This is a genomic window from Saccharopolyspora sp. NPDC047091 (assembly GCF_040643635.1).
Classification (GTDB): domain Bacteria; phylum Actinomycetota; class Actinomycetes; order Mycobacteriales; family Pseudonocardiaceae; genus Saccharopolyspora_C.
Genome location: NZ_JBEYUS010000043.1, coordinates 1 through 53,913 on the forward strand (window position 1 = coordinate 1; position 53,913 = coordinate 53,913).

Below are 53,913 nucleotides of genomic sequence, written 5' to 3' on the forward strand. Positions count from 1 at the left end.
GTGAAGTAAATACTCGGAAGGCCAAAGCCACGACGGCCGCAGAGGAGCAAGGCTCCGGCCGCGGCCGTCCGGCGGTTACCGAGTCGAACCCGCGGGCACCGGGCCGTCGAGCTCCGCCAGCCCGGACAGCGCCCGGGGCAGCGGTTCCCGGTGCAGCACGCCGAGCCGCTGGGTGGCGCGGGTGAGCGCCACGTACAGCTCGGCCGCGCCGCGCGGGCCGTCGGCGAGGATGCGGTCCGGGTCGACCACCAGCACCGCGTCGTACTCCAGGCCCTTCGTCTCCGACGCGGGCACCGCACCCGGCACGTCCGGCGGGCCGATCACAACGCTGGTGCCCTCGCGCTCGGCCTCCGCCCGCACGAACTCGTCGACGGCGGCGGGTAGCTCCTCGTCGGTGACCTGCCGCGACCACGGGGGCGTGCCGCAGGAGCGGACCGATTCCGGTGCGGTCACCTCCGGGGCGAACTCGGCGAGCAGCGAACTCGCGACGGCCATGATCTCCGCCGGGGTGCGGTAGTTCACCGACAGCGGCCGGTACTGCCAGCGGCCCGGCACGTACCGGTCCAGCATCGAACCCCAGGAGCTCGCCCCGGCCGCCGAGCGGCGCTGCGCGAGGTCGCCGACCACGGTGAACGACCGCGCCGGGCAGCGCCGCATCAGCACCCGCCAGTCCATTTCGGACAGTTCTTGCGCTTCGTCGACGACGACGTGCCGGTAGGTCCAGTCCCGGTCGGCGGCGGCGCGCTCGGCGAGGCTGCGGGTGTCGTGCTGCACGAACCGGTCGGCGAGGTCCTCGGCGTACACCAGGTCCTGGGCGAGCAGGTGGTCCTCGTCGTCCATCATGTCGTGCCGCTCCACCTCCATGATCTCCAGGACGCCCGCCGCGTACTCCTGCTCGGCCTTGCGCTCCCGCTCGGCGGCCTGCTTCGCGGCCTGCTCGGCGAGCTCGTCCCGCCCCAGCAGGTCCACCAGCTCGTCGAGCAGCGGCACGTCCGACACCGTCCACGCGGCACCGTCGGTGCGCAGCAGGCCCGCGTCGGCTCCCGCGGCGCGCAGCCGCTCCGGCGAGGTGTACAGCTCGGACAGCAGCTCCTCGGGGGTGAGCACCGGCCACAGCTCGTCGAGCGCGGCGGCGAACTCCGGCTTCTCGGCCAGTTCCGCGCGCAGGTCGCGGCGCAGCTGCTCGCGGGCCGCCACGTCCTGCTTGTCCAGCCAGCCCCGGCCGATGCGGGTGATCGCCCGTTCGGTGAGCACGTAGGTGACGATCTCGATGAAGGTGGCCCGCGCCTCGTTGTGCGGCAGCCCGGTGTCCCGCGCCTCCTGCCGCGCCCACTCGGCGGTGTCGGCGTCGATGCGCACCGCGGCGTCGGACAGCTCGATCGGCAGCGGTGCCTCGGGCAGGCGCTGGCGGTCGGCGACGGCGGCGGCCAGCACGTCGAGCATCCGCAGCGAGCCCTTGGCCCGCGCCACCTCCGGGACGTCCTCGGCGGTGACCTGCAGGCCCGGCACCAGGTCGCCGGGCGTCATGAACACCACGTCGGTCTCGCCCAGCGAGGGCAGCACCCGGCCGATGTGGTGCAGGAACGCCGGATTCGGGCCCACCACTAGCACGCCGTGGCGTTCCATCCGCTCCCGCTTGGTGTAGAGCAGGTAGGCGACGCGGTGCAGCGCCACCACCGTCTTGCCGGTGCCCGGCCCGCCCTCGATCACCAGCACGCCCTGGTGCTCCAGCCGGATGATCTCGTCCTGCTCGGCCTGGATGGTCGCGACGATGTCGCGCATCTCGCCGCCGCGCGGCGCGTTCACCGCCGCCAGCAGCGCGGCGTCGCCCTCCTCGCCGCCGCCGGGGCCGCCCAGGTGCTCGTCGGTGAAGCCCAGCACCTCGCGGTTGTTGGTGCGGAACTGGCGGCGGGTGCGCACGCCCTCCGGGTGCGCGCCGGTCGCCACGTAGAACGGGCGGGCCGCCGGGGCGCGCCAGTCCAGCAGCAGCGGCTCGTAGTCGTCGTCGGCGTCGAACAGGCCGATTCGGCCGATGTAGGAGCGTTCGCCGGACTCCGCTTCGAGCCTGCCGAAGCACAGCCCGTTGTCCACCACGTCGAGCCGCCGCACCTCGCTCGCCAGCGCGCGCACCTGCACGTCCCGCTCGACCAGCGACTCGCCGTCACCGCGCAGCGATGCCCGGTACTCGCCGCGCACCCGGGCGCGCTCCGCGTCGAGCCTCGTGTAGAGCCCGGCGACGTAGTCGCGCTCGGACCGCAATTCCTCTTCGTACCCCTGTGCTGACACGGGCCCCTCACAGTCGCTGAACCGTCTTCCTCGCACTGCTCGAACACCGGTCGGATCCGCTGCTCGTCCCCTCGTTCGCAACCGCTGCCGGGCGCGCTCCCATTCCCGGCCGCGCCCGTGCCGACCTCGGATGTGGACGAGGACACATCTCGTTTTCGCAGGTCTCGGCTTCGGCGGATGATTGTGCGCCATGGCGGGGGTCTTGCCGCAAGGACCCCGGTGCGTTATAAGTTGGACGGGGAAGGGGAGCGGTGGCTCCCCTTTTTTCGCGTCCAGCTTCCTCCACGCTCCGGAGTGGACCGGCAGCGGCCTGCCGCCGCCGGGGTGAGCGGCGTTGACACCGCCGCGCGGGCCCGGTGATCGTGGAAGCGCTCCCGCGCGACGCCGGGCGGGGCGGAGGGGGCTGCCATGACCGGATTCCGAGTGCTCGGCCTGCTGTGCTGCCTGCTGCTGTGCGCCCCGGCCGCGGCCGTCGCGGCCCCCGCGGCGGACAGTCCGGGCACCGCCGCCGCGAGCGCGCTGATGGGGCGCTACCGCGAGGACATCGGGCTGTTCGACACCGGGAACTGGTGGACCTCGGCGAACGCGCTGACGGCGCTGATCGAGAGCATCCGGGTCGGCGGGGATCGCGAGCACGAGCACGCCATCGCGCGCACCTACGACCTGAACCTGAACGCCCAGGGCGGGAACTTCCGCAACGACTACCTCGACGACACCGGGTGGTGGGGGCTGGCGTGGGTCGCCGCGCACGACCTCACCGGCGACGAGCGGTACCTGGCGACGGCGCGCGCCGACGCCGACCACATGGCGGCGCACTGGACGCCGGAGTGCGGTGGCGGGGTGCTGTGGCACCGGGACAAGGCCTACAAGAACGCGATCACCAACGAGCTCTACGTCGAGCTGAACGCGGCGCTGCACAACAGGATTCCCGGCGACACCACCTACCTGCAGCGGGCCCGCGACGGGTGGGCGTGGTTCGAGGGCAGCGGCATGATCGGCGCGAACGGGCTGGTGAACGACGGGCTGACCGGGGACTGCGCGAACAACGGCGACACCACCTGGACGTACAACCAGGGCGTGCTGCTGGGCGGGCTGGTGGAGCTGCACCGCGCGACCGGGGATGCGGCGCTGCTGGAGCGGGCGCGGGAGCTCGCCGACACCTCGACCGGGTCCGGCTACCTGAACCCGGACGGGATCCTGCGCGAGCCGGTCGAGGGGGACGACTGCGACGGGGACGGGGCGTCGTTCAAGGGGCCGTACGTGCGGGGGCTGGGGGTGCTGAACGCGGAGCTGGCCGATCACCCGTACACCGGTTACCTGGCGCGGCAGGCGGATGCGGCCCACGCGCGCGATCGCGACGCGCAGGACTCCTACGGTCCACACTGGAACGGTCCGTGGGTGGAGCCGGGCGTGGGGCACGGCTGCCAGCACAGCGCGCTGGACCTGCTCAACGCCGCGGGCCGCACCTGAGCGGGCGCCGCCCCCGACGGTGCAGCGGGTGAATGGCCCATTCGCCCGGTGGGACTGGGCGACTGGGCGACTGGGCGAATGGGCCGTTCACCTCCGGTGGGTGAGGGTGATGCCGTCGAGGACGACGGTGTCGTCCCGTTCCGGGACGGTGGTGGTGGCGAGCAGGGTGCCGCCGGGTTCGGTCCAGAGCCGGGTGCGGAGGGTCTCGCCGGGGTGCACGACGCCGGCGAAGCGGGCGCCGAAGGAGGCGACGCGGGCGACCTCGCCGTCGAGCGCGGTGTCCACGATGGACTTGCACACCACGCCGTAGGTGCACAGCCCGTGCAGGATCGGGCGCGCGAACCCGGCGGCCGCGGCGAACGCGGGATCGGCGTGCAGCGGGTTGCGGTCGCCGCAGAGCCGGTACAGCAGCGCCTGCCGGGGTTCGGTGCGCGCGTCCACCACGAGGTCCGGTTCGCGCTCCGGCAGGTCGACGCGCGGGGTGGAGCCGCGGTGCCCGCCGAAGCCGCCCTCGCCGCGGGCGAAGATCATCGAGCGGGCGGAGCACAGCGGCCCGTCCGCGTCGGTGAGCACCGTCTCCTGCACGATCACCGCGGCCATGCCCTTGTCCAGCACGTCCACGATCCGGGTGGTCGCGCGGGCGCCGCCGGCGACCGGCAGCGGGCGGTGCGGGGTGATCTCCTGCGAGCCGTGCAGCACCTGCGCCAGGTCGACTTCGACGCCGGGGAAGGACAGCGCGGGTGGTTCGAACTGGCGCAGGTTCGGCGCCACCACCGCGAAGGTGGGCAGTACGTGCAGGTCCTGCTCGTAGGCGTAGCGCAGTTCGCCCGGATCGGTCGGCGGGTCTCCGGCGCCGAGCGCCAGGTGGTAGAGCAGCACGTCGGATTCGGTCCAGGTCACGTCCTGGTCGGCGACGGTGGCGCCGATCGCGACGTCCGGGTCGATGGGCATGCGGCTCCTTCACTCGTAGCTGACGTGGACCTCGTCGGTGACGGGGAACGACTGGCAGGCCAGCACGATCCCCTCGTCGAGGTCCTGCTGCTCCAGGATGTCGTTGCGCTCCATGCTGACCTCCCCGCCGGTGATCCGGCAGGCGCAGGCGCTGCACGCGCCCTGCCTGCAGGAGAACGGGGCGTCGATGCCGCGGTCCAGCAGCAGGTCCAGCAGCCGCTGCCGCCGGGGCCAGTCCAGCCGGTGCCGTTCGCCGTCGATGTCCACGTGCGCGGTCGCCGATCCTCCCTCGCCGTCGTCGGCGGCGATCGGCGGGTCCTGCTCGAAGGGGTTGGCGGTCAGCGAGTGGAAGCGTTCCACGTGCACCTTGCCGGGCGTGGCGGCGAGGGCGTCGGTGGCGGCGTCCATGAACGGGCCCGGTCCGCACACGAACGCCTCGCGGTCGGCGAAGGGGGCGGTCAGCGCGCGCAGCGCCGCCGCGTCCGGCAGTCCCTGCACGGTTTCCAGCCAGTGCAGCACCACGAGCCGGTCCGGGTGCTCGGCGGCGAGTTCCCGCAGCGCGCCCGCGAAGATCACCGAGCGTTCGTCCCGGTTGGCGTAGAGCAGCGCGATGCGCCCGGTTCCGGCGGCGAGCGCGGAGCGCGCGATGGACATGATCGGGGTGATGCCGCTGCCGCCTGCCAGCAGCAGGAAGTCGGTGTCCAGCGCGGCCGGGCCGAAGCCGCCGTCGGGCGGTAGCACGTCCAGCACCGATCCGGCGGTGACGTGGTCGCACAGCCAGTTGGAGCCGCGGCCGCCGGGGACGCGCTTGACGGTGACCTGCAGGGCGTCGCCGGTGTGCGGGGAGCTGGACAGCGAGTAGCAGCGGGCGAGGGAGCCGCCGTGCTCGTCCGGTACCCGCAGGGTGAGGAATTGTCCTGGGCGGTAGGAGAAGTCGTCCTCGGGGGCGGCGAACACGAGGGAGCGGGCGTCCGGGGATTCCTCGATCACCTCGTCGACCTGGAGCCGGTGGATCATGGTGCCTCCCGGTCGTGCCGCAGCCGCGCGCCGATGCTGTCCGCCAGGTCGGGGCAGCCGGGAACGTGCGCGGTGCTGCCGCCGCGAGCGGCTTCGGCGAGCCGCGGGCAGTCCTCGGCGGCGCGGCGGGTCCATTGGACGCTGGTGTGGGCGGGGCTGTTCTTCTTGGCCAGCACGCAGGTGCCGCACCGGTCGCAGCGCACCGGCCGCAGTCCGCCTTCGAGCTGTTCGCGGCGGTCGGCGGCGGTGCGCTCGTGCAGCGCGTCGTCGCCGGCGGGGGCCTTGGCCCAGTTCGGCGGGGTCACGGCGAGTCCGCCCGGCGGGCCAGGTTGTCGGCGACCTCCTGCTCCCAGGCGATGTTCGCGCGGGTGGTGTCCACTTCGAACTCGAAGCGGCCGGTCATGTCCTCGGTGAGGTCGGCGGCGTCGGTGTAGAACTGCTCGTACCAGCGGCGGAGCTGGTAGACGGGGCCGTCCTCCTCGCACAGCAGCGGGTTGTCGATGCGGGTCTTGTTGCGCCAGATCTCGACGTCCTGCAGGAATCCGACGCTGGTGCTCTTGGCGATCTTGGCGGCCATCACGTCGGCCTGCTCGTCGGTGAGACCGGGCAGCTTCTTGGCCAGCACGCCCCACTGCAGCACGAAGGAGTTCGCGGTGACCGGGTAGTGGCAGTTGATCAGGATGGTCTCGACGGTGGTGCCGCGGTGCTGGTTCCACAGCCGGTCGATCATGTAGGAGGGCCCGTAGTAGGAGGCTTCGGAGACGCCGAGGTTGTCCTCGCCGGCGTAGTTGGAGCGGGATCCGACGTCGGGCCGGCCCTTGGTGTTGAGGTACTGGGTGGCGACGTGCCCGTCGAAGACGTTCTTGAAGTAGGTGGGGAAGGCGAAGTGCACGTAGAAGAAGTGCGCCATGTCCACCACGTTGTCCACGATCTCGCGGCAGTGCGAGCCTTCGATGAACACCGAGTCCCAGGTCCAGCTGCTCCACTCCGGGTCGCCGACTTCGGGGAGTTCGGGGATGGCGACCTCGTCGGTGGGTGCGGAGCCTTCCGGGTCGTGCCAGACGAACAGCTGCCCGTTGCGCTCCAGGCAGGTCCAGGCCTGGGTGCGGGCGCGCAGCGGGATGCGCTTGGCGTAGGGGATGCCGACGCAGCGGCCTTCGCCGGACCAGCGCCAGTCGTGGAACGGGCAGGCGACGGCGTCGCCCTTGATGCTGCCCTGGCTGAGGTCGCCGCCCATGTGCCTGCAGTAGGCGTCGAGGACGTGCAGCGCGCCGTCGCCCGCTTGGAAGACGACGAGCTTGCCGCCGAAGGCGTGGACGGGGTGCGGTCTGCCGTCCTTGAAGGTCTCGGCGAGCCCGAGGCAGTGCCAGCCGCGGGCGAACCGGGTGGGCGGGGTTCCGACGTCGATGGTGCGCACGTCGATGTCGTCGTTCGGCGTCATCGCCGGTTCCTCCGTTCACCCCTGCCGGGGTTCGCAGCGCGTTCGGGTGCCGCGCCTGCCATGTGCAGCGCGGCCAGGTGGCCGAAGGTCATGGCCGGGCCGAGGGTGGCGCCCGGTCCGGCGTAGGTGCGGCCCATCGCGGCGGCGGCGGTGTTGCCCGCCGCGTAGAGGCCGGGGATCGGTTCGCCGTCGGCGCGCAGCACGCGGGCGCGGGCGTCGGTGCGCAGCCCGCCCTTGGTGCCGAGGTCGCCGGGCACGATGCGCACCGCGTAGAACGGGGCGCTGGTCAGCTCCGCCAGGCACGGGTTGGGCCGGTTGGTGGGGTCGCCGTAGTAGCGGTCGTAGGCGCTGCGGCCGCGGCCGAAGTCGGCGTCCTCGCCGGTGCGGGCGTGCGCGTTGAACCGGTCGACGGTGCTGCGCAGCGCCTCGGCGGGCACGTCGATGGCGGCGGCGAGTTCGGCGAGGGTGCCCGCGCGGTGGATGACTCCGGCGTCGTACCAGCGGCGGGGGAACGGGCGGCGCGGGCCGAGCCCGGCGAACACGTAGCGGTTCCGGTAGCGCTGGTCGGCGATCAGCCAGGTGGGGATGTTGCGGGCGGGCCCGTCGCCGGGTCCGTACATGGCGTGCACGGCGTCGACGTAGGGCGCGGCCTCGTTGACGAACCGCTCGCCGTCGCCGTTGACCAGCAGGCAGCCGGGCAGGGTGCGTTCGGCGAGGCAGAACCACGGTCCGCCGGTGAGCGGGATCGACGGTCCCCACCAGGCGTCGTCCATCAGGTCGACGTCGGCGCCGAGGCCGTGGGCGGCGCGGATCGCGTCGCCGGTGTTGGCGGCGGCGCCGACGGTCCAGTCGGCGCCGATGGGTTCGCGCTGGTGGCGTTTGCGCATCTCGGCGTCGCGCTCGAAGCCGCCCGCGGCCAGCAGCACGCCGCGCCGGGCGCGCAGCGCGACCTCCGCGCCGTCGCGGCGCACCAGGACGCCGGTGACGCGGCCGTCCTCGTGCAGCAGGTCGAGCAGCGGGGTGTTCAGCCACAGCGGTACGCCGAGGTCGCGGAGCCCGGCGCGCAATCCGGCGGCGAGCGCCTGCCCGCGCACCAGCAGCCGTTTGCGCAGCAGGGTGGCGAGCAGGTAGCGGGTGCCGACGCGCAGGGCGCGCAGCACGCCGCGCGGGTGCCGGGCGACGAGGTTGAGCCAGCGGAAGTCGGCCTGGGTGACGGCGAAGTTCGGTGGTGCCTTGGTGAAGTCCGGTTCCAGCCGGTCCAGCTCCTCGCCGAGGAGGTGGCCGTCGAGCGGTTCCGGTTCCACGGACCGGCCGTCGGCGCGGCCGCCGGGGGCTTCGGGGTAGTAGTCGGAGTAGCCGGGCACCCACCGCACCCGCAGCGGGGTGGCGGCGAGGACCTCGTCGAGCATCGCGGGCCCGTGGTCGAGGAGCGCGCGGCGCAGTTCGGCGGGTGCGGTGTCGCCGATGATGTGGTCAAGGTAGGCCGCGGCCTGCTCGGGGGTGTCGCCGCGGCGGGTGAGCGCCGCGTTGCCCGGCAGCCACAGCCCGCCGCCGGAGCGCGCGGTGGAGCCGCCGTAGCGGGCGGCCTTCTCCACCAGCACCACGCGCAGGCCGGCCCGCGCGGCGGTGATCGCCGCGGTCATCCCGGCCGCGCCGCTGCCTACCACCACGACGTCGAACCGGTCGTCGGGTGTCGGGACGGGTGCGCTCATGCCACCTCCATCGCTCGCAATACTGAAACAGGTTATAGTTTTAGTGGACATGGCGCTACGGTGATGACCGGGAACATGGACATGCGGTCGCCGGGCCGGTGCAGAACTTGTTCCACTCGGAGGGCATCGTGGGTGAGGACGTCGAGGCGGACGTGGTCGTCGTGGGGTTCGGCGTCGCGGGCGCCTGCGCCGCGCTCGAAGCCGCCGAGGCCGGTGCCGAGGTCGTCGTGCTGGACCGGTTCGGCGGGGGCGGCACCAGCAGGCTCTCCGGCGGCATCGTCTACGCCGGGGGCGGCACCCGGCCGCAGCGCGCCGCGGGCGTCACCGACTCGGTCGAGGACGTGTACGCCTACCTGCGCGCCGAGGTCGGTGACGCGGTGTCCCCGGCGACGCTGCGCCGCTTCTGCGCGGACGGGCCCGCGATGATCGACTGGCTGGAGGCCAGGGGAGTGCGCTTCGGCCACGCCCTCGCGCCGTACAAGACCTCCTACCCGAGCCGCCGCCACCACCTCTACTACTCCGGCAGCGAGGCCGCGGGCGGGTTCCGCGACCTCGCCCGGCCCGCACCGCGCGGGCACCGGCCGCTCGGACGCGGCACCTCCGGGAAGGTGCTGCACGCCGCGCTGGCCGCGGCGGTGCGCGCCGCCGGGGTCCGGATCCTCGACCAGACCCGCGTCACCGGGCTGATCAGCGACGAGGGCGGGGTGCGCGGTGTCGAGTGCGCCACCCTGCGCGACGCGCCCGGTCCCGCGCGGGCCCGGCACCGCCTCAGCGCGCGGCTGGCCGCGAAGCCCGGTATCTACCTGCCCGCCGCGGCCCGGCGGCTGCACGCGATCGCCGAGCGGGTCGAACGCCGCCACGCCGCCCCGCTGCGGGTGCGCGCCCGCAGCGGCGTGGTGCTCGCCGCGGGCGGGTTCATCGCCGACCGGGAAGCGCTGCGCGAGCACGCCCCGCGCCACCGCGGCGGACTGCCGCTGGGCACCCGCGCCGACGACGGCAGCGGCATCCGGCTCGGCCGGTCCGCGGGCGGTGCCACCGGCAAGCTCGGCAACGTCTCGGTGTGGCGGTTCATCACCCCGCCTAGCGAGTTCCTGCACGGCGTCCTCGTCGACGAGCGCGGACGGCGGGTCTGCGACGAATCCCGCTACGGCGCGGCGCTCGGCGACGCGCTGGTCCGGCACCACGACGGGCGCGGCTGGCTGCTCATCGACGCCGAGACCCGGCGGCGCGCGATCCGGTCGCTGCCCCGCCAGGCCGTGTGGTTCCAGCTGCTGCAGGCGTTGCACCTGCTGCACCGCCGCTCGGTGACCGCGCCGACGATCGCCGAGGTCGCCGCGCGCGCCGGGATCGACCCGGCCGGGCTCGCCGCCACCGCCCGCGCCCACGACATCGCCGCGCCCGGTGCGGACCCGGTGGGCAAACCCGCCGAGTTCGTGCGGCCGCTGCGCACCCCGCCGTACACGCTGCTCGATCTGTCGATCCGGCCCAGCGCCGCCTACCCGTGCCCGATGCTCACCCTCGGCGGCCTGCTCGTCGACGAGGACACCGGTGCGGTCCTCGACGAGCGGCGCCGGCCGGTGCCCGGGCTGCACGCGGCGGGCCGCACCGCGGTGGGGCTGTGCTCGAACTCGTACATCAGCGGGCTCTCGCTGGCCGACTGCGTGTTCTCCGGGCGGCGCGCGGGACGACGGGTGCTCGGCGGAGGAGGGGACCGTGCTCACGGATGACCAGCGCGACGACCTGGCGGCCCGGCTGCGGCGGGCCGAGCGGGACCGGGCCCCGATCCCGCCGCTGACCGACTCGCACCCGCTGCTGACCGCCGACGACGCCTACGAGATCCAGCTCGGCAACATCCGGCGGCGGCTGCCCGGCACCTCGGTGGTGGGGCACAAGGTGGGCCTGTCCTCCCCGGTGATGCAGGCGATGATGGGCGTGGACGAACCCGACTACGGCCACCTGCTCGCCGACATGCGCCTCGACCCGGGCGTGCCGGTCGCGGCGGACCGCTTCTGCTTCCCGCGGGTGGAGGTGGAGGTCGGGTTCCTGCTCGGCGCCGACCTGCCCGGCCACGGCTGCACCGAACGCGACGTGCTGGCCGGGACCGCGGCGCTGGTGCCCGCGATCGAGCTGATCGACAGCCGCATCGCGGACTGGCGGATCCGGCTCGCCGACACCATCGCCGACAACGCCTCCTCCGCCGGATTCGTGCTGGGGGAGCAGCGGATTCCGCCGGACTCGGTCGATCCGCGCGCCATCGACGCGGTGCTGGCGCGGGACGGGGAGCGCATCGCGGAGGGGCGGTCGGACGCGGTGCTCGGCGATCCGGTGCGGGCCGTGGCGTGGCTGGCGCGCAAGGTCGCCGGGTTCGGGGTGCGGCTGCGCGCCGGGCACGTGGTGCTGCCCGGGTCCTGCACCCGGGCCGTGGACGTGGCCGCGGGACGGGCGTTCACCGCTGAGTTCAGCACCGGCGGGCGGTGCCTCGGCGCCGCGTCGGTGACGTTCCGATGACGCTTCGAGGAGCTCGATGATGAGTACCGGCAAGGCGACCGCGGCGATCGTGGGATCCGGCAACATCGGCACCGACCTGCTGCACAAGCTGCACCGGTCCCCGCTGCTGGAGCCGCGCTGGATGGCGGGTGTGGACCCGGGCAGCGCCGGGTTGCGCCGCGCCCGCGACCTCGGGGTGGCCGCCGGCGCGGGCGGGGTGGACTGGCTGCTGGCGCAGGAGGAACTGCCCGACGTGGTGTTCGAGGCGACCTCGGCCGCGGTGCACCGAGCCCACGCGCCCCGCTACGCCGCGGCCGGGATCCGCGCCGTCGACCTCACCCCGGCCGCGGTGGGACCGGCGGTGGTGCCGCCGGTGAACCTCGGCGAGCACCTCGCGGCACCCGACCTGAACCTGATCACCTGCGGCGGGCAGGCCACGATCCCGCTGGTGCACGCCGTCTCCCGGACCGCCCCGGTGCGCTACGCCGAGATCGTGGCCTCGGTCGCGTCGGTGTCGGCGGGCCCCGGGACGCGGGCGAACATCGACGAGTTCACCCGCACCACCGCCCGCGGCATCGAGCGCATCGGCGGCGCCGAGCGCGGCAAGGCCATCATCGTGCTCAACCCCGCCGACCCGCCGATGATCATGCGGGACACCGTGTTCTGCGCGGTGCCACCGGATGCCGACCAGGACGCGATCGGCGGCTCGCTGCGCCGGATGGTCGCCGAGATCGCCGAGTACGTGCCCGGCTACCGGCTGCTGGGCGACCCGCAGTTCGACCTGCTCGGCGACGACCTGCGGGTCGGGGTGTTCGTCGAGGTCGAAGGCGCGGGCGACTTCCTCCCGCCGTACGCGGGGAATCTGGACATCATGACCGCCGCGGCGGTGCGGGTGGGCGAGCAGCTCGTCCGCGCGGGCCGCCCGGCCGACGCGGAGGAGCGGATCTCGTGACCCGGCTGCCCAGGACGTTCTCCGACTCGCTGGACGTGCGCATCACCGACACCTCGCTGCGCGACGGTTCGCACCACAAGCGGCACCGGTTCACCGCCGAGGAGGTGCGCGCGATCGTCATCGCGCTCGACGGCGCCGGCGTGCCGGTGATCGAGGTGAGCCACGGCGACGGGCTCGGCGGTTCCTCGTTCACCTACGGCTTCTCCGCCACGCCCGAGCAGGAGCTGATCGCGCTCGCCGCCCGCACCGCCCGCCGCGCGAAGATCGCGTTCCTGGTGCTGCCCGGCGTCGGCGTGCTCGACGACATCGCCGCCGCCCAGGACGGCGGCGCCCAGGTGTGCCGGATCGCCACGCACTGCACCGAGGCCGACGTGTCGGTGCAGCACTTCCGGCTGGCCAGGGAACGCGGCCTGGAGACCGTCGGATTCCTGATGATGGCGCACTCCCGGCCGCCGGAGGAACTGGCCGCGCAGGCCCGCATCATGGTCGACGCGGGCTGCCAGTGCGTGTACGTGGTGGATTCCGCGGGCGCCCTGGTGCTGGAGCAGGTCGCCGACCGGGTCGCGGCCATCGCCGCCGAGGTCGGCGCGGACGCGCAGGTCGGGTTCCACGGGCACGAGAACCTGGGCGTGGCGGTGGCGAACTCGGTGGCCGCCGCGCGGGCGGGCGCGGTGCAGATCGACGGCAGCGCCCGCCGGTTCGGCGCGGGGGCGGGGAACACGCCGGTGGAGGCGTTCACCGGGGTGTGCGACAAGCTCGGCATCCGCACCGGCGTGGACTTCTTCGCGATCGCCGACGCCGCCGAGGACGTGGTGCGACCGGCGATGCCGCAGGAATGCCTGCTGGACCGCTCGGCGCTGATGATGGGCTACGCCGGGGTGTACTCCAGCTTCCTGCGCCACGCCGAGGTGCAGGCCGAGCGCTACGGGGTGGACGCGGCGGCGCTGCTGGTGCGGGCGGGGGAGCGCAAGCTCGTCGGCGGGCAGGAGGACCAGCTGATCGCGCTGGCCCTGGAACTGCGGGCGGAAGCGGCGCGGTCCGATGTGGACGGCGCTCGGATCCTCGACACGAATGAGAACATGTTCTAGTATCGGCGGGCGGCGCGCGGACCGTCCGGAACGGGAATCCGCCACCGCGAACCGAGCCACGGCGGAACAGGTTCCACGACGTGCCCGCGGGCACGGGGACGGGAGCGCGCGATGAGCGAGCAGGACGGGCGGCGGATCGTCGACGAAGTGCGCGGGCTGCTCCCGGGGCTGCGGGAACGCGCGCAGAAGGCCGAGGACGCCCGCCGCATCCCCGACGAGACCATCGAGGAACTCCAGCGGTCCGGGTTCTTCCGGCTGCTGCAACCCGCCCGCTACGACGGCGTCGAAGCCCACCCGGTCGACTTCTACCGCGCCGTCCGGCTGCTCGGCAGCGCCTGCGGCTCCACCGGCTGGGTCGCCTCCATCCTCGGCGTGCACCCCTGGCACCTCGCGCTGTTCCCGCAGCAGGCGCAGGACGAGGTGTGGGCCGACGACCCCGGCACCCTGGTGTCGTCCTCCTACGCGCCGATGGGGAAGGCGACCGTCGTCGACGGCGGCTACCGGCTGTCCGGGCGGTGGAGCTTCTCCTCCGGCTGCGACCACGCCCGCTGGGCCTTCGTCGGCGGGCCCGCCTGCGACGCGACCGGCAAGGCGGTCGACTTCTGCACCTACCTGGTGCCGCTGGGCGACTACCGCATCGACGACGTGTGGGACACCGTCGGCCTGCGCGGCAGCGGCAGCAACGACGTCGTCGTGGACGACGTGTTCGTGCCCGCGCACCGCGCGCTGAGCTTCCTGGCCATGTCCGAGGTCGACTGCCCCGGCCACGTGATCAACACCGGCCCGCTGTACCGGCTGCCGTGGGGCACCGTGCACCCCACCACCATCACCGCGCCCATCATCGGCATGGCCCAGGGCGCCTACGACGCGCACGTCGAGCACCAGGGCGCGCGGGTCCGGGCCGCCTACGCGGGGGAGAAGGCCAAGGAGGACCCGTTCGCGAAGGTCCGCATCGCCGAGGCCGCCAGCGAGATCGACGCCGCCTGGCTGCAGCTCAGCGGCAACATCGCCGAGGAGTACGACCTCGTCGCCGCGGGCGAGCCGGTGCCGATGCCGCTGCGGCTGCGCGCCCGCCGCGACCAGGTCCGCGCCACCACCCGCTGCATCGAGGCCGTGGACCGGCTCTTCGAGAACTCCGGCGGGCGGGCGCTGGCCACCGGCACCCCCATCCAGCGGTTCTGGCGCGACGCGCACGCCGGGCGGGTGCACGCCGCCAACGACCCGGAACGCGCCTACACGATGTTCGGCACCGGCGAATTCGGCCTGCCGATCAAGGATTCGATGGTGTGAGGGGAGAAACCGTGGGCACCGCAGCGGAAACCGAGCTCGACGAGCACTCCACCGGCCGCACCGCCGAACTCCCGTCCGGGCTGCGGTTGCACTACCACGAGGCGGGCGCCGAGCACGCCGACACCGTGGTGCTGCTGCACGGCGGCGGCCCCGGCGCCTCCGCCTGGAGCAACTTCCACCGCAACGTCCCCGCGCTCGCCCGGCACTTCCGCACCATCGCCGTGGACCAGCCCGGCTTCGGCCGCTCCGGCAAGCCCACCGAGCACGGCCAGTACTTCACCCACAGCGCCACCGCCCTGCACGAGCTGTTCGACGTGCTCGGGCTGGAACGCGCGCACCTGCTGGGGAACTCGCTCGGCGGCGGCACCGCGGTCCGCTTCGCGCTGGAGCACCCGGACCGGGCCGGGCGGCTGGTGCTGATGGGGCCGGGCGGGCTGAGCCTGAACCTGTTCGCCGCCGACCCCACCGAAGGCGTGCGGCGGCTCTCCGAGTTCGGCGCCCCGCCCGGGCCGAGCAGGGAGAAGCTCGCGGCGTTCCTGCGCACCATGGTGCACGACCAGTCGCTGATCACCGACGAACTGGTCGAGCAGCGCTACGCGGCCGCCTCCACCCCGGAGTCGCTGGCCGCGATGCGCGCGATGGGCGAGTCGTTCCGCCGCGCCGAGACCTTCGAGCAGGGCCTGCTGTGGCGGGAGGCCTACCGGCTGCGGCAGCGCGTGCTGCTGGTGTGGGGCCGCGAGGACCGGGTGAACCCGCTGGACGGGGCGCTGCTCGCGCTCAAGCTGATCCCGCGCGCGCAGCTGCACGTCTTCGGCGGCTGCGGGCACTGGGCGCAGCTGGAGAAGTGCGCCGAGTTCAACCGGCTCGCCCTGGACTTCTTGCTGAACTGACGATCGAGGGAGTGCGCGATGGGCATCCGCTCGCTGGGATACCTGCGGATCGAGGCCACCGACGTCGAGGCGTGGCGGGTGTTCGGCACCAAGGTCCTCGGCATGATCGAGGGCGACGGGCCGGACCCGGACGCGGTGTACTTCCGGATGGACGACTTCCCGGCGCGGCTGGTGATCGTCCCGGGGGAGGCCGACCGGCTCGCCCAGACCGGCTGGGAGGCCGCGAACGAAGCGGAAGTGGCCGAAGTGGCCCGGAACCTCGACGCCGCCGGGGTGTCCTGGAAGACCGGGGACGCCGCCGACCTCGCCGACCGGCGGGTGTGCGGGCTGATCAGGTTCGAGGACCCGTCCGGCAACACCCAGGAGGTCTTCCACGGCGCCGCACTGCGGCACCGCCGCGTGGTCAGCCCCTACGGGCACCGGTTCGTCACCGAGGAGCAGGGGCTCGGGCACGTGGTGCTGTCCACCCACGACGACGCGGCGGCGCTGCACTTCTACCGCGACGTGCTCGGGTTCCGGCTGCGCGACTCGATGCGGCTCGCCCCCGAACTCGTCGGCAGGCCCGCCGACGGGGAACCGGCGTGGCTGCGGTTCTTCGGCTGCAACCCGCGCCACCACAGCCTCGCGTTCCTGCCGATGCCCACGCCCAGCGGCATCGTCCACCTCATGGTGGAGGTCGCCGACGTCGACGACGTCGGACTGGCCCTGGACCGCGCGCAGCGGCGGAAGGTGCCGCTGTCGGCGACGCTCGGCAGGCACGTCAACGACCTGATGCTGTCGTTCTACCTGAAATCGCCCGGCGGGTTCGACGTCGAGTTCGGCTGCGAGGGCAGGCAGGTCGCCGACGAGGACTGGATCGCCCGGGAGAGCACCGCGGTGAGCCTGTGGGGCCACGACTTCGGCATCGGGGCCCGCGGATGACCCGGGCGCGGGCCGAACCGGACCAGGCGAGTTTCCGCCGCGTCCTCGGCCGGTTCTGCACCGGTGTCACCGTCGTCGCCGGCCGGGACGGCGACCGCCCGATCGGCTTCACCTGCCAGTCGTTCGCGGCGTTGTCGCTGGACCCGCCGCTGGTGCTGTTCTGCCCCGGCCGCGGTTCCCGGACCTGGCCGCTGCTGGCGGCTTCCGGGCGGTTCTGCGTCAACGTGCTCGCCGACGGGCAGGAGGCGGTCAGCGCCGCGTTCGGCCGTGGTGGTGTCGACAAGTTCGCCACCGTCGGCTGGCACCCGGCGCCCTCGGGTTCTCCGGTGCTCGACGACGTGCTGGCGTGGGCGGACTGCGCGGTCGAAGCGGTCCACGAAGCGGGCGACCACTACGTCGTCGTCGGCCGGGTGCACGCCCTCGGCGAAGGCGATCCGCACCGTCCGCTGCTGTTCTACCGCGGGACCTACGCGAACGTCGAAGAACCCCCGCCGCCCCTGATCTGGCCCCGCGAGGACGACTGGCTCTGACGAGGCGGCCCCGCAGGCACCGGCCGCGATGTAGGTTGGCGGCGGCCGAACGGGGGAGGCGCCGATGCCCGGCACACCGGAACCGCTCACCGGGGTGGGCCGCACCGCCGTGGGCGTCGCGCTCATCCGGGCGCGCGAGACCGACCGAGCGGACCGCCTGATCGCGGACCCCTATGCGCGCGCGTTCGCCGACGCGGCCGAAGCCGAACTCCTGCGCGCACCCGACGGCGCCTGGGAACGCCTGCTCGGACTGGTCGAGAACTTCCACGACGGACGCGTGGTCGCCACCCGCCACTTCGACGAGCAGCTGTCGGGCGCGGTCGAAGCGGGCTGCACCCAGGTCGTCGAGGTCGGCGCCGGGCTGAGCACGCGGGTGCTGCGGCTCCCGCTGCCCGTGCACGTGGTGTGCTTCGAGCTGGACTCGCCCGCGATGTTCGCGTTCAAGGAACCGGTGCTGCGCGGCCACCCCGAACGCCCCGTGTCCGCGGCCCGCCGGGTGGTCGTCCCCACCGACCTGCGCGGGAACTGGGCCGCCGACCTGGCCGCCGCCGGTTTCGACCCCACCCGCCGCACCGCGTGGCTGGAGGAGGGCGTGCTCGCCTACCTCCCGCCCGCGGACGCCACCGCGGTGCTGGACACCATCACCGAGCTCAGCCCGCCCGGCAGCAGGCTCGCGAAGACCGCGATCACCGCCCCGGACGACGAGACCTACCGCCGGATGCGCGAGTTCGTCGGCCGCGGCGCGGCGCCCAGCGCGGGCGAGACCGGCGTCGACCGGGACAACGCCCACCGGCTCGACGAGCGCGGCTGGCGCGTCGATTTCCACCCGCACGCCGAGCTCGCCCTGCGGTGGGGTCGCGCCGCACCCGAGGCGGACTCCGGTGGCTACGCGAGCGGGGTGCGCCTGCCCGGGTGACTGCCTGTCTCTGAACCTGCCCGGTGGGTCGGGTCGGTTTCCCGTCAGCGGCGAAGCCGCTGAGGTTCCGCCACCCGAGCACTACGCGGCGGAAGAAGCGAGACAGGCAGTGACTCACCGCAGGTCGGGTTTGCGGACCTTGCCGGTGGGGGTGCGGGGGAGGGCGGTCCGGAACTCGACGTGGCGGGGGAGCTTGAAGTTGGCGAGGTGCTCGCGGCAGTGGGCCAGGACCTCCTCGGCGGTGAGGGCTCGGCCGGGGGACGCGACCACGTAGGCCTTGCCGACCTCGCCGAGGCGGGCGTCGGGCACGCCGACCACGGCGGACTCGGCGACGCCGGGCAGCCGGGCGATCGCCTGCTCGACCTCGGCCGGGTACACGTTGAACCCGCCGCAGATGTACATGTCCTTGAGCCGGTCGGTGATGGTGAGCCTGCCGCCGCGGTCCACCCGGCCGAGATCTCCGGTGTGCAGCCAGCCGTCGGCGTCGATGGCGGCTCGGGTCTGCGCCGGTTCGTCCCGGTAGCCGAGCATCGTGTTCGGGCCGCGCAGCAGCACCTCGCCGACCTCCCCGGCGGGCAGGGCGCGGCCGTCGGGGTCCGCGATGCGCAGTTCGAAGCCGGCGGTGGGCCGCCCGCAGGTGGTGGCGACCGCCGCGGCGTCGTCGGTCGGGGAGCACATGGTGGCGACCACCGCTTCGGTCAACCCGTAGGCGGTGAGCACGGTGCGGAAGCTGAGTTCTCGCTGCATCCGTTCCACCAGCACCTGCGGCACCGACGCCGCCCCGGTGACGGCCAGCCGCAGGCTGGAGAGGTCGTGCTCGGCGCGTGCCGCATCGTCCAAGATGGACTGGTAGAGGGTGGGCGGCCCGGGCAGCACGGTGATCCGCTCGCGGTGCACCAGCTCCAGCACCGCGCGGGTGTCGAACACCGGCACCGGCACGATCGCCGCCCCGCGCAGCAGGCACACCAGGATGCCCGCCTTGTAGCCGAAGCTGTGGAAGAACGGGTTCACCACCAGGTACCGGTCGGTCTCGTCCACCCGCCCGCAGCTCGCCCACGCGTCGGCGACGGCGAGGGCCTGGCGGTGCGCGCTGAGCACGCCCTTGCTGCGCCCGGTGGTCCCGGAGGTGTAGAGCAGGTCGCTGGGATCGGTGCCGCGCACCCGGGCCGCCGCCTCGTCGACCCGCTCGGCCGGGAGGGACCGCCCGCCGAGCTCGGCCCAGTCCGCGCAGCACGGCACCGGAGCTTCGGCGCCCTCCACGGGGATGCGCAGCACGGTGCGCAGCTCGGGCAGGCCGGGCACCGGGGTCGCGGCGCGCGCACCGCCCTGCCCGCGCAGTTCCCGCAGCCGGTCGCGGCCGAGGAACGTCCCGGCCACCAGCAGCGCGCTCGCCGAGCTGCGGGCCAGCACATCGCGGGTCTCGGCCGCGGTGAACCGGGTGTTGATCGGCACCAGCACCGCTCCCACGTGCAGCGCGGCCAGCGCCGCCACCACCCAGTGCCCGGTGTTCGGCGAGTTCAGCGCCACCCGGTCCCCGGCGCGCACCCCGTCGGCGAGCAGGAAGCCCGCCAGCGCGCGGACCTGCCCGCGCAGCTCCCGGTAGGTCAGCCGCAGCGCCGGGTCCACCACGGCGTCGCGGTCGCCGAACCGCTCGGCGGCGAGGTCGAGCGCGGCGGGCACCGTCTCCGGGGCGCCCACGGCGTCAGATCCGCTCGATGATGGTCCCGGTGGACAGCGCCCCGCCCGCGCACATCGTGATCAGCGCGGTGCTCGCGTCCCGCCGCTCCAGTTCGTGCAGTGCGCTGGTGATCAGCCGCGCCCCGGTGGCGCCGACCGGGTGGCCCAGCGCGATGGCGCCGCCGTTGACGTTCACCCGCTCCAGGTCGGGCCGGTGCACCGCGGCCCAGGACAGCACGACGGAGGCGAACGCCTCGTTCACCTCGAACAGGTCGATGTCACCGATCTTCATCCCGGACCGCTCCAGCACCCTCGTGGTGGCCTGCACCGGCCCGTCCAGGTGGTAGTAGGGCTCGGCGCCGACGAGGCACTGCGCGACGATCCGGGCGCGCGGGCGCAGGCCGAGCGCGGTGGCCCGGTCGGCGTCGGCGAGCAGCACCGCGGCGGCCCCGTCGGAGATCTGCGAGGAGGTGCCCGCGGTGTGGAATCCGCCGTCCAGCACGGGTTTCAGCCCGGCGAGCGCCTCCGCGCTGGTCTCGCGCAGCCCTCCGTCGCGGGTGACCAGGTGGGTGCCGCCGTCCGGGGCGGGGGCGCGGGTGGGCACGATCTCGCGGGCGAACCGGTCCTCGTCCCAGGCGGCGCGGGCGAGGTGCTGCGAGCGCAGCCCGAACAGGTCCACCTCCGCGCGGTCCAGGCCGCGCCGTTCGGCGATCCGGTCGGCCGCCAGGTACTGGTTCGGCAGGTCCAGGTCCCAGGAATCGGGCCGCGGTCGTCCTGCCTCGGTGCCGATGTTGGCGCCCAGCGGTACCCGGCTCATCGCCTCCACGCCGCAGGCGACGCCGACGTCCACGGCGCCGGCGCTGATCAGACCTGCGACCAGGTGCGCGGCCTGCTGCGCCGAACCGCACTGGGCGTCGACGGTGGTGCAGCCGGTCGCCTCGGGCAGTCCCGAATGCAGCCAGGCCGTGCGGGTGATGTTGCCCGCCTGCGCGCCGGCCTGCGTGACGCAGCCGCCGATGACCTGCTCGACGAGTTCCGGGTCGATCCCGGCCCGGTCGAGCAGCCCGCGCTGGGCGGTGCCGAGCAGTTCCGCGGGGTGCAGGCCGGCGAGTGCTCCTCGGCGCCTGCCGATCGGAGTGCGGGCCGCGTCCACGATCACCGGGTTGCCCACCGTCGTCTCCTTCCGGCGCGAACGAGCGGAACATTCAATGTAGAACTTGTTCTCGATACGAACAAGGAGCCACCGCCCGAGCGGGCGGGCGAGTCGGAAAAGCCGTTGCTCGCAGCGGTTCACGAGTGATCATCACTGTTACGGGGGTTTACCGCCCGGCTGAAATGTGGTTCGGTTCACATAGAACAAGTTCTCTTTCGTGGACTCGTGTCTCCGTGCGGCCCGCAGGAGGTTGCCGTGGTCTCCCCCCACATCCCGCCCGGCTTCGACTTCACCGACCCCGACCTCTACGCGGAACGGCTGCCCATGCGCGAGTTCGCCGAACTCCGGCGCACCGCACCGGTGTGGTGGAACCCGCTGCCCCGCGGCAAGGCGGGCTACGACGACGAGGGCTACTGGGTGGTGACCAGGCACGCCGAGGTCAAGGAGGTCTCGCGCCGCAGCGACGTCTACTCCTCCTGGGAGAACACCGCGATCACCCGCTTCACCGCGGAGATGAACCGCGAGCAGATCGAGATGCAGCGGTTCATCCTGCTCAACATGGATCCGCCCGAGCACACCAAGCTGCGCGGCATCGTCGCCCGCGGCTTCACCCCGCGCGCCATCAACGGCCTGCGGGACGCCCTGCACGCGCGCGCCGAGCACATCGTCGACACCGCGCTCGACGGCAGCACCGGCGACTTCGTCACCGACATCGCCTGCGAACTCCCGCTGCAGGCCATCGCCGAACTGCTCGGCGTGCCGCAGGAGCACCGCAAGAACATCTTCGACTGGTCCAACCAGATGATCGCCTACGACGACCCCGAGTACTCCATCGACCCGGCCGCCGCCGCCACCGAACTGCTCGGCTACAGCATGGGCATGGCCGAGGAGCGTCGCGGCTGCCCGATGGACGACATCGTCACCAAGCTCGTGCAGGCCGACGTGGACGGGCACGCGCTCAGCGACGACGAGTTCGGCTTCTTCGTGCTGCTGCTCGCCGTCGCGGGCAACGAGACCACCCGCAACGCCATCACCCACGGCATGCTCGCCATGCTCGACCACCCCGAGCAGTGGGAGCTGTTCAAGGAGCAGCGGCCCGCCACCACCGCGGACGAGATCGTGCGCTGGGCGACACCGGTGATGTCCTTCCAGCGCACCGCGCTCGCCGACACCGAGCTGAACGGGGTGGCGATCGGGCGCGGCGAACGGGTCGCGATGTTCTACAGCTCGGCGAACTTCGACCCCGAGGTCTTCGACGAACCGGAGCGCTTCGACATCACCCGCGACCCCAACCCGCACGTCGGGTTCGGCGGCACCGGCGCGCACTACTGCCTCGGCGCGAACCTGGCGCGGCTGGAGATCGACCTCATCTTCCAGGCCATCGCCGACCGGATGCCCGACATCGCCAAGGCCGGCGAACCCCGCAGGCTGCGCTCCGGCTGGCTCAACGGCATCAAGGAGTTCCAGGTCCGCTACCGGTGACCCGCCCGCGAACAGGCGTGCCCGCGCTCTGTCCCTGAACCCGCCCGGCAGGTCTTGGTCGTTTCGCCGTCTCCTGTCACCGGCGGAGCCGCTGAGCCGCCGACCACGCACGCAGCGGGACCACCCGCTGAGGTTCCGCCACCCCAGTGCTCCGCAGCGCGAGGGCACAGCCGTTCAGTCGACGACCGCCGTCGCCTCCAGCTCGACGAGCATGTCCGGCTCGGCGAGGGCGGCAACCCCGATGCCGGTGAACGGGGGCAGCACGGCCCCGCCCAGCTGGGCGCTCGCCCGCGCTCGCCCCGCCATGAACTGCTCGAACTTCTCCGGTGTCCAGTCCACGAGGTAGGCGGTCAGCTTCGCCACGTCCGCGAACGAGGCGCCCGCCGCCGCTAGCGCGGTGGCGACGTTGCGGTACACCTGCTCGACCTGCGCGGCGAGATCACCCGTCCCGACCGGGTTCCCGTGCGCGTCCCGGGCGACCTGCCCGGCGACGAAGACCAGCTTCGAACCGGTCGCGACCGACACCTGCCGGTAGAGCTCGACCTCCGGCAACCCGTCCGGGTTCACCAGCGTGATGGCCATCGTGTTCCTCCGTGCTCTCTTGTGGTTACCGGGAAACCGTAGGAGAGTGGCGCGTGAAGTGGAAGAACGCACTTTTTCGTAACCGGGGAACCTGATGGGAACCACGAACTTCACCAGCCCGCTCGAAGACGAGGCCGACCTGCGGCGCGCCGACTCCCTCGCGCGGGAGATCTTCACCGAGGTCGCCAACAAGTGGGCGTTCCTGATCATCGACCTGCTCGGGGAGGAGCGCAGCCTGCGCTTCAGCGAGCTGCGCGGGCGGATCGAGGGCATCAGCCACAAGATGCTCACCCAGAACCTGCGGATGCTGGAGCGCAACGGCCTGCTGGACCGCACCGTGCACCCGACCGTGCCGCCGCGGGTGGACTACGAGCTCACCGAACCGGGCCGGGCGCTGCGCCAGGTCGTGCACGGGATGTGCGACTGGACCCACACCTACCTGGAAGAAATCGATGCGGCCCGCCGTGAATTCGGCGATTGATCGGGTCGTCCGCGTAGGGGTGGGGTGGCGGAACCTCAGCGGCGCCCTCGCTGCGGGATCGATTTCACAGGTGGCTCCGCCACAGGCGAAAACGCTGTCCTCGCGAGGACACCGCTGAGAACCCGCGGCGGTGCCGGTGTCCCAGGCGGTCGGCAGCTCATCGGCTGCGCCGCTGACAGGAGAACGACAAGAAGCGGTCAGGGGTCAGGCTGGGTGAGGGTCGCCATTGCTCGGTCGAACTCCCAGAAGGCTCGCATCGAGATGAGCAGGCCGTTGTCGTCCACGCGGTAGACGAACACGCCGTCGGCGTCCATCGTCGCGCCGTCGGGGAGGCGGGTGCGGATGCGGCCGGTGTTGGCGACCTCCGAGCCCGCGGCGAACGAATCGTGCACGTGGAAGTGCAGGCTCGCCGCGCCGGCGATCACCGAGTCCCAGAACGCGCCGATCGCCGCCGTGCCGCGATGCCCCTGCCCGGACGGATCCAGCGGAGACGGGCCCACCGGGTCCTGCACCAGCGCGTCCGCGGCGAACAGCGCCAGCCAGTCCGCCTTCGCGCCGCGCGCCACCGCCGCCATCGAGGCCCGCGCCGCCCGCCGCGCCGGGTGGTCGGCCTCTGTCGCGTCCCACCGCACCGAACCGGTCATCGTCGCCTCCGTCGCATCCGGGCCGCTCATCCGGCCGCCAGCGGGTGGATCACCTCGTCGGCGAAGCGCCGCAGCGAATCCCGCTTCACCTCGATGTCCGCGTCGAAACCGTGGCCGTCGAGCACCCACGGCACCACGATCGCATCGGTCACGCCCGCCGCCGCCTGCTCCCGGTAGCCGTCCGCGCCGAACCGGTCCACGCACACCGCCTGGATCTCGAAGGGCTCCGCGTCGCGGCCGAACTCGGCGCGCAGCTCGCCGAGCCGGGCGATGGTGGCGCGCAGCTCGGAGATCCGCATCATCGCCGAGGACCAGCCGTCCCCGCGGGCCGCCGCCCGCCGCAGCGCCCGCTCGGTATGCCCGCCCACGTAGATCGGCACTCGGCGGCCGGGAGCGGGGGACATCTGCAGCCGGTCGAAGTCGAAGAACTCCCCGTGGTGCTCCACCATCCCGCCGCCGAGCACCAGCCGCAGCACCTCGATCGCCTCGTCCACCCGCGCCCCGCGCCGCTCGAACGGCGCCCCGCACCACTCGAACTCCTCCGGCGTCCAGCCGATGCCGACGCCGAGCCCGAACCGGTCCCCGGTCAGCGCCGCCACCGACGCCACCTGCCTCGCCAACAGCAACGGATTGCGCGGACCCAGCTTCAGCACCGAGGTGTAGAACCGCAGCCGCTCGGTCACCGCGCCCATCGCCGCGGCCGCCACCAGCGGATCGGTCCACGGCGTCTCCGCGGTCCACATCCGCTCGCCGTCGGGGGTGTACGGGTAGTCGGCGGCGACGTGCTCGGAGTAGAACAGCGAGTCCGGCAGCGCGATCGCGGCGAACCCGGCCTCCTCCGCCGCGCGCGCCAGCGCGGTCAGCTCCGGCAGCGGGCACATGGCCACGGACAACGTGAACTCCATCAGCGCTCCCCGGGCCGCGCGGCGCCCACGACCCACATCGAGAAGTATTGCGAGCCCCCGCCGTAGGCGTGCCCGAGCGCGGTGCGCGCCCCGTCCACCTGGTGCTCGCCCGCCCGGCCCATCACCTGCATCGCCGCCTCGGCGAACCGCAGCATCCCGGAGGCGCCGATCGGGTTCGACGACAGCACACCACCGGACGGGTTCACCGGCAGCCTGCCGCCGATCGCCGTCTCGCCCGATTCGGTGAGCTTCCAGCCCTCGCCCTCGGCGGCGAAACCCAGGTTCTCCAGCCACATCGGCTCGAACCAGGAGAACGGCACGTAGAGCTCGGCGACGTCCACTTCGGACATCGGATCGTTGATGCCGCCCTGCGCCCACAGCGCCGCCGCCGCGTCCCGGCCGGCCTGCGGGCTCACCTGGTCGCGGCCGGCGAACGTGGTCGGCTCGGTGCGCATCGCCGTGGCGTGGATCCAGGCCACCGGGTGGCCGGTGGCCGCGGCGGCCTGCTCGTCGCCGAGCACCATCGCGCACGCCCCGTCCGAGGACGGGCAGGTCTCGTCGTAGCGGATCGGGTCCCACAGCATCTGCGAGGCCAGCACCGATTCCACCGTCAGGTCCGCCTGGCGCACGTGCGCCCACGGGTTGCGGCTGCCGTTGCGCCGGTCCTTGACCGCCACCATCGCCCCGATGTGCGGCGGGGCGCCGGAGCGGCGGATGTAGGAGCGCACGTGCGGGGCGAAGTAGCCGCCCGCACCCGCGCCCACCGGCATCGAGAACGGCGGCATGATCGACAGCGCCCACATGGCGTTCGACTCGGACTGCTTCTCGAACGCCACGGCCAGCACCCGCCGGTGCACCCCGGCCTGCACCAGGCTCGCCGCCACGTTCGCCGTCGACCCGCCCACCGATCCGGCGGTGTGCACCCGCAGCAGCGGTTTCCCGGTGGCGCCCAACGCATCGGCGAGGACCAGCTCCGGCATCATCACGCCCTCGAACAGGTCGGGGGCCTTGCCGACGACGACCGCGTCCACCTCGTCCCAGCCGACCTCGGCGTCGGCCATCGCCCGGTCCACCGCCTCCCGGCACAGCCCGGCCATCGACACGTCGGTGCGGCGGCTGGCGTGCCGGGTCTGGCCGGTTCCGAGCACCGCGGCGATCTGCTTGCCCATCAGCCCTCCATCACGCACACGAGGTTCTGCTGCAACGCGGGTCCGCTGGTCGCGTGCGCGAGGACCTTGCCCGCCTCGCCGGACCACACCCGCCGCGCCGCCTCGCCGATCCGGGTCAGCCCGGCGGCGAACATCGGGTTGCCGCACAGGACTCCGCCGGAGGGGTTGATCCGCACCGACTCGTCCAGGCCGAGCGCCCGGCGCAGCACCAGTTCCTGGTGGGTGAACGGCGCGTGCAGCTCGGCGACCTCGACGCCGTCGGCTCCCGCCGCTCGCGCCGCGTCCGCAGTGGACGGTGAGGCGGTGAGGTCCCGGCCGCCCAGCTCGGTCGACTCGACGCGGTGCTCCACCCCGGTGATCCACGCCGGTCGGTCCCGCAGCTCCCGGGCCCGTTCCGCGCTCGCCAGCAGCACCGCCGAGGCGCCGTCGGTGATCGGCGCGCAGTCGTGCGCGCGCAGCGGATCGGCCAGGTACGGCCGCGCCAGCAGCTCCGCGACCAGCACCCGGCCGGACAGCTGCGCGTGCGGGTTCTGCTCGGCGTCGGCGCGCGAACGGGCCGCGACCTCCGCCATGCCGTGCTCGGAGCACACCCCGGATTCCAGGCACAACCGCGCCTGCAACCCGGCGACGCCCACCGAATCCGGCCACAGCGGCGCGGCGAAGTACGGGTCCAGCTGCAACGCCAGCACCCGCCGCAGCTCACCGGCCGAGGACTTGCCGAAGCCGTACACCAGCGCCGTGTCCACCTCGCCGGTGCGGATCTTCACCCACGCCTCGTACAGCGCCCACGCCGCGTCCATCTCCACGTGCGACTCGTTGATCGGCGGGAACGCGCCGATCGCGTCGATCGCCGCGATGAACGAGAACGCCCGGCCCGCCAGGTAGTCCGACGAACCCGAGCACCAGAAGCCCACGTCCTCCTTGCGCATCCCCGCGCCGGAGAGCAGTTCCTCGAACACCGGCACCAGCATCTCCACGCCGTTCGTGGTGCCGCTGGTGGCGCGGACGTTCGGCGCCTGGGCGAAACCCACGACGGCCACATCGCTGTCGGTCATGCGCGCTCCCAAGGCCGGCCGGTCACAGGTGGTGGGCGTAGGACTCGTACGGCGCGTCCGGTTCGCCGGACGGGCGGAAGTGGTCGATGTTGCGCAGCGTCGTGTCCCACTCGGCTCGTGGTTTCCACTCGGCCCGCACCCGCATGCCCATCCGGACCTCCTCGGCCGCGCACCCCAGCACCAGGTGCAGGAACGCGATGTCCGCGCCGTCGAGCAGCACGTAGGCCGCGACGTAGGGCGGGGTGAGGCGCTGGCCCAGGAACGGGACGTTGACGATGCAGAAGGTCGTGACGATCCCGGTGTCCGGCAGCTCCACCTCCTGCTCGGTGGGCACGCCGTCGGTGGGGCAGGCGCCCCGCGGCGGGAGGTAGACCTTGCCGCAGGCCGGGCAGCGCTGGCCCAGCAGCCGGCCTTCGGCGAGCCCGCGCAGGTAGCGGCTCTCCTCCGGGGAGGCGGAATGGCTGTAGTGCAGGTGGATCGGGGTGGTGAGCAGCGGTACCGGGTCGAGGTCGGACTCGTCCCGCGGGGCGGCGGGGTCGTTGGCGTCGTCGGGCGAACCGGAGGCGCTGCGGGAGGTGGGGCCGTCGGGAGTCGCGGCGTCGTCCGGTGAACCGGAGCCGTCGGAGGAACCAGAGCCGTCGGAGGAACCGGAGTCGTCGGAGGAACCGGAGTCGTCGGAGGAACCGGGTCCGTCGGGAACCGGTTCGAAGCAGGAGATGTCCCGGATGCCGCCGACCCGGTCCGCCGCCCACCGCGCCCGCACCCGCATCCCGGTGCGCATCCGGTCCGGCGATCCGGCGTCCACCGCGTGCAGCAGCGAGGTGTCCGCCCCGTCCAGCCGCACCAGCGCCCACGCGAACGCGTGCGGCAACGGCTGGCCTTCGAGGGGTTCCGGGATCCACGACCAGCTGCGCACCGTCCCGGTGTCGCCGACCTCGACGAGCTCGTCGAGCGGGGCGGCGGTGACCGGGTCGTGCTCGACGGCGGGCACGTGCACCCGGCCGTCCGAGCCGCGCACCCCGGTGATCCGCCGCTGCCGCAACCCGGCGGCGAAGCGGCCGAGCACGGGGCCCGGCGAACGGGTGTAGTCGAAGCCGACTTCGAGCGGGGCGCTGAGCGGTTCCGCGATCTCGGTCACGCGATGAAGTGAAACATGTTCTCGCCAAGGCGGCAATGCTCGGCGCACGATGGGGACACCCGCGGCCACCCGGCCGCACCCCGACGCGAGGAGGCCCGCCGTGCGGCTCGGACTGCAACTCGGATATTGGGGAGCGGCGCCTCCGGCGGACGCGCCCGCGCTGGTCGCCGCCGCCGAATCCGCCGGTTTCGACGGGGTTTTCGCCGCCGAGTCCTGGGGTTCCGACGCGTTCACCCCGCTGGCCTGGTGGGGCAGCGCCACCAGCCGGGTGCGGCTCGGCACCTCGGTGGCGCAGCTGTCCGCGCGATCCCCGGCGGCCTGCGCGATGCACGCGCTCACCCTCGACCACCTCTCCGGCGGGCGCCACGTGCTCGGGCTCGGCGTCTCCGGGCCGCAGGTCGTGGAGGGCTGGTACGGCGCCCCGTTCGGGAAACCCTTGGCGCGCACCAGGGAATACGTCGACGTGGTGCGCCAGGTGCTGGCCCGCGAGGCGCCGGTGCGCAACGACGGCCCGCACTACCCGCTGCCCGCCACCGGTCCGGGCGCGCTCGGGCTCGGCAAGGCGCTGCGGCCGATCACCCATCCGCTGCGCGCGGACCTGCCGATCTGGCTCGGCGCCGAGGGGCCGCGCAACGTGGCGCAGACCGCGGAGATCGCCGACGGCTGGATCGCGGTGTACTTCTCGCTGCGCGCCGCCCCGCTCTACCAGCAGTGGCTCGCCGACGGCTTCGCCCGGCCCGGCGCCCGGCGGGACCGCGCCGGGTTCGAGGTCGCCGCCACCTGCCAGGTCGTGGTCACCGACGACGCCGCAGCGGCGAAGGAGCAGGTCAAGCCGTCGCTGGCGCTGTACATCGGCGGCATGGGCGCGACCGAGATGAACTTCCACGCCGACCTGTTCCGGCGGATGGGCTACACCGCCGCGGTCGAGGAGATCACCGCGCACTTCCAGGCCGGGCGCCGCGCCGAGGCGGTCGCCGCGGTGCCGGACGAGCTCGTCGACGACGTCGCGATCATCGGCGACCGCGAGCAGGTCCGCGCCGGGGTGCGCGCCTGGCGGCGGGCCGGGGTGGACGTGCTGCTGGTGGGCTGCCGGGACGTCGCGCAGCTGCACGCGGTGGCGGACGCGGTGCTCGGTGCGGACGACGAACCCTTGCCGTAGAAGTGAAACGCGTTCTAGCTTGGTGGGAACCGCCGGCCCCCGGGGACAGGAGTGCGCCGTGACCGACATCGGACTCTGGAACATCGCCGCCGACGATCCCGGCCGCACCGCGCTGATCACGCCGGACGAACGGGAGATCGGCTACGGCGCGCTGGCCGCCGAGGCCGACCGGATCGGCCGCGGCTGGCAGGCGATGGGGCTCGAACCCGGCGACAGCGTGGTGCTGCTGCTGCCGAACGGGCCCGAACTGCTCGCCGCCTACTTCGCCGCGCTGCAGACCGGGCTGTACGTGGTCACGGTGAACTGGCACCTCGTCGGCGCCGAGATCGCCTACATCCTCGACGACAGCGGAGCCGGGGCGTTCCTCGCGCACGAGCGCTTCGCCGTGGCCGCCACCGACGCCGCCGAGCAGGCCGGGCTGGACGGGCACCGCCGGTTCGCGGTCGGCGAGATCCCCGGGTTCCGGCCGCTGGCCGAGCTCGGCGCCGACGAGCCCGCGACCCGGCCCGACGTGCGCACCGCGGGCTCGCCGATGCTCTACACCTCCGGCACCACCGGCAGGCCCAAGGGCGTGCGGCGCGCGCTGACCGGCGCCGACCCGGACCAGGTGCCGGTGTACTCGCAGTGGTTCTTCGGCATCTTCGGGCTGGAACCGTTCGACGGGCACGTGCACCTGTGCGGCTCGCCGCTCTACCACACCGCGGTGCTGAACTTCGCGAGCATCTCGCTGCAACTGGGGCACCCGGTGGTGCTGGTGGACCGGTGGGACCCGGAGCGGATGCTCGCGCTCGTCGAGCGGCACCGGGTGACGCACACGCACATGGTGCCGACCCAGTTCCACCGGCTGCTCGCGCTGCCCGCCGAGGTTCGGGAGCGCCACGACGTCTCCTCGATGCGCGTCGCCATCCACGGCGCCGCGCCTTGCCCGATCGAGGTGAAGCGGCGGATGCTCGACTGGTGGGGGCCGGTGGTCGTGGAGTACTACGCGGCCACCGAAGGCGGCGGCACCGTCATCCCCGCCGGCGAGTGGCTGCGCAAACCCGGATCGGTCGGCCGCGCCTGGCCCGGATCGGTGGTGCGGGTCCTCGACGACGCCGGGGCGGAGCTCCCGGCGGGCGAGGTCGGCACGGTGTACATGCGGATGGGCACCTCCAGCTTCGAGTACCACCAGGCCCCGGAGAAGACCCGCAGCGGGCGCGTCGGCGACCTGTTCACCCTCGGCGACGTCGGGTACCTCGACGCGGACGGGTACCTGTACCTGCGGGACCGCAAGAGCGACATGATCATTTCGGGTGGGGTGAACATCTACCCGGCGGAGATCGAGAACGTGCTCTCGGTGCACCCGAAGGTCGCCGACGTCGCGGTGTTCGGCGTGCCGGACGAGGACTGGGGCGAGCAGGTCAAGGCCGTCGTGCAGCCCGCGCCCGGCGTCGCGGGGGAGGAGGCGCTCACCGCCGAACTGCTGGAGTTCGCCGCCGAACGCCTCGCCAAGTTCAAGCTCCCCCGCGTGGTCGACTACACCGAGGAGCTGCCGCGCGACCCCAACGGGAAGCTGTACAAGCGCAAGCTCAAATCCTGACCGGCACCACCCGGTCGGATTCAGGTGAATGGCCCACTCGCCCAAGGGATTTGGGTGAATGGGCCATTCACCTGGCTGGTCATTCGCCGCGGAAGTGCGGGGTGCGCTTCTCCGCGAACGCGCGCGGACCTTCCTTCGCATCGGCGCTGCGGAAGACCTCCAGGCCCAGGCGGGTGTCCACCTGGAAGGCCGCCTGCTCCGGCATCCCCTCGGTCTCGCGCATGGTGCGCAGGATCGCCCGCACCGCCAGCGGCCCGTTCGCGGCCACGGCCTCGGCGAGCTCCAGCGCGGTCGGCAGCGCCTCGCCGTCCGGCACCACCCGGCCGATCAGGCCGATCTCCGCGGCCTCCTCGGCGCTCACGTGCCTGCCGGTCAGCAGGATCTCGGCGGCCCGCGCGTAGGAGATCTGCCGCGGCAGCCGGACCGCGGAACCGCCGAGCGGGAACAGGCCCCACCGGCATTCCGACACCCCGAACCGCGCGCTGCGGCCCGCGATCCGGATGTCGGTGGCCTGCAGGATCTCGGTGCCGCCCGCCACGGCCGGTCCTTCGACGGCGGCGATGAGCGGTTTGGTGAGCCGGCGGCCCTTCAGCAGCGGTTCGATCACCGACAGGTCCCGGCCCGCCGTGGTGTCGCCGGGGTGGCTGGTGGTCATGGCCTTGAGGTCCGCACCGGCGCAGAACGCGCCGCCCGCGCCGGTGAGCACGCAGGCGCGGATCTCCGGATCGGCGTCCACCTCGTCCCAGGCGCGCTGCATGATCGCCATCATCTCGGCGGACAGCGCGTTGCGCGCCTCCGGCCGGTTGAGCGTCACGACGAGCACCGCGCCGCGCCGGTCCACCAGGCAGTGCGGGGATGTTTCGGGCATGCGTTCCTCCCGTGGTGCGAGCGGGAAATGCGTTGCAGGGAAACGTGAACCGATCGGCCCGTTGCCTCGAACAATAACATGTTCTAATTTCGATCGGGTGGCACACAACATCGCGGATCTCTTCGAGCACGCCGTCGACCTGACACCCGAGCGCGTCGCCGTGATCTGCGGCGAGCACCGGGCCACCTTCGCCGAACTGGAACGCCGATCGAACCGGCTCGCCCACCACTGGACCGCCCGCGGGCTGGGCCGGGGTTCGCACATCGGGGTGCACACCCGCAACCGCATCGAAGCCCTCGAGGTCATGCTGGCCGCGTACAAGCTGCGCGCGGTCGCGGTCAACGTCAACTACCGCTACGTGGCGGGAGAACTGCGCTACCTCTACGAGGACGCCGACCTCGTCGCGCTCGTCCACGAACGCCGCTACGCCGACCGGGTGGCGCAGGCGCTGCCGCCGGGGCTGCGGCACGTGCTCGTCCTGGAGGACGGCAGCGACCTGGACTGCGCCGCGACCCCGTACGAGACCGCCCTCGCCGAGGGTTCCGAGGAGCGGGACTTCCCGGCCCGCTCCGACGACGACCTGTTCCTGCTCTACACCGGCGGCACCACCGGGAACCCGAAAGGCGTGATGTGGCGCCACGAAGACGTCTGGCGCACCCTCGGCGGCGGCATCGACTTCATGACCGGCGAGCCGATGGCCGACGAGTGGCAACAGGCCCGCGACGGCGCCGCGAACGGTGGGCTCGTGCGATTACCGGCCGCGCCGTTCATCCACGGCGCCGCGCAGTGGGCCGCGTTCGGGAACCTGTTCGCCTGCAGCCCCGTCGTGATCGTCCCCGAGTTCGACCCGCACGAGATCTGGCGCGCCGTCGAACGCCACGGGGTGCACGTCCTCGCCATCACCGGCGACGCGATGGCCCGGCCGCTGATCGAAGCGCTGCACGAGGGCGAGCACGACGTGTCCTCGCTGGTCGCGATCTCCAGCAGCGCCGCGCTGTTCTCGCCGTCGGTGCAGCGCCAGTACCTCGACGCGCTGCCCGGCGTGCTGCTCACCGACTCCATCGGCAGCTCCGAGACCGGGTTCAGCGGCATCGGCGTGCTGAGCAAGGACACCGCGACCGGTGGTGGTCCCCGGGTGAACGCCGACGCGGCCACCGCGATCATCGGCCGGGACGGGACGCTGCTGGCCCCGGACTCCACCGAGGTCGGACTGCTCGCCCGCTCCGGGCACGTGCCGCTGGGCTACTACAAGGACCCGGACAAGACCGGCGCGGTGTTCGTGGAGATCGACGGCACCCGCTACGTGGTGCCCGGCGACTACGCCCGCTACGAACCCGACGGCACCGTCACCATGCTCGGCCGCGGCTCGATGTCGGTGAACACCGGCGGCGAGAAGGTCTACCCCGAAGAAGTAGAAGGCGTGCTCAAGGCGCACCCCGCCGTGTTCGACGCGCTCGTGTTCGGCGTCCCCGACGAGCGGCTCGGGCAGTGCGTCGCCGCCGTCGTGCAGACCCGCGACGGGGCCGCCCCCGCCTGGGACGACCTGGACCGGCACGCGCGCGAGCACATCGCCGGGTACAAGGTGCCGCGCAAGCTGTGGCTGGCGGGGGAGGTGCGCCGCTCGCCCAGCGGCAAGCCGGACTACCGGTGGGCCCGCGGGCTCGCCGAGCGGTTCCGGCCCAGCTGCGCCCGTTCCGGAACCGGCAGCACCCCCGCCGCCGCGGCGGAATCCGGTCCCGCGTCGGAGGGCACCGCCGCAGCGGAGTCCGCTCCCGAACCACCCGCCGACGACCCCGGCTCCGCGGCGCGGGGCACCGCCGAAAGGACTCCGTGATGCGCACCGACCTCTGCGACCGGCTCGGCATCGAGCACCCGATCGTCGCCTTCACCCCGTCCGAGCACGTGGCCGCCGCGGTCAGCCGCGCGGGCGGACTCGGTGTGCTCGGCTGCGTGCGGTTCAACGACGCGGCCGAGCTCGACGCGGTGCTGGACTGGATGGACCGCGCCACCGGCGACCGCCCCTACGGCGTGGACGTGGTGATGCCCTCCACCGTGCCCACCGAGGGGTCCGATGTGGACTTGGCGGCGATGGTGCCGCAGCAGCACCGGGATTTCGTGCGCCGCACCCTCGACCGGCTCGGCGTGCCGGAACTGCCCGCCGGGCAGGAGACCGGGGACGCGGTGCTCGGCTGGCTGCACTCGGTGGCCCGCTCGCACGTGGACGTGGCGCTGCGGCACCCGGTGCGGCTCATCGCCAACGCGCTCGGTTCCCCGCCGCCGGACGTGATCGGCCGCGCCCACGAGCACGGCGTGCAGGTCGCCGCCCTCGCCGGCAAGGCCGAGCACGCCCGCAGGCACGTCGAGCAGGGCGTGGACCTGGTCGTGGCGCAGGGCCACGAGGCGGGCGGGCACACCGGCGAGATCGCCACCATGGTGCTGGTGCCGGAGATCGTGGACGCCGTCGGCGACCGCGCCCCGGTGCTCGCCGCGGGCGGCATCGGGTCCGGGCGGCAGATCGCGGCCGCCCTGGCGCTGGGCGCGAGCGGGGCGTGGATGGGTTCGTACTGGCTGGCGACCCGCGAGTACGCGCAGACCACCGGCGGCTCGGCGATGCAGCGCGCGCTGGTCGCCGCGGGTTCCGCGGACACCGTGCGCACCCGCATCTACACCGGCAAACCGGCGCGGCTGCTCAAGACCCGCTGGACCGAGGCGTGGAGCGAACCGGACGCGCCGGAACCGCTGCCGATGCCGCTGCAGAACATCCTGGTCAGCGAGGCGCACCAGCGGATCACCGCCGCCGAGGACCCGGGGGTGGTGTCGATGCCGGTCGGGCAGGTCGTGGGCCGGATGAACGCGGTGCGCGGCGTGGACGAGCTGATGGCGGAGCTGCTGCGCGAAACCGACGACACACTCGCCCGCCTGGGGAACCTCCGCTGAAATCGGCCAGGTGAATGGCCCATTCGCCCACTCCTGCGGGGCAGGTGGGCCATTTACCTGGGTGGTGTCGTGGTGCGCCGGTGGTCCAGCGCGGCCGCCCGTTCCGGGAGCAGGAGTTCGTAGCGGGGTTCCGGACCCGGGCGCCACCACACCGGGTCCGGGCAGGTCCAGCGCTCGGCGGCGAGCTGGCGCTTGAGCACCTTGTGCGTGCCGGTGCGCGGTAGCTCCGCGGCGATCCGGACGAACCGCGGCAGCTGCTTCGGCCCCAGATCCGGTTGCGCGGCCAGGAAGTCCCCGAGGTCGTCGAGCTCGCCCGCGAGCACCAGCGCCGCCATCACCTGATCGCCGACCACCGGATCCGGCACCGCGTACACGGCGGCGTGCGCGATCGACGGGTGCCGCAGCAGGACCCGTTCGATCGGCGCGGCACCCAGGTTCTCCCCGCCCACCCGCAGCCAGTCCGCGGACCGGCCCGCGAAGTAGCAGAAGCCGTCCGCGTCGAGGTAGGCGAGATCGCCGCTGCGGTACATGCCGCCGCGCATCCGCTGCGCGTCCGCCTCCGGCGCGCGGTAGTACCCGGCGAACCAACCGGCGCCGTCGGTGTTGACCAGTTCGCCGACCGCCTCGTCCGGGTTGGCGAGCCGCCCGTCCCGATCGAAGACCGCGGGCGGGCACCGCCGGCCGGTGTCCGGGTGCAGCACCGCGACGCCGGGGCCGGGCTTGCCGAGCGAGCCGGCCGGCGCGTCCGGGGTGCGGGAGATCGCCACCCCGCCCTCGGTGGAGCCGAACCCGTCGACCACCCGGCAGCCGAAGCGTTCGGCGAACCGGGCCAGGTCCCGCTCGGCGCCCTCGTTGCCGTAGGCGATCCGCAGCGGGTTGTCCACGTCGTCCGGGCGCGGTGGTGTGGCCAGCACGTAGGACAGGGGAGTGCCGACGTAGTTCGCGTAGGTGGCGCCGAACCGGCGCACGTCGGGCAGGAACTCCGACGCGGAGAACCGGCGCCGCAACGAGATCGCGGCGCCCGCCGCCAGCGCGACCGCCCACCCGGCGAACAGCGCGTTCGAGTGGAACAGCGGCATCGACACGTACGCGGCGTCCCGCCCGTCCAGCCGGAACCGGTCGGCGAGCATCCGGCCCGGGAACGCGACCTTGCCGTGCGTGCAGCGCACCGCCTTCGGCTCGCCGCCGGTGCCGGAGGTGAACAGCAGCGCGAACAGGTCGTCCGGGGTGGCCGGTGCCGGGTCGAGCGGGGCGCCGCGGTGCGCGGCCAGCGCCCGCTCCCACTCCGGTGAGCCGAGCACCAGCACCTCGGCGTCGAGGTCGGCGCCGTCCAGCAGCGGGGCGTACCGCGGTTCGGTGAGCACCAGCGCGCAGTCCGCGAGCCGCACGTCCCGGGCCAGCGCCGCGCCCCGGCGGCCCGGGTTGAGCCCGGCCAGGACGGTGCCGGACAGCGCGGCCGCGCCCAGCAGGAACGAGAACTCCGGCACGTTGTCCAGCAGCACCCCGGCGTGCGGCGGCCGGTCGGCGGGCAGCAGCGCGCGGAGCAGGGCGGCGAGTTCGGCGCTGCGGCGCACGTGCTCCGCCCAGCTCCACTCCCGGTCCTCGAAGCGCAGTCCCGGCCGCGGGTCGTCGGCCCGCGCCAGCAGCAGCTCGGTCACCGTCGGCGTCTGCTCGGCCATGCCCGCTCCTCCCGTCGAAACCCGGTTCCAACCCGGGTGAATGGCCCATTCGCCCAGCCGCGGTGGGCAGCTGGGTCATTCACCTGAGGTGTCCTGCCCGCGGCGGAACCGCTGGACGCCGAGCGACCGGCGCCGTGCTCGCGCTACCCGTCCTCGTCGCACGAGGTGTCCGTCTCCTCCGCCGCGAGCGCCGCGCCGATGCGGTGGAGCTGGGCGGTGGCCCCGCCGAGGGCGAACTCGCGGCGCTTGGCGGCGGTGAAGTAGCGGTGCAGCTGGTGGTCCAGGTCGATGCCCGTGCCGCCGTGCACGTGCACCGCGGTGTGCGCGACGCGGTGCCCGGCTTCGGCGGCCCAGAACTTCGCGACCGCGACCTCTGCGGTGCACGGCAGGTCCTGCGCGGCGCGGCAGGCGGCCTGCCACGTCGTGAGCCGCACCGCCTCCACGTCCACGTAGGCGTCGGCCAGCCGCTGCGACACCGCCTGGAAGGTGCCGATCGGGCGGTCGAACTGCACGCGGTCGCGGGCGTGCGCGGCGGTGAGCTCCAGCGCGCGCTCCAGCACGCCGAGCTGCTCCGCGCACGTCCCGAGCGCGAACCGGTCGGCGAGCCACCCGGCGACGTCGGCGCCGCCGAGCAGCCGGTCCTCGTCGAGCGGGACGTCGGCCAGCTCCACTACCGCTTCGGCGTCACCGTCCACGACCCGCTGCGCCCGCACCGAGACGCCCGGGTCGGCGGCGGCCACCACGAACACCCGGGTGCCATCCGGGGTGGTGGCCGGGACGAGGAACGCGTCGGCGACGGTCCCGGCGGGCACCGCGACCTTCGCGCCGGCCAGCACCCACCGGTCACCGGTCCGGTCCGCGCGGGTCGCGGGCGGCCGCGGATCGTGCTCGGCGCCTTCGGCGAACGCGGCGGTGAGCACGAGTTCGCCGGTGCCCGCCGGACGTGCCCACCGCTCGCGCTGGTGCTCGTCGCCGAACCGGGCCAGCGCACCGGCCGCGGTGACCAGCGAGGTCAGGTACGGCACCGGGGCGACGGCGCGGCCGAGTTCCACCAGCACCGAGCACTGCTCCAGCGGCCCGCAGCCGGCGCCGCCGAGGGAGTCGGGCAGCGCGGCGGCGAGCACTCCGGCCTTCGCCAGGTCCGCCCACAGCGCGCGGTCGAAGTGCTCGGACTCCGCCTCGTGCGGCCGTTCGGCGGCCACCCGGCCGGTCGCGATGCGGCGGGTCAGCTCGGTGAGGTCCTGCTGCTGCTCGGTGGGGGCGAAGTCCATCGCGGTGCTCCTCTGCGAGTGGTGGGTTCCGGCCCGCCTCACCGGCGGGCGCGCGGCAGTCCGAGGCCCACGGTGGAGACGATGTCGCGCTGCACCTCGTTGGTGCCGCCACCGAAGGTGAGGATCAGCGCGGCCCGGTGCATCCGCTCGATCCGGCCGCGCAGCGCCGCGCCCGGCGAGCCGCCGCGGACGTGCCCCGCGGGTCCGAGCACCTCCATCAGCAGCCGGTAGGCCTCGATGGCCAGCTCGGTGCCGTAGACCTTCGTCGCGGACGCCGCGGCGGGCGCCGGTCGCTGCTCGGCGGTCCAGGCGATCTTCCAGTTCATCAGCTTGAGCACCTCGGCCCCCGCGTGCACCCGGGCCAGGTGCGAGCGCACCCACTCCTGGTCGAGCACCCGGCGTCCGTCGCCGAGCTCGGTGCGCCGCGCCCACTCCCGCACCTGCCCGAGCGCCGTGGTGATCGGGGCGGCGGAGGTGAGCGCGACCCGCTCGTGGTTGAGCTGGTTGGTGATCAGCGGCCAGCCGCCGTGCTCCGTCCCGACCAGCGCGCTCACCGGTACCCGCACGTCCTCGTAGTAGGTGGCGCTGGTGGTGGGCCCGGCGACGGTGCGCACCGGCGTCCAGGAGAAGCCGGGGGAGTCGGTCGGCACCACGAGCACGCTGAGGCCCTCGTGCTTGCGGGCGTCCGGGTCGGTGCGGCAGGCCAGCCAGATGTGGTCGGCGTACTGCACCAGGCTGGTCCACATCTTCTGCCCGTTGATCACGTAGTGGTCGCCGTCGCGCACCGCGGTGGTGCGCAGCGCGGCGAGGTCGGTGCCCGCCTCGGGCTCGGAGTAGCCGATGGCGAAGTGCAGCTCTCCCGCGGCGATCCCCGGCAGGTACCGGGCGCGCTGCTCCGGCGTGCCGTAGCGCATGATCGTGGGGGCGATGCTGTTGAGCGTCAGGAACGGCACCGGAACCCCGGCGACGGCGGCTTCGTCGGTGAAGATGAGCTGGTCCAGCATGCTCCCGCCGTGCCCGCCGTGTTCGCGGGGCCAGCCGAGCGCGAGCCAGCCGTCGGCGCCGAGCCTGCGCACCACCTGCTCGTAGGCCCCGCCGTCACCGTAGTCGCCGTCGCCGGTGAGCTCGGCGCGCAGCTCGTCGGTCATCAGGTCCGCGAAGTAGTCGCGCAGCCGGTGCCGCAACCGCTGCTGCTCGGGGGTGAAGCCGATCCGCATGAGCCCTCCTGGCGCGAGCGGTGCCCGGTAGAAGTGCAACGTGTTGCAGTGACCATAGACCGGCGGGTGGGCGCGGGTCGACCTTCCTCCTACTGGTCGTCATCCATCGCATCCGAGTCGGCTGGTCGGTTAACGTGCAACTCGTTCTAGGTTCGGATTCCGTTCCCGGGTGCTCGGCGCACTGGTCCGCCCGGGTGATCCGGCGGCCGGACGGTGTCTCCGGGCGGGGGTGGCTCGTTGCCCCCTCGGAAGGCCGGTGCCGATTCGCCGCGCGGACGGGGTCCCCGAGCGCGGAGGTGGCGATGGAGATCGGCGTGCGACCGGAGCTGTGCGAGGCCAACGGGGTCTGCGCCGGGCTCGCCCCGGAGGTCTTCGAGCTGGACGACGACGAGCGGCTGCACGTCCACCGCCCCGTCCCCGTCGAGCAGGTAGAACTTGTTTCCAAAGCGGTGCAGCTGTGCCCGAAGGGTGCCTTGTTCTTCGCGGATAACGAAGGTGATTCCGGCTCTTGAGCAGAACGGGAACACGTTCTACCGTGTGTCGCAGATAACAGTCCGCCCCGGCGGACGTGGACGCGGCGAGAGGACACGCCCGTGAAAGCAGCGGTGCTCGATCAGATCGGCGACGACCGGCTCCACGTCCGCGCGGACGCCACCGTCGTCGCCCCCGGCCCGACGGACGTGCACGTGCGGATCCGTGCCGCCGGGATCTGCCACAGCGACCTGTCCGCGATGAACGGCACGCTGCCCGCGCTCGCCCCCGGCGTGATGGGCCACGAGGGCGCCGGCGAGGTGCTCGCCGTCGGCGACCAGGTGACCGACCTGGTACCCGGCGACCACGTCACCATCACCTTCGTCCCGCCCTGCGGGGCTTGCCGGGAATGCCTGCACGGCCAGCCGCACCTGTGCGCGGTGCACACCGTCGCCGCGTTCACCTCCCCGCGGTTCGAAGTGGGCGCGCAGCCGGTGTTCGGGTTCGCCGGGTGCGGCACCTTCGCCGAAGAGCTCGTGCTGCCCCGCGCCGGAGCGATCAAGGTCGACCCGGACGTGCCGTTCGACGTGGCCGCGCTGCTGGGCTGCGGGGTGCTGACCGGCGTCGGCGCCGTGCTCAACACCGCGCGGCTCGAACCGGGCTCCACCGTCGCCGTCATCGGCTGCGGCGGCGTCGGGATCTCGGTGATCCAGGGCGCGCGGCTGGCCGGGGCCGGCACGATCGTCGCGGTGGACCCGGTCGTGGACAAGCACGCCGGGGCGCGCCGGTTCGGCGCCACGCACACCGCCACCCCCGACGGCTTCGACGAGCTGAAGCAGGAGCTCACCGGCGGCGCCGGGTTCGACTGCGCCATCGAGGTGGTCGGCTTGGCGGGCACCATCCGCGCCGCCTACGACGCCACCCGGCGCGGCGGCAGCACCGTCGTCGTCGGCGCGGGCGGGCCGGAGCAGCGGGTCGAGTTCACCGCCCAGGAGCTGTTCATCACCGAGCGCAAGATCCTGCCGTCGTTCTACGGCTCGGCCGATCCGCGCCGCGACATCGACCGGATGCTGCGGTTCTGGCGCGCCGGGCTGCTCGACCTGGAGGGCATGGTCAGCAGGCGCCTGCCGCTGGACGAGATCAACGACGGGCTGGGCGCGCTGCGGGGCGGCGATGCCGCGCTGGTGCGGCAGATCGTCACCTTCGACTAGGGCATCGACCGGCCGGACCGGCGGCGATCGACGTGCTCGCACGACGTCCGACCCGGGCGCCGATCGACCGGCGACCGGCCGGCCGGGCCGCCGACCGGCCGGGCCACCGACCGGACGCCGGACGGCAGGACCATCGACCAGCAGAGCCACCGACCTGAGGAGTCCACTGTGGAGCAGAGTCCGGAGCTGCGGCTGGACGGCCGGGTCGCCGTCGTCACCGGCGCGGGCGCCGGCCTCGGCCGGGCCGAGGCGCTCGCGCTCGCCGATGCCGGGGCGAGCCTGGTGCTCAACGACGTCTCCACCGCCGCCGACGACGTCGCCGCCGAGATCACCGCCGCGGGCGGGCGGGCCGTCGCGGTGCGCGGCGACGTGGCCGAACGGGAGACCGCGGACGGGCTGCTGGCCGCCGCCCTCGACCACTTCGGCGCGCTGCACGTGGTGGTGAACAACGCGGGCGTGCTGCGCGACCGGACGGTGTTCGGCATGTCCGACCAGGACTGGGACGAGGTGATCCGGGTGCACCTGCGCGGGCACTTCCTGCTCACCCGCACCGCCACCGCGCACTGGCGGCGGCTGTGCAAGGAGACCGGCGAGGAGGTCGGGGCCCGGATCGTGAACACCTCCTCCGAGGCGTTCCTGCTCGGCTCCGGCGGCCAGCCGAACTACGCGGCCGCGAAGGCCGGGATCGCCGCGCTCACCGTCTCCACCGCCCGCGCCACGGCCCGCTACGGAGTGCGGACCAACGCGATCTGCCCGCGCGCCCGCACCGGGATGACCGCGGACGTCTTCGGGCCCGCACCGGACGGCGGCGTGGACCCGCTGTCCACCGAGCACGTCGCCCCGTTCGTCGCCTACTTGGCCGCCCCGGCCGCCGACGCCGTCAACGGCCAGGTGTTCGTGGTGCACGGCGGGAAGGTGGCGCTGCTGGCCGCGCCGACCATCGAGCGCCGGTTCGACGCCACCGGACCCACCTGGACCACCGCGGAGCTGCACCGCGCTGTCGGCGGCCACTTCGCCGACCGCACGGGCGGCATGTTCACCAGCGACGACGTGCTGTCGCTGGGCTAGAGCGGGGCACGCCCGCCCACTCGCTCGACCGCACGCCCGCCAACTCGCTCGACCGCTCGACCGCTCGACCGCAGGACCGCAGGACCGCAGGACCGCTCGACCACATGCTCCACCGCCCGCTCGACCGCCTGACCGCCCGCCCGACCAGGAGGAGTGACGAGGATGTCGCTGACCGTGCACCAGCACCGCGAGCGGATCGGGCTGCCGGACGGCTCGCTGCTCGTCGACGGCGAGCGGCGCCCGGCCCGCTCCGGTCGCACCTGGACCCACCACCACCCCGCCACCCAGGAGGAGATCGGCACGTTCCCGGTCGCGGGCGCCGAGGACGTGGACGACGCGGTCCGCGCCGCCCGCCGCGCCTTCGACGAGGGCGAATGGCCGGGACTACCGGTCGGCCGCCGCGCCCGGTTGCTGCACCGGTACGCGGAATCGCTGCGCGCGCACGCCGAGGAGCTGCGCGGGCTGCAGGCGCTGGACAACGGGGTGCCGCTGTCGTTCGGCACCGTCTACGCCGGTTCCGTGGACGTGGCCGCCGACGTCTTCGACCACCACGCCGGGTGGATCGACAAGGCCGGTGGTGAGACGCTGCCGCCGTACCAGGGCGGCGACCACCTGGCGATGACGCTGCGCGAACCGATCGGCGTGGTCGCCGCGATCCTGCCGTGGAACGCGCCGTTCCTGCTGTTCGCGCAGAAGGTCGCGCCCGCGCTGGCCGCCGGGTGCACCGTGGTGCTGAAGCCCTCCGAGCACGCGACGTTCTCGGTGCTGCGGATGGTGGAACTGCTCGTCGAGGCCGGGCTGCCCGGCGGGGCGCTCAACGTGGTCACCGGGACCGGCGAGACCACCGGCGAAGCGCTCATCACCCACCCGATGGTCGACAAGGTCAGCTTCACCGGCAGCCGCGAGGTCGGGCGGCGCATCGTCGAGGCCGCCGCGCCCACGTTCAAGCGGGTCTCGCTGGAACTCGGCGGCAAGAGCCCCGCGCTGGTGTTCCCGGACGCCGACGCCGGGATGGCGGGCATGACCGCGATGGGCATGGTGACGCTGGGGCTGTCCGGGCAGGCGTGCGTCGCGCACACCAGGGCGCTGGTGCACCGGGACGTCTACGACGAATTCCTCGGCGCCGCCGAGCTGATCGCCGCCTCGGTCACCTACGGCGACCCGTTCGACCCGGGCGTGCTGTCCAGCCCGCTGATCAACGAGCGGCAGCTGGAGCGGGTGCTGGGGCTGGTGGAGCGCGGCGAGCGGGACGGCGCCCGGCTGGTCACCGGCGGCGTGCGCGCCGACGGCGAGCTGGCGGCCGGGAACTTCGTCACCCCCGCGATCTTCGCCGAGGTGGACAACGGGATGGAGATCGCCCGCCAGGAGGTGTTCGGCCCGGTGCTGTCGGTGGTGCCGTTCACCGACGAGGACGAGGCGGTGCGGCTGGCCAACGATACCGAGTACGGGCTCGGCGCGGGCGTGTTCACCGCCGACGCGGCGCGGGCGTTCCGGGTCGCGCGGAAGCTGCGGGCGGGCACCGTCGGCATCAACGGGTTCCAGGTCGAACCGCACCTGCCGTTCGGCGGGTACAAGCAGTCCGGGCTGGGCCGCGAAGGCGGTCGCAGCGCCTACGAGGCCTACACCGAGCTGAAGTCGGTGCTGCTGCCGCTGACCGACGAGATGATGTGACGTGGCCGGGCTGCGCGACAAGGTCGCGATCATCACCGGTGCGGCGGGCGGGCAGGGCGCGGCCGCGGCGCGGCGCCTCGTCGCCGGCGGCGCGCGGGTGCTGCTCGGCGACGTCGCAGACGAGGCCGGTCGCGAGCTGGCCGCGGAACTCGGGGAGCACGCCCGGTTCCGGCACGTGGACGTCACCGACGAAGCCGACTGGGCCGGTGCCGTCGCGGCCGCCGAGGACGCGTTCGGGCCGGTCGACGTGCTGGTGAACAACGCGGGAGTGCTGCACCTGGCCCCGCTGGCCGAGACCGAGCCCGCCGACTTCGAACGCGTGGTGCGGATCAACCAGTTCGGCGCGTTCCTCGGCATGCGGGCGGTGCAGCGGTCGATGCCCGACGGCGGCTCCATCATCAACGTGTCCTCCGTGGAGGGACTGGCCGGGATGGCCGGTTCGATCGCCTACTCGGCGAGCAAGTTCGCGGTGCGCGGCATGACGAAGGTGGCCGCGCTGGAGCTCGGCCACCGCGGCATCCGGGTCAACTCGGTGCACCCCGGCGTGATCGACACGGCGATGGTGCGCGCGCAGGTGGGCGCCGCGCTGGACGACTTCGCCGCCGCCCGGCTCGCCCTCGGCCGCGTCGGACGACCCGACGAGGTCGCGAACCTGGTCGCGTTCCTCGCGAGCGACGACAGCTCCTACTGCACCGGCGCCGAATTCGTCGTGGACGGAGGTGCCACCGCAACGCATTCCCTGGCCCCGTGATCGGCCGAACCTCAGGTGGTGGAGCGATGGGTGTCGAAGTGGCGCGGCGCGGCCGCGCGAGCGGGGAGTCGCCGTGAACTCGCCCGGTTCCGGCCACCGCGTCCCGGCGAGCGCGGCCTTCGCCCAGGTCGGCAGGCTCGCCACGCTGTCCTGGGAAGTGCTGCGCGCCATGCCCCGGCGGCCGTTCCAGGTGCGGGAGTGGGTGCAGCAGGCGTGGCTGTTCGCGAGCGTCACCATCCTGCCGACCGCGCTGGTGGCCATCCCGTTCGGCGCGGTGATCGCCATGCAGCTCGGTTCGCTGACCCAGCAGATCGGCGCCCAGTCGTTCACCGGCGCCGCCAGCGCGCTGTCCATCCTGCAGCAGGCCAGCCCGCTGATCACCGCGCTGCTGGTGGCCGGGGCGGGCGGTTCGGCGGTGTGCGCGGACATCGGCGCCCGCACCATCCGCGAGGAGATCGACGCGATGGAGGTGCTCGGCGTCTCCGTCGTGCACCGGCTGATCGTGCCGCGCGTGCTCGGCGCCGTGTTCGTCGCGCTGCTGCTCAACGGGCTGGTGAGCGTGGTGGGCGTGGCCGGCGGCTACTTCTTCAACGTGGTGCTGCAGGGCGGCACGCCCGGGGCGTACCTGGCGAGCTTCAACGCGCTGGCGCAGCTGCCGGACCTCTACGTCAGCGAGTTCAAGGCGCTGCTCTACGGGTTCGTGGCCGGGGTGGTCGCCGCCTACCGGGGCCTGCACCCGGCCGGTGGGCCGAAGGGTGTCGGCGACGCGGTGAACCAGGCGGTCGTGATCACCTTCCTGCTGCTGTTCGCGATCAACCTGGTGATCACCGGGATCTACCTGCAACTCGTTCCGCCGAAGGAGTTGTGATGGTCGTGACCGAGCAGTACCTGCCGCCGCCGACGCCGTGGCGGCGCCGGTTCGCGCTGCTGTTCTCCCGTCCCGGCGACGCCCTCGCCGGGCTCGGGTGGCAGCTGGCGTTCTACCTGCGAGCCGTGGCGCTGGCGCCGCTGACGCTGCGCAAGTACCCGCGGGAGACGGGGCGGCTGCTGACCGAGGTGATGTTCGGCAGCGGTGCGCTGGCCGTCATCGGCGGCACGCTGGGCGTGATGATCGGGATGACGGTGTGCACCGGGGCGATCGTCGGCTTGCAGGGCTACTCCTCGCTGGACCAGCTCGGCACCTCCGCGCTGACCGGGTTCATCGCCGCCTACTTCGACACCCGCGAGGTCGCGCCGCTGTCGGCGGGGCTGGCGCTGTCGGCGACGGTCGGCTGCGGGTTCACCGCGCAGCTCGGCGCGATGCGCATCTCCGACGAGATCGACGCGCTCGAAGTGATGGGCGTGCGCACCGTGCCGTACCTGGTGACCAGCCGGGTGCTGGCCGGGCTCGCGGCGGTGATCCCGCTGTACGTGGTGGGGCTGCTCGGCTCCTACTTCGCGTCGCGGCAGATCACCGTGTGGTTCTACGGGCAGTCCGCGGGCACCTACGACCACTACTTCCACCTGTTCCTGCCGCCGCAGGACGTGCTGTGGTCGTTCGGGAAGGTGCTGGTGTTCAGCCTCGTGGTGATCTTGACGCACTGCTACTACGGGTACACCGCGCGCGGCGGGCCCGCGGGCGTGGGCATCGCGGTCGGGCGCGCGGTGCGCACCTCGATCGTGCTGGTGGCGGTGCTGGACTTCTTCCTGAGCCTGGCGATCTGGGGCTCCACCACGACCGTGCGGATCGCCGGATGAGGCGGCCGCGGCGGGACCGGCGCAGGCACCAGCTGCTCGGGCTGGTGTTCCTGCTGGTGTCCGCGCTGTTCTTCACCGGCATGATCGGCTTCTACCGGAAGTCGTTCACCCCCGTGGTGCCGGTCGTGCTGCACACCGACCGGGCGGGCAACGAGCTGCGCGCCGGTTCGGACGTCAAGGTGCGCGGCGTGCTCGTCGGCGAGGTGCGCGCGGTGCGGCCCGGACCGGACCGCGCCGAACTGGACCTCGCGCTGCGCCCCGAGATGGCCGAGCTGATCCCCGCCGACGCCACCGCGCGGCTGCTGCCGAAGACGCTGTTCGGGGAGCGCTACGTGTCCCTCGGCTACGCGGGCGGCGGCACCGGCCCGCACCTGGCGGCCGGAGACGTGATCGGACAGGACCGCAGTTCCGCCGCCATCGAGGTGGAGCGCGTCCTCGACGACCTGCTGCCACTGCTGCAAGCCGTGCAACCGCAGCAGCTCGCCGCCACGCTGAACGCGGTGTCGCAGGCGCTGGACGGGCGCGGTGCGCAGCTCGGGACCACGCTGCGCGACCTCGACGGCTACCTCGCCCGGTTCAACCCGTCGCTGCCGCGGCTGGGCACGGTGCTGGGCCGCGTCGACGACGTCGCCCGCACCTACCACGAGGCCGCCCCCGACCTGCTGCGCGCGATGCGCGACCTCACCACCACCAGCGGCACGATCGCGGAACGCCGCGATGCGTTCGAGCACGTCTGGAAGACCACCGCGGTCACCGCGGGGAACGCCACCCGGTTCCTGGACGCCAACGAGGACAACCTGATCCGGCTCGCGGCCGACTCGCGGTCCACAGTGGACCTGCTCGCCCGGTACGCGCCGCAGTACACCTGCGTGCTCGACCAGCTCACCCGCAGCATCCCCATCGCTGAACGGGCGTTCGGCAAGGGCGACGCGAATCCGATGCAGAAGGTCACCATCGAGATCACCGGCAGCCGCGGCGAGTACCTGCCCGGCGTCGACACGCCCCGCTACGAGGACACCCGCGGCCCGCGCTGCTACCCGTGGGTCGAACCGCCGGACCGCTTCCCGCAGTACCCGCCCGGCGGGCCGCTGCAGGACGGCTCCACGCACCCGCCACCGCCGCACGGGCCGGGGGAGCAGCAACCCGCCGCCACCAGCGCGCAGGCCGCCGACGGGCCGCTGGCGAACTCGCCCGCCGAACGCGACCTGGTCGCCGCGCTGCTCGCCCCCGACCTGCACCGCGCCCCGAGCGGCGTGCCGGAGTGGAGCAGCGTGCTCGTCGGACCCGTCTACCGGGGTGCGGAGGTGGTGCTGCGATGAGGCCGGGATTGGCCGCACCGCTGGTGAAGCTGGCGCTGTTCACCCTCGTCACCGGGCTGCTCACCGGGCTGCTCGCGATGACCATCGCCGCTTCCGACGTCGGCGGCGGCACCCGCTACGCCGCCGAGTTCGACGACGCCTCCGGGCTCGGCGAGGGCGACGAGGTGCGCATCGCCGGGGTCCGGGTCGGGCAGGTCACCTCGCTGGAGGTCGTCGACGGGCGCCGGGCACTGGCCCGCTTCCAGGTCGACGCGGCGCGGCGGTTGCCCGCCGACACGATCGCCACCGTCAAGTACCGCAACCTCGCCGGGCAGCGCTACCTCTCCCTCGACGCCGCCCTCGAACCCGACGAGCGGGTGCTGCCCGCCGACGCGGTGCTGCCCGTGGCCCAGACCCGGCCGGCGCTGAACCTCACCGCGCTGTTCAACGGGTTCCAGCCGCTGCTGCGCGCCCTCGAACCCGGCGACGTCAACCGGCTCTCCGGCGAACTCGTCCAGGTGCTGCAAGGGGAAGGCGGCACGGTGCAGAGCATCCTCGCGCACACCGCATCGCTGACCGGGACGCTCGCCGAGAAGGACCAGGTCATCGGGCAGGTCATCGACAACCTCAACGCCGTGCTCGCCCAGGTCGGCGCCCGTGGACCGGAACTCGCCGGGCTCGTCGACGCGCTGCAGCGCCTCGTCAGCGGTTTCGCCGCGCAACGCGAGCCGATCGGCGACGCCGTGAGCGCCCTCGACGAGCTCACCGGCACCACCGCCGGGCTGCTGCGCGACGCCCGCCCGCCGTTGCGCGAGGACGTCGCCGCGCTCGGCGACCTGTCGGCGAACCTCAACGCCGGGCTGCCGCAGCTGGAGCACGACCTGCGGACGCTGCCCGGACGGCTCGACTCGCTGACTCGCACCGTCGGCTACGGCAGCTGGTTCAACTTCTACCTGTGCCGCCTCACCGGAACCGTCGGCATCTCCGGGCTCGACGTGCGCGCCCAGGTGCTGCCGCTGCCCCCGACCCGGATGCCCGAGAGGTGCCGCCCATGAGCACCGCGCTGCGCGACCGCGACCAGGCCACCGTCGGCGTCCTCGCCCTCGGGCTGCTGACCGCCGTGGCGCTGCTGGCGTTCTTCGCGAACGACCTGCCGCTGCTCGGCGGCACCACCTACTCCGCTCGGTTCACCGAATCGGCCGGGCTCGACGCGGGCGACGACGTGGAGGTCGCCGGGGTGCGGGTCGGCGAGGTCACCGAGGTGCGGCTCGACGGGAACCGGGTGCTGGTGCGGTTCCGCGTCGAGGACGTGCCCGTCGGGGACCGCAGCACCGCGTCCATCCAGCTGAAAACCCTGCTGGGCGCGAAGAACCTGGCGTTGCGGCCGGACGGCGCGCACCCGCAGGACCCGAACCGCGTCATCCCCGACGCGCGCACCGAGGTGCCCTTCGACATCCCCGACGCCCTCGACCAGGTCGCCCGCAGCACCGGGCAGGTGGACACCGAGCAGCTCGCGCGCAGCTTCCAGGTGCTGTCCGAGAGCCTGCGCGGCGGCGAGCAGCACCTCGGCAGCGCCGTGGACGGGCTCGCCGCCCTGTCCCGCACCATCGCCTCCCGCGACGAGCAGCTCGCCGAACTGCTGCACCACGCCGCCGACGTCAGCGGCATCGCCGCCGACCGCGACGCGCAGGTCGCCCGGCTCGTCGGCGACGGGAACCTGCTGCTCGGCGAGCTCCAGCAGCGCCGCGACTCCCTCGCCTCGCTGCTGCGCGGCACCCAGGACCTGTCCGCGCAGCTGCGCGGGCTCATCGCCGACAACCAGCAGCGGCTGAACCCGGCGCTGCGCGAACTGCAGCAGGTCACCGCCATGCTGCAGCGCAACCAGGACCAGGTGGCGGCCACCATCGCCGCGTTGCGGCCCTACGTCACCGGGTTCAACAACACCGTCGGCAACGGGCGCTGGTTCGACGGCTACCTGTGCGGGCTCGTCCCGCCGACGGTCGACACCGGTCCGCTGCAGGTGAACCCGCACGGCTGCGACCTCCGGGGAGGTGGGCGATGAACCGGCGATCGATGACCGCGTTGCTGGCCTTCGGCTGCGTGCTGGTGCTGCTGATCAGCGGCGCGCTGTGGTGGGTGTTGCGCGACCCCGGCACCCGCATCACCGCCTACTTCGAGCGGGCCGTGGGCCTGTACCCGCAGTCCGCGGTGCGGGTGCTGGGGGTGGAGGTCGGCCACGTCGCCTCGGTGCGGCCCGACGGCGGCCGGGTGCGGGTGGAGCTGAGCGTGGACCGCGGGGTCCGCATCCCGGCCGCGGCCGGCGCGGTCGTGGTGGCGCCCAGCCTGGTCAGCGACCGGTACGTGCAGCTCACCCCCGCCTACGAAGGCGGACCGGAACTGGCCGCGGGCGCGGTGCTCGGCACCGACCGCACCATGATCCCCGCCGACCTCGACGACCTGTACCGCAGCGCCAACGCGCTCACCGAAGCCCTCGGGCCGGACGGCGCCAACCGGGACGGGGCGCTGTCGGACCTGCTCGGCACCGCCGCGGCGAACCTCGACGGCAACGGTGCCGCGTTGAACGAGACCGTGCGGCGGCTCGGCGAGCTGTCCGCCACCCTCGACGGCTCGCACGACGACCTGTTCGCGACCGTCGACCACCTCAACGAGTTCACCGCCACCCTCGCTGCCAACGACGCGCAGGTGCGGGACTTCCACACCCGGCTCGCCGATGTGGCCGGGTTCCTCGCCGACGAGCGGCAGCAGACCGCCGCCGCGCTGCACTCGCTGACGGGCGCGCTCACCGAGCTCGACGGGTTCGTGCGGGACAACCGGGATTCGGTGACCGCCAACGTCGACCAGCTCGCCGACGTGACCCGGGCGCTGGTGGAGCAGCGGGAGGCGCTCGGCGAAGTGCTCGACATCGCCCCGACCGGGATGAGCAACTTCATCAACGCCTACGACGCCGCCTCCGGCACCGTCGCGGTGCGCGCCAACATCAACGAGCTCACCTTCCCGCCGGTGCTGCTGGTGTGCAAGCTGCTGCAGACCTCCGCGCCCGCCCAGGTCCCGCCGGAGCTGGGGCGGACCTGCGCGGAGCTGGCCGGGGTGCTCGACGGCGTCCTCCCGCTGCCCTCGCCCGGCGAAGCGGTCGACCACCTGTCCCGCGGGGAGCTCCCGCCGCTGCCGCTCGGCCTCGGTGGCCCGTGATGCGCCGGGCGCTCGGGTGCTGCGCGCTGCTGCTGGTCACCGGTTGCGGCGCCCCGCTGCAGGACGCGCCGCTGCCGGGTGGCGCCGACCTGGGTGACCACCCGTACCAGGTGCGGGTGCGGTTCGCCGACGTCCTCGACCTGGTGCCGCAGGCCGGGGTGAAGGTCGACGACGTGCCCGTCGGCAAGGTCCGCGGCATCGGGCTCGCCCCGGACAACGCCACCGCGGTGGTCACCCTCGTGGTCAACGGGGACGTGCGGCTGCCCGCCAACGCCGAGGCGCGGCTGCGGCAGTCCAGCCTGCTGGGGGAGAAGTTCGTCGAACTCGCCCCACCGGCCGAACCCGCCCGCGACGCGCTGCGCGACGGCGCGGAGATCCCGCTGGAGCGCACCGACCGCAACCCGCAGGTCGAAGAGGTGCTCGGCGCGCTGTCGCTGCTGCTCAACGGCGGCGGGGTGGCGCAGCTCAACGGCATCGTCGAGGAACTCGACCGCGCGCTCGGCGGCAACGAGCCGCAGGTCCGCTCGCTCCTGTCCAGAGTGGACGAAGCGGTGTCCCGGCTGGACGCGCAGAAGCAGGACATCACCCGCGCCCTCGACGGGGTGAACCGGCTCTCCGCCGACCTGCGCGGACAGCTCGACGACCTCACCACCGGGCTGGACGGGCTCGAACCCGGGCTGCGCGTCCTGGAGCGGCAGCGCGGCGACCTGGTGCGGATGCTGCAGTCCCTCGACCGGTTCTCCCAGGTCGCGGTGCGCACCGCCGACGCGAGCCGGGACGACCTGGTCGCCGACCTCGAAGCGCTCGCGCCCACGCTGCGCGAACTCGCGAAGGCGGGCACCGACCTGCCGAAGGCCATCGGCTACCTGGCCAGCTACCCGTTCCCGGAGGACGCGATGGTGCCGCTCAAGGGGGATTTCGTGAACGTCGACGTGGACCTCGACCTGGACCTGACCAGCGTGCTCGGCAACCTGTCGAACAGCAGCGGGCCGCTGCTGCCGCTGCCGGGGATCTCCGACGGCTCCGGGGCACCGCTCCCGCTCGGGGGGCCGTGATGTTCGGCAGGGCCACGAAGATCCGGCTGGGGCTGTTCCTGCTCATCGCCGTCGTCGGCATCGGGTTCACCGGCGCCCGCTACGCGGGGCTGGACCGGTTGTTCGGGGCGGGCGGCTACGCCGTCGTGGTGGAGGTGCCCGACACCGGCGGGGTGTTCACCAACTCGGAGGTCACCTACCGGGGAGTGGCGGTCGGGCGGGTCACCGGGGTGCGGCTCACCGATGGCGGAGCGGCGCTGGACCTGCACGTCGACTCCGCCGCCCCGCCCATCCCCGCGAACGCGCGCGCCGCGGTGGCGAACCGCTCAGCGGTGGGGGAGCAGTACCTCGACCTGCGGCCCGACGACGAGCCCGGGCCGGTGCTGCGGGACGGATCGGTGATCCCCGCCGAGCGCGTCGAGCTGCCGCCCGCGCCGGAATCGCTGCTGCTGAACCTGGACCGGCTCGTCGCGGACGTGCCGCTGGACGCGCTGCGCACCGTCGTCGCGGAATCCGGCACCGCGTTGCAGGGCACCGGGCCGCACCTGCAGCGGATGCTGGACAGCACCGGGTCGCTCATCGCCGCCGCCGACCGGAACCTGCCGAGCACCACCGCGCTGCTGGCGAACTCCGACGTGGTGCTGCGCACCCAGCAGCGGCAATCCGGGCAGATCATCGAGTTCAGCCGCGGCCTGCGCCAGGTCGCCGAGCAGCTGCGCGCCTCCGACCCCGACCTGCGGCGGCTCGCCGACGTCGCGCCGCCCGCCGCCGAACAGCTCGACGGGCTGCTGCGCGACAGCGGCAGCGGGCTCGCCGCGACCACCGCGAACCTGCTCACCACCGTCCGGCTGCTCGACGTCCGCGGGCCCGCGCTGGAGAACGTGCTGGTGGCGATGCCGATGATGTCGGCGACCAGCCACAGCGCCCAGGACGGCGACGGGCGCGGCCACCTGGGCGTGGTGCTCAACTTCTTCAACCCGCTGGCCTGCGAGAAGGGCTACGAGGGCACCGAGCGGCGGCTCGGCGACGACACCACGCCGATCCCGGCGAACCCGGACATCCACTGCGCCGAACCACCGGACAGCCCCACCAACGTCCGCGGCTCCGCCAACGTCCCCCGCGCCCCGATCCCCGACGCGGTGCCGGTGCCCGCCGCCGAGCCGCCGCTGCCGTTCCCGCTGCCACCGCGGTGAACCGGCTTCCTCGCCAGGTGAGTGGCCCATTCGCCCAGCCTCGTCGGTCCGGTGGGCCACTCACCTCGAGCCCAGGGCGCCGGGGAGGGATTCGAGGCGGCGGCGGTGCTCGCGGGGCGTGCCGAACAGCTGCGCGGTGCCGTGGGCGCGTTTGAGGTGCAGATGCGCCTCGTGCTCCCAGGTGATGCCGATGCCGCCGTGCAGCTGGACGCCTTCGGCGGCCACGTCCCGGTAGGTCTCGCAGCACAGCGACTTCGCCATCGAGGCCCACGCGGACCCGCGCTCGTCGCGGGTGCCGACCGCCCAGCTCGCGGCGTACGAAAGCGAGCGGGCGGATTCCACCGCCACGTACAGGTCGGCCAGCCGGTGCTTGATCGCCTGGAACGAGCCGATCGGCCTGCCGAACTGCACGCGGGTCTGCACGTGGCCGACGATCTCGCCGAGCCACCGGTCCGCGGCACCGATGCACTCGGCGGCGAGCAGCACCGCCGCCGCGTCCCGGCAGCGCGCCAGCACCGGCCCGGCAGCCCCGGTCGGCCCGGCAACCCCGATCGGTCCGGCCGCCCTGATCGGTCCGGCCGCTCCGATCGGCACAGCGGGCGCCGCCGCCAGCTCCACCGCGCACAGCGGCCGCGTCGAGTCGACGGTCGGCTGCGGCAGCACCGCGACCGCCGCCGCGTCCACCTCGAACAGCGCGGGCCCGTCCGGGCTGGTCGCGACGACGAGGAACGCGTCCGCCCGGGCTCCGTCGAGCACGAAGCTCTTGCACCCGTCCAGCAGCCACCTCCCCGCGTCGAGCCGCGCGGTGGTGGCGAATCCCGCGTCCCGCCACGGGTTCTCCGGTTCGGCCCACGCCAGCGCCACCAGCCGCTCGGCGGCGGCGATGCCCGGTAGCAGCCGGTCGGCGGCCGCCGGATCGCCCGCGGCCAGCAGGGCTTCGACGGCGAGCGCGGTGCCGCCGACGAACGGGGACGGGACGAGCCTGCGCCCGAGTTCCTCGGCGACGAGGCAGCTCTCCACCAGGGTGGCGCCGCTGCCGCCGTGCTCCTCGGGGACGGTCAGCCCGGCGGCACCGATCTCCGCGCCGAGCCGCCGCCACAGCTCCGGATCGTGCCCGGCCGGCGCGGGCGCCGGCGGTGGCGCGGGCACGTGCGGCCCGCCGTCCCGGTCCAGCAGGGCGCGCACCGCCAGCCGGAGGCCCCACTGCTCCTCGGTGAACGCGAAGTGCACGAAATTCTCTCCTCTCGGCTTCCGCTGCACAGGTCTCGGGTGGCGGAACCTCAGCTGTTCCCTCGCTGCGGGATCGATTTCACCGGTGGCTC

The 53,913-nt window shown here is 73.5% G+C and carries 48 protein-coding genes; 29 read left to right on the plus strand and 19 right to left on the minus strand.

What is annotated here, in order from left to right; all coding sequences use genetic code 11:
* Nucleotides 1–75: 75 nt before the first annotated feature.
* A complete protein-coding gene (gene helR, locus ABZ805_RS18715; RefSeq protein ID WP_358441598.1) occupies nt 76–2,286 on the minus strand; it encodes an RNA polymerase recycling motor ATPase HelR in 2,211 nt (736 codons plus the stop codon).
* 408 nt (nt 2,287–2,694) lie between these two features.
* Here helR and ABZ805_RS18720 point away from each other — a divergent pair, with 408 nt between their 5' ends.
* Nucleotides 2,695–3,756, plus strand: coding sequence for a glycoside hydrolase family 76 protein (locus ABZ805_RS18720; protein WP_358441600.1), 1,062 nt, complete (start codon nt 2,695–2,697; stop codon nt 3,754–3,756).
* A gap of 87 nt (nt 3,757–3,843) precedes the next feature.
* Here ABZ805_RS18720 and ABZ805_RS18725 read toward each other — a convergent pair whose 3' ends face one another.
* The 5 genes from ABZ805_RS18725 to kstD are packed head-to-tail and all read right to left on the minus strand — an operon-like array spanning nt 3,844 to nt 8,877.
* Entirely contained in the window at nt 3,844–4,707 is an 864-nt protein-coding gene (locus ABZ805_RS18725; RefSeq protein WP_358441603.1) for a MaoC/PaaZ C-terminal domain-containing protein, read from the minus strand.
* Nucleotides 4,708–4,716: 9 nt separating this feature from the next.
* Nucleotides 4,717–5,724 (minus strand): ferredoxin--NADP reductase, encoded by a 1,008-nt coding sequence (locus ABZ805_RS18730; protein ID WP_358441610.1) that lies wholly within the window; start codon nt 5,722–5,724, stop codon nt 4,717–4,719.
* Complete coding sequence (locus ABZ805_RS18735) at nt 5,721–5,984, minus strand: hypothetical protein (protein WP_358441726.1); 264 nt, start codon at nt 5,982–5,984, stop codon at nt 5,721–5,723. The genes ABZ805_RS18730 and ABZ805_RS18735 overlap by 4 nt, the downstream gene beginning before the upstream one ends.
* 41 nt (nt 5,985–6,025) lie before the next feature.
* Nucleotides 6,026–7,165 carry a Rieske 2Fe-2S domain-containing protein gene (locus ABZ805_RS18740; RefSeq protein WP_358441613.1) on the minus strand — a complete coding sequence of 380 codons (1,140 nt, stop codon included), beginning with the start codon at nt 7,163–7,165 and terminating at the stop codon, nt 6,026–6,028.
* Nucleotides 7,162–8,877, minus strand: coding sequence for a 3-oxosteroid 1-dehydrogenase (kstD, locus tag ABZ805_RS18745; protein ID WP_358441616.1), 1,716 nt, complete (start codon nt 8,875–8,877; stop codon nt 7,162–7,164). Before kstD ends, ABZ805_RS18740 begins: the two co-directional genes overlap by 4 nt.
* Before the next feature lie 128 nt (nt 8,878–9,005).
* Here kstD and ABZ805_RS18750 point away from each other — a divergent pair, with 128 nt between their 5' ends.
* The 9 genes from ABZ805_RS18750 (at nt 9,006) to ABZ805_RS18790 (ending at nt 17,951) form a co-directional block, all read left to right on the plus strand.
* On the plus strand, nt 9,006–10,604 hold the full coding sequence (locus ABZ805_RS18750; RefSeq protein WP_358441619.1) for an FAD-binding protein: 1,599 nt from the start codon (nt 9,006–9,008) through the stop codon (nt 10,602–10,604).
* A complete protein-coding gene (locus ABZ805_RS18755) occupies nt 10,591–11,385 on the plus strand; it encodes a 2-keto-4-pentenoate hydratase (protein ID WP_358441622.1) in 795 nt (264 codons plus the stop codon). Before ABZ805_RS18750 ends, ABZ805_RS18755 begins: the two co-directional genes overlap by 14 nt.
* A 19-nt stretch (nt 11,386–11,404) precedes the next feature.
* Nucleotides 11,405–12,316 carry an acetaldehyde dehydrogenase (acetylating) gene (locus tag ABZ805_RS18760; RefSeq protein WP_358441625.1) on the plus strand — a complete coding sequence of 304 codons (912 nt, stop codon included), beginning with the start codon at nt 11,405–11,407 and terminating at the stop codon, nt 12,314–12,316.
* Complete coding sequence (gene dmpG / locus ABZ805_RS18765; protein WP_358441628.1) at nt 12,313–13,404, plus strand: 4-hydroxy-2-oxovalerate aldolase; 1,092 nt, start codon at nt 12,313–12,315, stop codon at nt 13,402–13,404. Before ABZ805_RS18760 ends, dmpG begins: the two co-directional genes overlap by 4 nt.
* A 111-nt stretch (nt 13,405–13,515) precedes the next feature.
* Nucleotides 13,516–14,694, plus strand: coding sequence for a 3-hydroxy-9,10-secoandrosta-1,3,5(10)-triene-9,17-dione monooxygenase oxygenase subunit (gene hsaA, locus ABZ805_RS18770; RefSeq protein WP_358441630.1), 1,179 nt, complete (start codon nt 13,516–13,518; stop codon nt 14,692–14,694).
* Nucleotides 14,695–14,705: 11 nt separating this feature from the next.
* Nucleotides 14,706–15,584 (plus strand): 4,5:9,10-diseco-3-hydroxy-5,9,17-trioxoandrosta-1(10),2-diene-4-oate hydrolase, encoded by an 879-nt coding sequence (gene hsaD, locus ABZ805_RS18775; protein WP_358441633.1) that lies wholly within the window; start codon nt 14,706–14,708, stop codon nt 15,582–15,584.
* 18 nt (nt 15,585–15,602) lie between these two features.
* Nucleotides 15,603–16,505 carry an iron-dependent extradiol dioxygenase HsaC gene (hsaC, locus tag ABZ805_RS18780; RefSeq protein ID WP_358441636.1) on the plus strand — a complete coding sequence of 301 codons (903 nt, stop codon included), beginning with the start codon at nt 15,603–15,605 and terminating at the stop codon, nt 16,503–16,505.
* Complete coding sequence (gene hsaB, locus ABZ805_RS18785; protein WP_358441639.1) at nt 16,502–17,035, plus strand: 3-hydroxy-9,10-secoandrosta-1,3,5(10)-triene-9,17-dione monooxygenase reductase subunit; 534 nt, start codon at nt 16,502–16,504, stop codon at nt 17,033–17,035. Before hsaC ends, hsaB begins: the two co-directional genes overlap by 4 nt.
* A gap of 64 nt (nt 17,036–17,099) precedes the next feature.
* Nucleotides 17,100–17,951, plus strand: coding sequence for an SAM-dependent methyltransferase (locus tag ABZ805_RS18790; protein ID WP_358441642.1), 852 nt, complete (start codon nt 17,100–17,102; stop codon nt 17,949–17,951).
* A gap of 114 nt (nt 17,952–18,065) precedes the next feature.
* On the opposite strand, the gene ABZ805_RS18795 is transcribed toward ABZ805_RS18790, so the two are convergent.
* Together ABZ805_RS18795 and ABZ805_RS18800 are read right to left on the minus strand one after the other, a co-directional pair.
* Entirely contained in the window at nt 18,066–19,649 is a 1,584-nt protein-coding gene (locus ABZ805_RS18795; protein WP_358441644.1) for a FadD3 family acyl-CoA ligase, read from the minus strand.
* 4 nt (nt 19,650–19,653) lie between these two features.
* Nucleotides 19,654–20,799, minus strand: a complete 1,146-nt coding sequence (locus ABZ805_RS18800) for a steroid 3-ketoacyl-CoA thiolase (protein ID WP_358441647.1) — start codon at nt 20,797–20,799, stop codon at nt 19,654–19,656.
* 237 nt (nt 20,800–21,036) lie between these two features.
* Here ABZ805_RS18800 and ABZ805_RS18805 point away from each other — a divergent pair, with 237 nt between their 5' ends.
* The gene (locus ABZ805_RS18805; RefSeq protein WP_358441650.1) at nt 21,037–22,263 is read left to right on the plus strand and encodes a cytochrome P450; all 1,227 of its coding nucleotides are present in this window, start codon (nt 21,037–21,039) and stop codon (nt 22,261–22,263) included.
* Nucleotides 22,264–22,437: 174 nt separating this feature from the next.
* Here ABZ805_RS18805 and ABZ805_RS18810 read toward each other — a convergent pair whose 3' ends face one another.
* Entirely contained in the window at nt 22,438–22,845 is a 408-nt protein-coding gene (locus ABZ805_RS18810) for a RidA family protein (RefSeq protein ID WP_358441653.1), read from the minus strand.
* Nucleotides 22,846–22,939: 94 nt separating this feature from the next.
* On the opposite strand from ABZ805_RS18810, the gene ABZ805_RS18815 reads away from it, so the two are divergent.
* The gene (locus ABZ805_RS18815) at nt 22,940–23,326 is read left to right on the plus strand and encodes a helix-turn-helix domain-containing protein (protein ID WP_358441655.1); all 387 of its coding nucleotides are present in this window, start codon (nt 22,940–22,942) and stop codon (nt 23,324–23,326) included.
* Between the two features lie 197 nt (nt 23,327–23,523).
* On the opposite strand, the gene ABZ805_RS18820 is transcribed toward ABZ805_RS18815, so the two are convergent.
* The 5 genes from ABZ805_RS18820 to ABZ805_RS18840 are packed head-to-tail and all read right to left on the minus strand — an operon-like array spanning nt 23,524 to nt 28,237.
* A complete protein-coding gene (locus ABZ805_RS18820; protein WP_358441657.1) occupies nt 23,524–23,970 on the minus strand; it encodes a nuclear transport factor 2 family protein in 447 nt (148 codons plus the stop codon).
* Nucleotides 23,971–23,996: 26 nt separating this feature from the next.
* On the minus strand, nt 23,997–24,875 hold the full coding sequence (locus ABZ805_RS18825; protein WP_358441659.1) for a TIGR03619 family F420-dependent LLM class oxidoreductase: 879 nt from the start codon (nt 24,873–24,875) through the stop codon (nt 23,997–23,999).
* Nucleotides 24,875–26,044 (minus strand): thiolase domain-containing protein, encoded by a 1,170-nt coding sequence (locus ABZ805_RS18830; RefSeq protein ID WP_358441661.1) that lies wholly within the window; start codon nt 26,042–26,044, stop codon nt 24,875–24,877. Before ABZ805_RS18830 ends, ABZ805_RS18825 begins: the two co-directional genes overlap by 1 nt.
* Complete coding sequence (locus ABZ805_RS18835) at nt 26,044–27,099, minus strand: thiolase domain-containing protein (RefSeq protein WP_358441663.1); 1,056 nt, start codon at nt 27,097–27,099, stop codon at nt 26,044–26,046. Before ABZ805_RS18835 ends, ABZ805_RS18830 begins: the two co-directional genes overlap by 1 nt.
* A gap of 22 nt (nt 27,100–27,121) precedes the next feature.
* Nucleotides 27,122–28,237, minus strand: a complete 1,116-nt coding sequence (locus ABZ805_RS18840) for an OB-fold domain-containing protein (RefSeq protein ID WP_358441665.1) — start codon at nt 28,235–28,237, stop codon at nt 27,122–27,124.
* A 100-nt stretch (nt 28,238–28,337) separates the two neighbouring features.
* On the opposite strand from ABZ805_RS18840, the gene ABZ805_RS18845 reads away from it, so the two are divergent.
* Together ABZ805_RS18845 and ABZ805_RS18850 are read left to right on the plus strand one after the other, a co-directional pair.
* Nucleotides 28,338–29,396 carry an LLM class F420-dependent oxidoreductase gene (locus ABZ805_RS18845; protein ID WP_358441668.1) on the plus strand — a complete coding sequence of 353 codons (1,059 nt, stop codon included), beginning with the start codon at nt 28,338–28,340 and terminating at the stop codon, nt 29,394–29,396.
* A 58-nt stretch (nt 29,397–29,454) separates the two neighbouring features.
* Complete coding sequence (locus ABZ805_RS18850; protein WP_358441671.1) at nt 29,455–30,975, plus strand: acyl-CoA synthetase; 1,521 nt, start codon at nt 29,455–29,457, stop codon at nt 30,973–30,975.
* A 79-nt stretch (nt 30,976–31,054) separates the two neighbouring features.
* Here the strand turns inward: ABZ805_RS18850 and ABZ805_RS18855 are convergent, their stop codons facing one another.
* Nucleotides 31,055–31,843 carry a crotonase/enoyl-CoA hydratase family protein gene (locus tag ABZ805_RS18855; protein ID WP_358441674.1) on the minus strand — a complete coding sequence of 263 codons (789 nt, stop codon included), beginning with the start codon at nt 31,841–31,843 and terminating at the stop codon, nt 31,055–31,057.
* 97 nt (nt 31,844–31,940) lie between these two features.
* Between ABZ805_RS18855 and ABZ805_RS18860 the strand changes: the two genes are divergently transcribed.
* Together ABZ805_RS18860 and ABZ805_RS18865 are read left to right on the plus strand one after the other, a co-directional pair.
* Nucleotides 31,941–33,677 (plus strand): acyl-CoA synthetase, encoded by a 1,737-nt coding sequence (locus tag ABZ805_RS18860; RefSeq protein ID WP_358441676.1) that lies wholly within the window; start codon nt 31,941–31,943, stop codon nt 33,675–33,677.
* Nucleotides 33,677–34,780, plus strand: coding sequence for a nitronate monooxygenase family protein (locus tag ABZ805_RS18865; RefSeq protein WP_358441679.1), 1,104 nt, complete (start codon nt 33,677–33,679; stop codon nt 34,778–34,780). Before ABZ805_RS18860 ends, ABZ805_RS18865 begins: the two co-directional genes overlap by 1 nt.
* 53 nt (nt 34,781–34,833) lie before the next feature.
* Here the strand turns inward: ABZ805_RS18865 and ABZ805_RS18870 are convergent, their stop codons facing one another.
* The 3 genes from ABZ805_RS18870 to ABZ805_RS18880 all read right to left on the minus strand — a co-directional run bounded on the left by ABZ805_RS18870 (nt 34,834) and on the right by ABZ805_RS18880 (nt 38,947).
* Nucleotides 34,834–36,459 carry a long-chain-fatty-acid--CoA ligase gene (locus ABZ805_RS18870; RefSeq protein WP_358441682.1) on the minus strand — a complete coding sequence of 542 codons (1,626 nt, stop codon included), beginning with the start codon at nt 36,457–36,459 and terminating at the stop codon, nt 34,834–34,836.
* A 143-nt stretch (nt 36,460–36,602) separates the two neighbouring features.
* The gene (locus ABZ805_RS18875) at nt 36,603–37,730 is read right to left on the minus strand and encodes an acyl-CoA dehydrogenase family protein (RefSeq protein WP_358441685.1); all 1,128 of its coding nucleotides are present in this window, start codon (nt 37,728–37,730) and stop codon (nt 36,603–36,605) included.
* A gap of 38 nt (nt 37,731–37,768) precedes the next feature.
* Nucleotides 37,769–38,947: an acyl-CoA dehydrogenase family protein gene (locus tag ABZ805_RS18880; RefSeq protein ID WP_358441688.1), complete on the minus strand. Its 1,179-nt coding sequence runs from the start codon at nt 38,945–38,947 to the stop codon at nt 37,769–37,771.
* 302 nt (nt 38,948–39,249) lie between these two features.
* Between ABZ805_RS18880 and ABZ805_RS18885 the strand changes: the two genes are divergently transcribed.
* The 13 genes from ABZ805_RS18885 (at nt 39,250) to ABZ805_RS18945 (ending at nt 52,591) form a co-directional block, all read left to right on the plus strand.
* Complete coding sequence (locus ABZ805_RS18885) at nt 39,250–39,459, plus strand: ferredoxin (RefSeq protein ID WP_358441691.1); 210 nt, start codon at nt 39,250–39,252, stop codon at nt 39,457–39,459.
* An 81-nt stretch (nt 39,460–39,540) separates the two neighbouring features.
* Nucleotides 39,541–40,629: a Zn-dependent alcohol dehydrogenase gene (locus ABZ805_RS18890; protein ID WP_358441694.1), complete on the plus strand. Its 1,089-nt coding sequence runs from the start codon at nt 39,541–39,543 to the stop codon at nt 40,627–40,629.
* A gap of 186 nt (nt 40,630–40,815) precedes the next feature.
* Nucleotides 40,816–41,697, plus strand: a complete 882-nt coding sequence (locus tag ABZ805_RS18895; protein ID WP_358441728.1) for a 3-oxoacyl-ACP reductase — start codon at nt 40,816–40,818, stop codon at nt 41,695–41,697.
* 162 nt (nt 41,698–41,859) lie between these two features.
* Nucleotides 41,860–43,368 (plus strand): aldehyde dehydrogenase family protein, encoded by a 1,509-nt coding sequence (locus ABZ805_RS18900; RefSeq protein ID WP_358441697.1) that lies wholly within the window; start codon nt 41,860–41,862, stop codon nt 43,366–43,368.
* 1 nt (nt 43,369) lies between these two features.
* Nucleotides 43,370–44,119, plus strand: a complete 750-nt coding sequence (locus ABZ805_RS18905; RefSeq protein ID WP_358441699.1) for a glucose 1-dehydrogenase — start codon at nt 43,370–43,372, stop codon at nt 44,117–44,119.
* 73 nt (nt 44,120–44,192) lie between these two features.
* Complete coding sequence (locus tag ABZ805_RS18910; RefSeq protein ID WP_358441702.1) at nt 44,193–44,987, plus strand: ABC transporter permease; 795 nt, start codon at nt 44,193–44,195, stop codon at nt 44,985–44,987.
* Nucleotides 44,987–45,856: an ABC transporter permease gene (locus tag ABZ805_RS18915; protein WP_358441705.1), complete on the plus strand. Its 870-nt coding sequence runs from the start codon at nt 44,987–44,989 to the stop codon at nt 45,854–45,856. Before ABZ805_RS18910 ends, ABZ805_RS18915 begins: the two co-directional genes overlap by 1 nt.
* Nucleotides 45,853–47,175 carry an MCE family protein gene (locus tag ABZ805_RS18920; protein ID WP_358441708.1) on the plus strand — a complete coding sequence of 441 codons (1,323 nt, stop codon included), beginning with the start codon at nt 45,853–45,855 and terminating at the stop codon, nt 47,173–47,175. The genes ABZ805_RS18915 and ABZ805_RS18920 overlap by 4 nt, the downstream gene beginning before the upstream one ends.
* On the plus strand, nt 47,172–48,209 hold the full coding sequence (locus tag ABZ805_RS18925; protein ID WP_358441710.1) for an MCE family protein: 1,038 nt from the start codon (nt 47,172–47,174) through the stop codon (nt 48,207–48,209). The genes ABZ805_RS18920 and ABZ805_RS18925 overlap by 4 nt, the downstream gene beginning before the upstream one ends.
* Complete coding sequence (locus tag ABZ805_RS18930; protein WP_358441713.1) at nt 48,206–49,216, plus strand: MCE family protein; 1,011 nt, start codon at nt 48,206–48,208, stop codon at nt 49,214–49,216. The genes ABZ805_RS18925 and ABZ805_RS18930 overlap by 4 nt, the downstream gene beginning before the upstream one ends.
* Entirely contained in the window at nt 49,213–50,364 is a 1,152-nt protein-coding gene (locus ABZ805_RS18935) for an MCE family protein (RefSeq protein ID WP_358441716.1), read from the plus strand. The genes ABZ805_RS18930 and ABZ805_RS18935 overlap by 4 nt, the downstream gene beginning before the upstream one ends.
* A complete protein-coding gene (locus tag ABZ805_RS18940; RefSeq protein WP_358441718.1) occupies nt 50,364–51,419 on the plus strand; it encodes an MCE family protein in 1,056 nt (351 codons plus the stop codon). Before ABZ805_RS18935 ends, ABZ805_RS18940 begins: the two co-directional genes overlap by 1 nt.
* On the plus strand, nt 51,419–52,591 hold the full coding sequence (locus ABZ805_RS18945) for an MlaD family protein (protein ID WP_358441721.1): 1,173 nt from the start codon (nt 51,419–51,421) through the stop codon (nt 52,589–52,591). The genes ABZ805_RS18940 and ABZ805_RS18945 overlap by 1 nt, the downstream gene beginning before the upstream one ends.
* Nucleotides 52,592–52,651: 60 nt before the next feature.
* On the opposite strand, the gene ABZ805_RS18950 is transcribed toward ABZ805_RS18945, so the two are convergent.
* Nucleotides 52,652–53,821 (minus strand): acyl-CoA dehydrogenase family protein, encoded by a 1,170-nt coding sequence (locus tag ABZ805_RS18950; RefSeq protein ID WP_358441724.1) that lies wholly within the window; start codon nt 53,819–53,821, stop codon nt 52,652–52,654.
* Between the last annotated feature and the right edge of the window lie 92 nt (nt 53,822–53,913).

Coding starts and splice junctions, on each gene's coding strand:
- ABZ805_RS18815 (WP_358441655.1), top strand. CDS start 22,940: ATGGGAACCACGAACTTCACCAGCCCGCTCGAAGACGAGGCCGACCTG.
- hsaB (WP_358441639.1), top strand. CDS start 16,502: ATGACCCGGGCGCGGGCCGAACCGGACCAGGCGAGTTTCCGCCGCGTC.
- ABZ805_RS18825 (WP_358441659.1), bottom strand. CDS start 24,875: ATGGAGTTCACGTTGTCCGTGGCCATGTGCCCGCTGCCGGAGCTGACC.
- ABZ805_RS18740 (WP_358441613.1), bottom strand. CDS start 7,165: ATGACGCCGAACGACGACATCGACGTGCGCACCATCGACGTCGGAACC.
- ABZ805_RS18915 (WP_358441705.1), top strand. CDS start 44,987: ATGGTCGTGACCGAGCAGTACCTGCCGCCGCCGACGCCGTGGCGGCGC.
- ABZ805_RS18930 (WP_358441713.1), top strand. CDS start 48,206: ATGAGCACCGCGCTGCGCGACCGCGACCAGGCCACCGTCGGCGTCCTC.
- ABZ805_RS18945 (WP_358441721.1), top strand. CDS start 51,419: ATGTTCGGCAGGGCCACGAAGATCCGGCTGGGGCTGTTCCTGCTCATC.
- ABZ805_RS18885 (WP_358441691.1), top strand. CDS start 39,250: ATGGAGATCGGCGTGCGACCGGAGCTGTGCGAGGCCAACGGGGTCTGC.
- ABZ805_RS18760 (WP_358441625.1), top strand. CDS start 11,405: ATGAGTACCGGCAAGGCGACCGCGGCGATCGTGGGATCCGGCAACATC.
- ABZ805_RS18870 (WP_358441682.1), bottom strand. CDS start 36,459: ATGGCCGAGCAGACGCCGACGGTGACCGAGCTGCTGCTGGCGCGGGCC.
- ABZ805_RS18855 (WP_358441674.1), bottom strand. CDS start 31,843: ATGCCCGAAACATCCCCGCACTGCCTGGTGGACCGGCGCGGCGCGGTG.
- ABZ805_RS18880 (WP_358441688.1), bottom strand. CDS start 38,947: ATGCGGATCGGCTTCACCCCCGAGCAGCAGCGGTTGCGGCACCGGCTG.
- ABZ805_RS18725 (WP_358441603.1), bottom strand. CDS start 4,707: ATGCCCATCGACCCGGACGTCGCGATCGGCGCCACCGTCGCCGACCAG.
- ABZ805_RS18820 (WP_358441657.1), bottom strand. CDS start 23,970: ATGACCGGTTCGGTGCGGTGGGACGCGACAGAGGCCGACCACCCGGCG.
- ABZ805_RS18940 (WP_358441718.1), top strand. CDS start 50,364: ATGCGCCGGGCGCTCGGGTGCTGCGCGCTGCTGCTGGTCACCGGTTGC.
- ABZ805_RS18875 (WP_358441685.1), bottom strand. CDS start 37,730: ATGGACTTCGCCCCCACCGAGCAGCAGCAGGACCTCACCGAGCTGACC.
- kstD (WP_358441616.1), bottom strand. CDS start 8,877: ATGAGCGCACCCGTCCCGACACCCGACGACCGGTTCGACGTCGTGGTG.
- ABZ805_RS18920 (WP_358441708.1), top strand. CDS start 45,853: ATGAGGCGGCCGCGGCGGGACCGGCGCAGGCACCAGCTGCTCGGGCTG.
- ABZ805_RS18790 (WP_358441642.1), top strand. CDS start 17,100: ATGCCCGGCACACCGGAACCGCTCACCGGGGTGGGCCGCACCGCCGTG.
- ABZ805_RS18935 (WP_358441716.1), top strand. CDS start 49,213: ATGAACCGGCGATCGATGACCGCGTTGCTGGCCTTCGGCTGCGTGCTG.
- ABZ805_RS18830 (WP_358441661.1), bottom strand. CDS start 26,044: ATGGGCAAGCAGATCGCCGCGGTGCTCGGAACCGGCCAGACCCGGCAC.
- ABZ805_RS18730 (WP_358441610.1), bottom strand. CDS start 5,724: ATGATCCACCGGCTCCAGGTCGACGAGGTGATCGAGGAATCCCCGGAC.
- ABZ805_RS18925 (WP_358441710.1), top strand. CDS start 47,172: ATGAGGCCGGGATTGGCCGCACCGCTGGTGAAGCTGGCGCTGTTCACC.
- hsaA (WP_358441630.1), top strand. CDS start 13,516: ATGAGCGAGCAGGACGGGCGGCGGATCGTCGACGAAGTGCGCGGGCTG.
- ABZ805_RS18865 (WP_358441679.1), top strand. CDS start 33,677: ATGCGCACCGACCTCTGCGACCGGCTCGGCATCGAGCACCCGATCGTC.
- ABZ805_RS18900 (WP_358441697.1), top strand. CDS start 41,860: ATGTCGCTGACCGTGCACCAGCACCGCGAGCGGATCGGGCTGCCGGAC.
- hsaC (WP_358441636.1), top strand. CDS start 15,603: ATGGGCATCCGCTCGCTGGGATACCTGCGGATCGAGGCCACCGACGTC.
- ABZ805_RS18720 (WP_358441600.1), top strand. CDS start 2,695: ATGACCGGATTCCGAGTGCTCGGCCTGCTGTGCTGCCTGCTGCTGTGC.
- ABZ805_RS18810 (WP_358441653.1), bottom strand. CDS start 22,845: ATGGCCATCACGCTGGTGAACCCGGACGGGTTGCCGGAGGTCGAGCTC.
- ABZ805_RS18835 (WP_358441663.1), bottom strand. CDS start 27,099: ATGACCGACAGCGATGTGGCCGTCGTGGGTTTCGCCCAGGCGCCGAAC.